We start from the raw sequence: 57671 nt of genomic DNA, 5'->3' as shown, positions 1-57671 counted from the left end.
TCACCGTGAGCCGGATGACGGTCAACCGGGCGCTGCGGGAACTGGTGGCGGAAGGGTGGCTGGTGCGTACCGCCGGTTCCGGCAGCTTCGTGGCGGACCGGCGTACCGAGTCGCCGCTGCTGGCTATTCGCAATATTGCCGACGAGATCGCCGAGCGTGGCGGCGAGTACAGCGCCCGGGTGATCCGGCTACAGCGACTGGCCGCTGACGAGAAGGTGGCGGTACAACTGGGGCTGCGGGTTGGCGCCCCCATCTTTCACAGCCTGATCGTCCATCAGGCCGATGGGGAGCCGTTGCAATTGGAGGAGCGCTTCGTCGATGCCGGGCGTTTGCCGGGCTATGGCGAGCAGGATTTTACCCAACAGACCCCCAACCGCTATCTGATGGATGTCTGCCCCCTCTCCGAGATGGAGCACGTGGTGGAAGCCGTGTTGCCCAGCGCCGGTGAGGCGGGATTGTTGCAAATCCGCGTAGATTCTCCCTGCCTGTTGTTGCACCGGCGTACCTGGTCGGAGGGGCATCTGGTCTCCTATGCCCGTTTGCTCTCCCCAGGTTCCCGCTACAAGCTGAGTTCCAAGGCGCAGCTGCCCTAATTGTCTATACAAATCGATTCTTCTCAAGCCCACCTCCTGGTGGGCTTTTTTGTGCTTAAACTCTAAGTTTGATGCTGTTATCAGGATGTGAACGCCGCTCTTTCTTTCGTCATAGAGATCGACTATAAGGATATGTATATACATTTGAGGTCGCTATGAACAAGGAACTGTTGAACTGCGAGCGGGTCTGGCTCAACGTGACACCCGCCACCCTGAATGATGAGCTGGCCGACTACGGCCTGCTGCCGCTCCATGCCATCGGCGTGAGGGATGGCAAGATCCACGCGCTGGTGCCGATGGCCGAGCTTAAGGGGCCCCATCCTGCTCACTGGCAGGATATGCAGGGCAAGCTGGTCACTCCCGGCCTTATCGATTGCCACACCCATCTGGTCTTCGCCGGCAGCCGTGCCGAGGAGTTCGAGCTGCGCCAGCAGGGGGTGCCTTATGCCGAGATCGCCCGTCGGGGCGGTGGCATCATCAGCACGGTGCGTGCCACCCGTGCCGCCAGCGAAGAGCAACTGTTCGAGCTGGCGCTGCCGAGGGTGAAATCCCTGATCCGCGAAGGGGTCACCACGGTGGAGATCAAGTCCGGCTACGGCCTGACGCTGGATGACGAACTCAAGATGCTGCGGGTGGCCCGCCGACTGGGAGAGGCGTTGCCGATCCGGGTCAAGACCACTCTGCTGGCGGCCCATGCTGTGCCGCCGGAGTATCGCGACGATCCCGACAGCTGGGTCGAGACCATCTGCCAAGAGATCATCCCGGCCGCCGCCGAGGCGGGTCTGGCCGATGCGGTGGATGTCTTCTGCGAGCATATCGGTTTCTCGCTGGCCCAGACCGAGCAGGTCTATCTGGCGGCGGATCAATACGGCCTGCCGGTGAAGGGGCATATGGATCAGCTCTCCAATCTCGGTGGCAGCACCCTCGCCGCCAACTTTGGCGCCCTCTCGGTGGATCATCTGGAGTATCTGGATCTGGAAGGGATCCTGGCGCTGGCCCACCGTGGCGTGGTCGCCACCCTGCTGCCCACCGCCTTCTACTTCCTCAAAGAGATCAAGCTGCCGCCGGTTGCCGCGCTGCGCAAGGCGGGGGTGGCGATGGCGGTCTCCTCCGACATCAACCCGGGTACCGCCCCCATCGTCTCGCTGCGGATGGCGATGAACATGGCCTGTACCCTGTTTGGCCTGACTCCGGTGGAGGCGATGGTCGGGGTGACCCGCCACGCCGCCAAAGCGCTCGGCGAGCAGGATCGCCTTGGCCAGCTCAGGGTGGGGATGGCGGCCGATTTCCTGATCTGGCACTGCGCCCATCCGGCCGAGCTGAGCTACATGGTCGGCGTCGATCAGCTGGCAGGCCGCATCTTCAACGGCAAGGAGAGCCTTCATGGATAAGTTAAACCCGGTCGATATGTCGCTCTGGCAAGGACGACAGGATCCGGAAGATGGTGAACTGGCCCTGCGCTGGCATGACAAAGTTCTGCCTTGGCAAGAGGTGCAGCCCTGGACCGCCGGAGCACAAGACACTGCCGGTGTGGTACTGCTCGGCTTTGCCTGCGATGAAGGGGTACGCCGCAACAAGGGGCGTGTCGGTGCAGCGGCGGCGCCGCTGGCGGTGCGCAAGTTGCTGGCCAACACTGCCTGGCATCTGAATCGACCCGTCTACGATGGTGGGGATGTGAGTTGCCCCGACGGCGATCTCGACGCCGCCCACGGCCATCTGGCCGAGCGGGTTGCCGCAGCACTCGATGTGGGCCACTTTCCGCTGGTGCTGGGGGGCGGTCACGAGGTGGCGTTCGGCAGCTGGAGTGGCCTCAACAGTCATCTGGGCGGCAGTGGCAGGGTCGGCATTATCAACCTCGATGCCCACTTCGACCTGCGCATGAAGCAGGAGCAGGCCAGCTCCGGCACCCCCTTTTTCCAGATTGCCGAGCAGTGCGCCGCTCAGGGCACGCCGTTTCACTACGCCTGCCTTGGGGTGGCCGAGACCGCCAATACCCAGGCGCTGTTTGCCCGTGCCAAGGCGCTGGGTGTGTGGCATGTGCTGGACGAGGCGATGACCCAGACCGAGCTGCCAGCCTTGCTAAGCGGGCTGGACGCCTTTATCGCCGATTGTGATCACCTCTATCTAACCATCGATCTCGACGTGCTGCCCGGCGCCGTTATGCCGGGAGTGAGTGCCCCCGCCGCTCGCGGCGTGGAGCTGGCGGTGATCGAACCGCTCATTGCCCATATCCGGGCCAGCGGCAAGCTCAGGCTTGCCGATCTGGCCGAGTACAACCCGACGCTGGATCAGGACAACCGCAGTGCCCGCGTGGCCGCGCGGCTGGTTCATCTGTTGACCCGTTAACCCTTTGGCCGCACATCGCCGAAGGCACCCTATTGATACAACAAGGAGTGTGTATGTCTGTGCAACAGCAGGATCCCCGTCATGATCCGAACCGCGTGATCCGTGCCCCGCGTGGCACCGAACTGACCGCCAAGAGCTGGCTCACCGAAGCGCCGCTGCGGATGTTGATGAACAACCTGGATCCCGAGGTGGCCGAGCATCCCCAGTCGCTGGTGGTCTATGGCGGCATCGGTCGCGCTGCCCGCAACTGGGCCTGCTTTGACAAGATCGTCGAGGTGCTGACTCGGCTCGAGGAGGATCAGACCCTGCTGGTGCAATCCGGCAAGCCGGTCGGGGTGTTCCAGACCCACAAGGATGCGCCGCGGGTGCTGATCGCCAACTCTAATCTGGTGCCCCACTGGGCCAACTGGGAGCATTTCAACGAGCTCGATAAGAAGGGCCTGATGATGTACGGCCAGATGACCGCGGGTTCATGGATCTACATCGGCACTCAGGGGATCGTGCAGGGCACCTACGAAACCTTCTTCGCGGTGGCCAATCAGCACTTCAACGGTGAACCCAAAGGGCGCTGGATCCTCACCGGTGGTCTCGGTGGCATGGGCGGCGCCCAGCCGCTGGCCGCTACCATGGCTGGCTTCTCGATGATCGCCGTGGAGTGCGACGAAACCCGCATCGATTTTCGTCTGCGCACCCGTTACGTCGACAAGAAGGCTCACAGCCTGGATGAGGCGCTGGCCATGGTCGAAGAGGCCAAGCAGAGCGGCACTGCGGTCTCGGTCGGTCTGCTCGGCAACGCCGCCGATGTGTTCGCCGAGCTGGTGGCCCGGGGCATCACCCCTGACGTGGTGACCGACCAGACCTCCGCCCACGACCCGGTGCACGGCTACCTGCCGCAGGGTTGGAGCGTGGCCAAGTGGCGCGAACTGCAGCAGAGTGCCCCGCAGGAGGTGAATCTGGCCGCTCGTCGCTCCATGGCCCGTCAGGTGGAGGCGATGCTGACCCTGCAAGAGCGCGGCGCGGCGACTCTGGATTACGGCAACAACATCCGTCAGATGGCGCTTGAGGAGGGGGTGAAAAACGCCTTCGACTTCCCCGGCTTCGTCCCCGCCTATATCCGCCCGCTGTTCTGCGAGGGGATAGGCCCGTTCCGCTGGGTGGCCCTCTCCGGCGATCCGGAAGATATCTACAAGACCGATCAGAAGGTGAAAGAGCTGATCCCCGATGATCCTCACCTGCACAACTGGCTCGACATGGCCCGCGAGCGCATCGCGTTTCAGGGGCTGCCGGCGCGGATCTGCTGGGTCGGGGTCAAGGATCGGGTACGCCTTGGTCTGGCCTTCAACGAGATGGTGAAAAACGGTGAACTGAAGGCCCCCATCGTCATTGGCCGCGACCATCTGGATTCCGGCTCGGTGGCGAGCCCGAACCGCGAGACCGAGTCGATGATGGATGGCTCCGATGCCGTCTCCGACTGGCCGCTGCTCAACGCCTTGCTCAACACCGCTGGCGGCGCGACCTGGGTCTCTCTGCACCACGGCGGCGGGGTCGGTATGGGCTTCTCCCAGCACTCCGGCGTGGTGATCGTCTGCGACGGCTCCGATGACGCTGCCAAGCGGGTCGGTCGGGTGCTGCGCAACGACCCGGCCACCGGGGTGATGCGCCACGCGGATGCCGGCTATGAGATTGCCATCAACTGTGCCCATGAGGCGAAACTGGATCTGCCGATGATTGACGGCGCCAACGGTGTCAAAGGAAAGGTGTAACACCATGTTTGAATTGACTATTACTCCGGGCGAGCTGGATCTTGCCACCCTGCGCCGCGTCAGCCGCGAGCCGGTACATGTTTCACTGGATCCGGCCGCGCTGCCGGGGATCCACGCCTCAGCCGCCGTGGTTACCAAGGTGATCGAGCAGAACCGGGTGGTGTATGGCATCAACACCGGCTTTGGCCTGTTGGCCAACACCCGCATTCCGGTGGAGCAGCTGGACGAGCTTCAGCGCTCCATCGTGCTTTCCCACGCGGCAGGGATTGGCGAGTACATGGATGACGCCACCGTACGGCTGATGATGGTGCTCAAGCTCAACTCGTTGGCGCGGGGTTTCTCCGGTATCCGGCTGACGGTGCTTGAGGCCTTGATGACCCTCATCAACGCCGAAGTCTATCCGGTGGTGCCGAAGAAGGGCTCCGTCGGTGCCTCCGGCGATCTGGCGCCGCTGGCTCATATGAGCTGCCTGCTGATCGGGGAGGGCAAGGCGCGCCACAACGGCGAGCTGATCGACGCAGCCACGGCGCTGAAAATTGCCGGGCTCGAGCCCATCGCACTGGCGCCGAAAGAGGGACTGGCGCTGCTCAATGGCACTCAGGCGAGCACCGCTTTCGCGCTGGAAGGGCTGTTCCATGCCGAGGATCTCTACGCCGGTGCCATCACCATAGGAGCCATGAGCGTTGAAGCTGCGCTCGGCAGCCGCCGGCCGTTCGATGCCCGCATCCACGCGGTGCGCGGTCAGCGTGGCCAGATCGATGCAGCTGCCTGCTACCGCCACCTGCTGGTGGATGGCAGCGAGATCGGCATGTCCCATCACAATTGCGAGAAGGTGCAGGATCCCTACTCATTGCGCTGCCAGCCGCAGGTGATGGGTGCCTGCCTGACCCAGATCCGTCAGGCCGCCGAGGTGCTGGTGTGCGAGGCCAACGCGGTTTCCGACAACCCGCTGGTGTTTGCCGATGACGAGGAGATCCTCTCCGGTGGCAACTTTCACGCAGAACCCGTGGCCTTTGCGGCCGATAATCTGGCGCTGGCCATCGCCGAGATAGGTTCCCTCTCCGAGCGGCGCATGGCGCTGTTGATCGACTCGCGGATGTCCGGTCTGCCGGCGTTTCTGGTCAACAATGGCGGGGTGAATTCGGGCTTTATGATCGCTCAGGTCACCTCGGCGGCGCTCGCCTCCGAGAACAAGACCCTGGCCCATCCCGCATCGGTGGATAGTTTGCCCACTTCCGCCAATCAGGAGGATCACGTCTCCATGGCGACCTTCGCTGGCCGCCGGCTTGCCGATATGGCCGAGAACACCCGTGGCATTCTGGCAGTCGAACTGCTGGCGGCGGCACAGGGGCTCGATTTTCGCGCGCCGCTGCGTAGTACCGAGCTGATCGAGCTGGCCAAGGGACGACTGCGGGCAGAGGTGAGCTTCTACGACAAGGACAGGTACTTCGCGCCGGATATCGAAGCGGCCGCCGCCCTGCTGGGCCGTGCCAGCTACAACGACCTGATCCCGACCGGGGTGCTGCCCAGTCTGTAAGCCTTGATCCCCCTTCTCTCCTGGCGGGAGAAGGGTGGGGGATGAGGGGGACGCCGCTTTACTGTCGCCGGTGAGAGCAGGGAGCAGATAACAAAAGACCGCCCAATTGGGCGGTCTTTGCGTGTCTGACGTTGGTTGAACGCAGTTATTCGTGTTCGAACATCAGGAACAGATAGACCACAAACAACACCAGATGGGTGGCGCCGTGCAGCACATTGGTACGGCCGCTGCTGAAGGTCACTTTACAGACCATCAAGGTCGTGACCAGCAGCACCATATCGGCGGGGGAGAGGCCGAGGCGCACCTCCTGACCCAGCATGGAGCCGATAAAGAGTACGGCAGGCACGGTGAGGGCGATGGTGGCCAGCACCGAGCCAAAGTAGAGGTTCATTGCCCGCTGCAGCTGGTTGTTGATGGCGGCCTTGATGGCGCCGACTGCTTCGGGGGCCAGCACGATGCAGGCGACGATAAAGCCGCCCAGTGCGGCGGGTGCTTCCATCACATGCACCCCGTAGTTGATGGGGATGGCCAGGGTCTTGGCCAGCAGGATCACCACCAGCAGGTAGGCGAGCAGCAGCAGGGTGTGATAGACGTTACTCTGCAGCGGGCCGTGGTGCTCCTCGTAATCCTCATGGTCGCTGTCGACAAAGAAGTGGCTGTGGCTGCGGGTCTGGATCAGCAGGAAGACGCCGTAGAGTAGCACCGAAATGATGATGAGCATCCATGACATGGCGCGCGACATACTGCCGATGTTGCCCCCTTCGGTGAAGTTGGGCAGCACCAGGCAGAGCAGGGCCAGCGGAATGATGGCCACCAGATAGGATTTGACCCCGTCCAGATTGAAGCTCTGGGTGTGGTAGCGCCAGCCGCCAAACAGTAGGGTGAAGCCCACCAGACCGGTACTCACCAGCATCACTACCGCAAACATGGTATCGCGGGCCATGGTGGGGTTGGGCTCGCCGGTCAGCATCACCGAGGAGATCATCACCACCTCCAGCGAAATGACCGAGAGGGTGAGGATCAGGGTGCCAAAGGGTTCGCCCAGCTTGATGGCGAGGGCATCGGAGTGGCGCACCACCGAGAAGATGGCCCAGGTGACGATGGCAAGCAGCCCCGCCGACACAGGAAGATAGATCCCGAGCGGAGTTGTCTCTGTCAGCAGGTCGCTGCCGAGCGTCTTGAAAAAGAGCAGGGTGAGCAGGCCGACGGGCAGGGCAATCTCTTGCCGGATAACTGTCTTCATAGGCAATGGTTCTCTTGTGAAAGGTGGATGAGTGGGGGGGTAAATTGCGCTGTTACTGGCGGTTGCGCAGGTAACCGCTGCTTATGATAAAAGCAATGGACTGCTGATAAAAGCAATGGACTGCGTGCGGCCGCTTATTTTGTTACCGGATGTAAATCTTTCCCCCCGTGCCGGAAGGTGTGTAGCCACTGCCGCAGATCCGCCAATGACATGGGTTTGCCAAAGACACAGCCCTGGATCAGATAAACACCCTGTTGGTGGAGGTATTCGACCTGCTCCGGAGTCTCGACCCCTTCGGCAATCATCTGCATCCCCGACTCCCGGCCAAAGGCGATAATGGCATCCAGCACGCTGCACTTGAGATCGTTGGTGCCGATGGTGTCGACGAACATCTTGTCGATCTTGATCTGGCGGATCCCCAGGCTCTGCAGGTAGGCGAAGCCGCCGTAGCCGGTGCCGAAATCATCCAGCTTGAAGTGGTAGCCCATCTGCTGCAGCAGGGTGATCTCGTCGGTTGCGGCCTTGATATCGAGGATCGGTTTGCGCTCGGTCAGCTCGAAGGTGAGTCTGGCGGGGCAAACCGGGGGAAGCTCGTTTAACAGATTGCGCAATAAAGGGCGCTCGATATGGGCGGCCACCAGATTGACGCTGACCCACAGCTCCGGTGCCAGTTGCGGCAGGTCATTGATTACCTGCTCCAGCAACTGTTCAGTCATCGGCAGGATCAGTCCCTGCTCTTCTGCATAGTCGATGAAAAGGCCCGGCGGGATCAGTTCGCCGCCCCGCCGCCAGCGCAGTAGCGCTTCGAAGCCGACCACCGCATAAGCGCGAGTGTCTACGATGGGCTGATAGAAGGGGATGAATTCACGGTGCGCCAGACCAGCCTGGATCACGCCCTTGAGGGAGCGCCGATAAGTGCGCAGCAACCCGTATAGCACCACCATCACCAGACCGAGCGATGTCCCGATCCATAAGGCATAAGAGCGGACTTGCTGCTGTGCAAACTGTTCCAGCGCCTGCCCCGCCCAGATAGTCTGTTTGGTCATATGCTCGGCATCGAAGAAGCTCTGGCTATAGCTGTTGTTGTCATTTTTGATGGCCTGGTTGCCACGGGGAAAAAGGGTCGGGGTGATCCCCTCGTGAAGGGGGGTAAATTCCAGATAGAAGCAGTTGGGGCAAGGGTGTTGCAGCAGTTGGTGGCTCCAGCTGTTATCCAGCACCCAATAGGCGATGTTTTCCCCTGATTTGGCATAGGCCACCAGCTCTTGCTCGGTATTGAACCTTGCTGCGGTGGCAGTCAGGCCATATTTACCGGCCAGCGGAGCATCTTGATTAACGTTATGTAACAGGGGGATTCCGGGCCCAATGCTGGAGCAACCGACCCCCGAGGCCAGTTCCAGACCTTGCAGGCGGATATGGGTGCTGTAGAAGCGCGGGTCACGCAGCAAGGCCATGTCCTGGGCACCACAGTCAAAAACAAACTGTGCCAGCTGGTTACTGAGTGCGGCATCCAGCTCGCTGTTTCGTTCCGCCATTGCCGTTTCTATTTCGATCACCTTCTGTTCCAGCAGGTGGTACGTCATAGGCGTGCTCAGCCAGGGCACGGCTAACTGACCGATACAAATGGGGAAAGCAAACAACAGCAAGCTGTTCCAGAGAGGGCGGATATGCAGCATGGGATCCTTGCCAATTTCATAAGAGACAAAAATGCATCCACATCATAGAGCATTAGTGCAATCAATTTGAGATCGGCTTGTCACACTTGTTGATGGTTTTCTTAACCGCATGATTTTAAATGTTTTTATTATTAATCTTGGCTAGATTCAATCGCTTACCTGTCATAAATGACAATTGTCTAGCTTATCCGAACTGCATTAAAGTAGCCCTGCGGTTTGACTCACCGTGTGTTCAATACTCCTGTATCTGTTTTTTGTCAGTAGCACAGAGTGTTAGTTTTGATATGAGTGTTCCTTTTGGTCCCCTTTGAGGGACCATTTTTCTGTCTGTCATCCCGCACTTTCCCGCATCTGTAGCCCGTCATCCTTGGTATTTTCCCGCTGCTTTGGGTTATGCTTGCCCGCTTAAATTGCAGAAGCGGGATCTTCATCCATAGCTGTGGCCCGATCGCCGCTGCTACCATGAGGCGACATGGATGATGCTGGGCATACGGAAAGGCGCATGAAACTCACTACACAGCTTGTCTCATTTATCACCCTTTGCGTGATCGCAGCCATGGCGACCGTGCTGATTGGCGGGGTGTTCAGCTTTCGCGAGCTGGGCATGGAGTTGCAGCAAAAGAAGGTCGATGCGCTGGTCGAAGTGATCGACAAGCAGCTCGATGTTGCTCACGACATGGAGGATATGAGCCACTGGCTGCCCACCCTGCTGCGGGCTGCCCATGTGGTCGAGCTGGAGGTGCGCCAGAATAACCAGCGGGTCTACTGGTTCCGCGATGTGCGCAATCCGGTCGACGAACAGCTGCTGGTGCCATACAGCCACCCGCTGCCCCATCAGGCCGGCATGCAGGCCAACTTCAAACTGGAGCGCCCCTTCAAGGAGGCTGAATACTCCATCAAGGCGATGTCCGGCATCTCGCTGGGCATCTTTATCGTGGTGTTCGGTCTCTGGTACTCCATCCGCTGGCTGCGCCAGCAGCTGCGCGGGGCCGAGCTGCTTGGCATTCGCGCCCAGCTGATCCTCGATGACAAACTCTCCAAACTGAGTCATGACCCCGCCGAAGAGTGGCCGGTGGCCGCCAGTCAGGCCCTCGATCATCTGCTCGCCGAGCTGGCTGATGCCCGCAAGGAGCGTAGCCGCTTCGACAACTTCATTCGCAGCAACGCTTTCGTCGACAAGATGACCGGCATCGGCAACCGGCTGTTTTTCGACAACCGGCTGGAGAGCGCCATCATGGAGGCGAGCGTGATGAGCGGCGGCGTGCTGCTGATCGATCTCGCCTGTCTGGAGGAGCTGGAGGCCGATCAGTTCGAGCTGCTGGGGCACGATTTGATGATGGAGGCGAGCGCCACCATAGGTGCCTTCGTGCGCAAACACAACGGTGCCCTGCAGGCCCGCTACGCCGGTCAGGTCTTTGCGGTGTTGCTGCCCAATATGTCCGAGAGCGAGATGGTGGATAGTGCCAGCCAGCTGCTCAAGAGCCTGCAACGGCTGCACTGGCCGCAGGAGGTCAACCCCGACACGGCGGTCTATCTCGGCGCCGTCTGTTATCAGGCAGAAGATAGCCTGCTCAAGGTGCAGGAGGAGGCGGAGCTGGCCCTCAAGAGCGCCCGTCTGCAGGGCCACAACGGCTGGTTCCTCTACGAGAAGCAGCTGGATGAGGAGCAGAGCAGCAAGGGCACGGTACGCTGGCGCACCCTGATCAGCCGCCGTCTCGAAGAGCACGGTATCGAATTTTACACCCAGCCGATCCAGCAGGATCGGGGGCAGGTGGTGTTGCAGCAGGAGCTGCTCACCTATCTGCACGACGAGCAGGGGCGGGCCCTGCAGGCGGGGATCTTTATGCCGATGGCGGAGAAGGTGGGTCTGTTGCTGCAACTGGATCGGCTGGTGGCTGAGCAGACGATCGCCCTGCTGCGCCAGCGCTCCGAGCAGAGCTGCCCCATCAGCCTGACCCTGAGTGCCCAGAGCCTGCTCAACCGCGAGTTCCAGCGCTGGCTCTTTTTCGCCTTGTTCCAGCTGCCGCGCAGCACCAACGAGCGGCTGATCCTGCAACTCTCGGAATCCCAGGTGACCCGCCACTTCGAGGCGCTCAAGCGGCCACTGCGCTCCTTGCGGATGCTGGGTTGCCAGCTGGCCATCGATCATGCCGGTCAGGATGTGGTGAGCACCCAGTACATCAAGGAGTTCGAGATCAACTTCCTCAAGCTGCACCCCAGTCTGGTGCGGGAGATCCATGCCCGTCAGGTCAACCAGATGGCGGTTCGCAGTCTGGTAGGCGGCTGCGCCAATACCCGCACCCGGGTGCTGGCAGTGGGGGTTGAGAGTGGCGACGAGTGGAAGATGCTGCGCCACCTCGGGGTGCATGCAGGGCAGGGGCCCTGGTTTGCCGAGCCCCAGCGGCTGGTGCTAGAACCGGCTGGTGCGTGAGAAAAACAACAGAGGGTCGCCTTGGGGCGACCCTCTGTTGTTTGCGATGCTGTTTGCGGTTGCCGTCAGGCGGGGATCACAGTCGCCCCTGCTCCCGCAGCCCGGCGAGCCCCTGCATGCCGCCGGTGTGGATAAAGACGACTTTGCTGCCGGGGGCGATACGGCCTGCCGCCAGCTCGCGAAACAGCCCCCACATTGCCTTGCCGCTATAGATGGGCTCAAGGGGCAGGTCGGTTGTGGCACTGAAATCCTGCACCCACTGCCAGAGGGCCGGGCTGAATTTGGCGTAGCCACCATCGTGGTGATCGAGCGCGATGCGCCAGCCGGGGATATTGGCAGCGGCGGGATGGAGGCGGCGCACCTCGTCAGCGATAAAGCCGCCCCCCTTCAGTACCGCAATGGCGAGGATCTGCTCCCGATCCCGCTTGCCGGCAACCAGGCCCGCCAGGGTGCCGCCGCTGGCGCAGGGCAGTACCCAGAGATCCGGCGAGAAGGGCACTTCGCCGACCAGTTCCGCCACGCCGGGGATGGCCAGTGGGCTGCTGCCACCTTCCGGCACGAGCAGGGTGTCCGGCGCGTCAAATTGGGCCAGCCAGTGGGGATCCTGCCGTCGCCGGTAACTCTGTCGGTCGACGAAAATGAGATCCATGCCCCAGCGTCTGGCATCGCTCAGGGTGGTGTTGCTGACGGCATCTGATTCGCCCCGTATGATACCTGTGGTACGAAGGTCAGATTGGCCCCCTGCTGCTGCCAGCGCGTGGATATGGTTGGAGTAGGCGCCACCAAACGAGAGCAGATGCCGTTTGCCGTGCTCTTTGGCATGCAGCAAATGGTACTTGAGCTTGCGCCACTTGTTGCCGGAGATGGCCGGATGGATCAGATCATCCCGCTTGCACCAGAGTTCGACGCTATAGCGGGTCAGCAACGGATGGTGGAGGCGTTGCAGGGGGGAGGGCAGGGTGGCATGGCCATCAGGCCCGGTTGAAAGGCTGGCTTGCAATGGTGAGTCCGTCTTTTATCTGGAGGCTAATCTGCTGTTTATGTTAATATTTCTCACATTTAACCAATATTGATGGGCGGGCTTACATGAAACAACTGTTCAGACGGTCGACGCCAAGCCGCCAGGTCGGGCTGTTGCTGGCCAATGACAGGATCATGCTGGCTGCGGTGGGTAATCCCCCCGTCTTCGCGACTCGCACCATCAACGGCCCACAGGAGTGGGCGGTGGCCATCAACGAGCTGTTTAGCCGTCATGGTCTGGCCAAGTCTAAAGTGCGGGTGGCTCTCGCCGCCAGCCTTTATCAGCAGATCCAGATCGACAAGCCCGCCGTGCCTGACGCCGAGATGGCGGGGGCGCTCCCCTGGGCCATCAAGGATTATGTCAGCGAACCCGTGCTGCAACTGGCGATGGACTATGTGGACTTGCCCACCCCGCCGGCCGGTCGTCCGCGCATCAATGTGATCTGCCTGCCCAAGAGCCGGGTGCAACAGCTGGCCGATGCCATCAACGGCATCGCCACCCTGCAATCCATCATCAGCGATGAGCTGGCGCTCACCTCTCTCTATGAGGCTGATGATGTGGTGCGCATGCTGCTGTGGCAGCCCAAGGGACAGGATCTGCAACTGCTGGTCTTTCATCAGGGCGGGCTCTGCTTCTCCCGCCAGTTGCGCGGTTTCATCAGCCTGACCGGCGAACATGAGCCGGACAGCATGCTGCTCGATTCATTGGCGCTGGAGATCCAGCGCTCCCTCGACTACCTGGCGGGTCAGCTCAAATTGCCCGAGCTGGGGCAGATGCAATTGGCTGTCGCCTCGCCCTTTATCGGCACCCTGGTGCGCCACATGGAGCAAACCTTCGGCTTTGCCGTCTCCGCCATGGCCAACAAAGCGGTCCTGGCCGGCGTCGAATACCTTTCGGCCTATGCCGCCGCCATCGGGGAGGATGCGTGATGAAACGTCAGATAAACCTCTATGGCGCCGAGTTTCGCCCCAAGCGGCAGTGGGCCAGCCTCAATCAGATGGCGCTGGTGTGGGGTTTTGCGCTGCTACTGATCCTGTTGACGGGTGTTGGTTACAGCTGGCAGCAGCAACAGGTCAGCCGGGCGCTGGCGCAGCGCTCTGCCGAGCTGGAACTCAAGCGCAGCGAGGCGCAGCGGCTCGATGCCGAGCTGGCGCGCCATCAGGCAGATCCCAGGTTGCAACAGCAACTGGTCAACAAGCAGGATGAGCTGACTGCCAAGCAGGGGCTGATGCGCCAATTGGGCAGCCTGACCCTGCAAAAATCCCAGGGCTATGCCAGTGTGATGGCGGATCTCTCCCGCATTCGCAACAGCAACCTCTCGTTGCAGCGCATCGAGATCAACGAAGGGCGGATCAACCTCTCCGGCTTTGCCGGACGCAGTCAGGATGTACCGGCCTGGGTCAATCGCTTCAAGCAGACCCCGAGCCTAGTGGGCAAGGAGTTTGGTGAACTGACCCTCGGCCGTGACAAGGAGGGCCGCTTGACCTTCCAGTTGAGCGGCATTGCGCGGGAGAAACCCTGATGAACCTGAAAGCACAATGGCAGGCATGGGGCCAGCGTATCGCCGTGTTGAGCCAGCGGGAGCGGGTGTTGATCCTGCTGACCGGCCTGGTACTGCTGGGCGCGGCCGGACTCTACGGCTGGCTCGATGGCGCTGATACCCGCCTGCAGCAGGATCGCATGGCCCTGAGCGCCGCCGAGCGCGACCTCGAGATCATGGAGCTGGAAAACCTCGGCAAACAGGCTCGGCTCAAGCGGGATCCCAATCAGGGAGTTCGCGACCAGCTGGCGCAGGTCGAGGCGGATCTGGCCCGGATCGACGATGAGCTTAATGCTCAGACCGTCGACTTGATCCCGGCGCACGAGATGCCGCTGGTGCTGGAGGCGCTGCTCTCCCGCTCCGCCAACCTTCACATGCTGGCGCTCAGTTCGCTGGAGCCGACCCCGCTGATGGCGGGGGAGCAGAAGGTCAATCTCTACAAGCATGGTATCCGGCTTCAGCTCGAAGGCGGCTATTTCGATGTGTATCAATATCTTAAAGCGCTGGAAGCCTTGCCGCGCCACTTCTACTGGAAGCAGTTCGATTATCAGGTCAAAGCCTATCCCGGCGCGGTGGTGGAGATGGAGATCTACACCCTGAGTACCAGCAAGGAGTTTATCCGTGGCTAGAGTGTTTGCGTTGTGCTGTTGCCTGTTCAGCTTGCTGGTACAGGCACAGCAGGTCGAGGTATTGCAGGATCCCACCGCACCGCTGGCGGATGTGGCGGTTGGCGCCCGTGCGACCGGCGAGAGCAGCGCCGGTTTGCCGAAGCTGCAGAGTGTGGTGCTGGGCAATGGCCCGGCACTGGCGGTACTCAATGGCAAGAGTTATCGGGTCGGGCAACAGGTGGACGGCTATACGCTGGTGGCCATCAATGCCGATGCCGTGGTGCTGGAAAAGGCGGGAAAACGCCATGCGGTAACACTGTTTGCCAGCAAGATCCGGGTTTGAGTCGTGCTTGCCTCTCGAGAGGTGGATCGGCTTTATCGAGTTTAATTGCAAGTCAGGGTGCCCTAATTACATGAAAAAACACCGTCTCTGTCTGATCACCGTGGCCATGATGGCTGCAGGCTGTACCTCGTATCAGCACCCCGAGCCGACCCAGGCCAAGGATGCTCTCAAACAGGCCATGAACGAACAGCAGAAACAGGCTGCCCCACTGACCGCCTTGCCCAAATCGGTGCAAAGTGAATTGCTGCAGTTGAACCGGCCGCAGATGCCGGTCGGCATGCCGGAGAAACGGCTGCGTATCGCGGCGCACGACGTGGAGGCGGTGGAGTTTTTCGGTTCCCTGTTCAAGGGCTCCCGCTACAGCGTGGCGGTTCATCCCGGGGTGGCCGGGCTGGTCTCCGTCGAGCTCAAGGATGTGACTCTGCCTGAGGTGCTGGCGGTGGTAGGTGACATGTACGGCTTCGACGTGCAGCGCAAGGGCAATGTCTTCCATATCTATCCGGCTGGCCTGCGCACCGAGACCATCCCGGTCAACTATCTGATGATGTCCCGCCGTGGCCTCTCCCGTACCTCGGTCAGTACCGGCGGGGTGACCGCCAATGACAGCAACAACGGTAGCAATAACAGCAGCTTCGACAGTGCGTCGAACAACAGTGGCACCAACAGTTCATCCAGCAATAACTCGAGCGGTGACAACAGCAACGGCACCCGTATCGAGACCGATACCAACAGCGACTACTGGACCGATCTGCGCGACTCTCTGCAGACCCTGATCGGCAGTGGTGATGGTCGCGCCGTGATCACCAGCCCGCAGGCGGGTCTGGTCACCATCCGTGCCTATCCGAAAGAGCTCAAGGCGGTGCGTGAATTCCTCAATCAATCGGAGAGTCACCTCAAGCGTCAGGTGGTGCTGGAGGCGCGGATCATCGAAGTCGCCCTCAACGAAGGGTACGAGCAGGGGGTGGACTGGAGTGGCCTCTCTGCCAGCTGGGATGGCGGCAAGGGGATCACTGGCGGTGAGTCGCTGGCCAAGACTCAGTTGCCCACCACCCCCAACCAGATCTTCAGTGCGCTGGGCGGCGGGGCCGGTTTCAAGATCTCTGACGGTAACTTCAACGTGGCGGTCAATCTGCTCAAGACCCAGGGGGACGTGAATACCCTCTCCAGCCCGCGTGTCACCGCGACCAACAACCAGAAGGCGGTGATCAAGGTGGGGACGGACGAGTACTTCGTCACCAACGCCTCGACCACCACGGTCACCTCCACCGGCACGGCCGAACCCATTGTGACTCCTAATGTGGAGTTGACCCCCTTCTTTTCCGGTATCGCGCTGGATGTGACGCCGCAGATCGATGAAGAGGGCAAGGTGCTGCTCCATATCCACCCCTCCGTCATCGATACCGAAGAGCAGAAGAAGGTTATTAATGTCGGGACCGCCAAACCGCTGGAACTGCCGCTCGCCAAGAGCTCTATCCGCGAGTCCGATACCGTGGTGCAGGCCAATAACGGCGACATTATCGTTATCGGCGGCTTGATGAAGACCGACAAGCAGGAGATCGTCAGCAAGGTGCCGCTGCTGGGGGATATTCCCTGGGTGGGCGAAGCTTTTACCAACCGCCGCGAGAGCACCAAGAAGGTGGAGCTGGTGATTATGCTCAAACCGACCGTGGTGGAGAAAGACACTTGGCAAAACGAGCTGCAACGCTCCTCCGAGCTGCTCGACAAGTGGTATCCGGCCAAGGGCTGAACCATGATACCAGATACGGTCACCCTTATCCCGAACGGCCTGTGCTGCCTTGCCAGAACAGGCTGCTTGCTTGCCGTGGCAGGTGAGGTCTCATGTACCTGACCCACTTCGGCCTACAGGAGGCACCGTTTGGCCTCACCCCCAATACCGGCTTCTACTACGGCTTGCCGCCTCACGAAGAGGCGCTGCAGGTGCTTAACTGGGCGCTGGCGCAGGGGGAGGGCTTTATCAAGGTGACCGGCGAGGTGGGCACCGGTAAGACCCTGCTCTGCCGCAAGCTGCTCAGCGAGCTGGGCTCGGAAGCGTGTCCGGTGCGGCTTGCCTGGTTGCCCAATCCCCACCTCACTCCGGCCGAGCTGCGCATCGCGCTGGCGCTGGAGCTGGGGTTGGCGGTACGGGATCAGAGCGAGCTGGACCTGACCGATCGTATCCATCGTCACCTGATCAGCCTGCACCAGCAGGGCAGTCGGGTGGTGGTGCTGATTGACGAGGCGCAAGCGCTGCCGGACGAGACACTGGAGGCGATCCGCCTGTTCGGCAATCTCGAGACCGAGTCGAGCAAGCTGTTGCAGATCGTGCTGTTCGGTCAGCCGGAGCTGGATACCAGACTGGGTAAGCCGCATCTGCGCCAACTGCGCCAGCGGATTGGCTTCTCCTACTGCCTGCGGCCGCTGCGCTTTGACGAGACCCGCGCCTATCTGGAGCACAGATTGCAGGTCTCCGGTTACCGCGGGGCACCGCTGTTTGCCGGCCGAGCCATGCGCCTGTTGTGGCGCGCATCGCGAGGGATCCCGAGACTTATCAATATCCTGGCGCAGAAGTGCTTGATGTTGGCCTATGGTCAGGGGGTGCGCCAGATCGATAGCCATCTGGTACGGCTCGCCATTCGCGATACCGACGATGCCCGCCGCTTTGCGCCACGGCGCTGGTGGCCCTTGTTACTGTTGCTGGGGTGCGCCCTGGCTTATGGAGTCTGGCCATCATGAACGAGATCAACCAGATGCTCGGGGATATGAGAGCGCCCCAGCTGCGTTGTGCGTCAACATGGGGCTGGTGGATACCTATGCTGGCTTATGGAGTCTGGCTATGAGCGTTATCAACCAGATGCTGAAAGATCTGGATCGGCGCCAGCAAGGATCCGAAGGTGCTGCCGTCTATATTGCCCCTGCGCGCCAGCAGGGATGGTGGATGTTGCTGCTGACCCTGATCTGTGGTCTGGCACTGGGGATCCTCGGTTGGCGAACCTGGATCTACTGGCAGCAGACCCATATCGTGACGGCGGCCAGCGAAGTGCTAGCTCCTGATGCGGTGACTCCCGATGTGGTGGCAAGGACCGCCGCGCCCGTCAGCCAGCCCGAGCCGGTCGAGGTGGCGGCTGCGCTGCCGCTGCCAAGTCAGGACGAGGTGAATGATGAGGCAGGCGAGAGTGACTCGGCCGACGTGGCCGAGGGTGCGCCCTTTGATGCCTCCAGCGATGTTGACGAGTCCGAGCCGACCGATGAAGAGCTGCAGCCCGAGCTTTACGCCGAACTGGCGGCAGAGCAGCAGGCAGTCGCCAGCGCACCGCGCAAACCGAGTGTATTAAAGATTGAGACGGTCGAGCTGTCGGCCAAGGAGCTGGCGGCACTGGCGGAGCGCAAGGCGACTACCGCCATGGCTAAGGGAAGCCTGCGGGATGCGCAGGACAACTACTATCAGGTGCTGGCCCACGATCCCTATAACCAGGGGGCGCGCGAGCAGCTGGCGGGGTTGCTCTACGGCGAGGGCCGCCTGACCGAGGCGCGTCAGCTACTGGAGGAGGGGATCCGGCTCGATCCCCAACAGGCCGATTTTCGTCTGCTACTGGCCCGCCTTGCCATCAGCGAGGGGCAGCAGCAGCAAGCGCTTGGCTGGCTGTCCGGTTATCAGCCGGATCTCGCCAGCAACATGGACTACTACGCCACCTGGGCCGGGCTGACTCAGGAGCTGGGCCAGAATGCCGATGCGGCGGTGCTCTATGTGAAGCTGCTGCGTCAGCAGCCGGATCAGGGCCGCTGGTGGCTTGGTCTCGGCGTGTCCGAGGATGGTCAGGGTCACAGCCAGCGGGCGCTCGATGCCTATCGCAACGCTTTGTTGCACGGCAACCTCGGCGAGGCGTCGACCAACTGGCTGGAACAACGAATTGGCCAACTAACCCCTTGATAAACAGCAGGTTCGATTAGCAAAGCCTAATCGGATGCGGCAACGGGTGTGAAGTAACAGAGATCGGAGCAAACATGGCACAACCCAGACTGAAAATGCGCCTCGGCGACCTGCTGGTACAAGAGCAGATCATCTCTGATGATCAGTTGCAGCTTGCCCTGCAGCAGCAGCGTCAGACCGGCCGCAAGCTGGGCACCACCCTCATCGACCTCGGCTTTATCAGCGAGGTGCAGCTGTTGCAGTTCCTCGCCCGCCAGCTGGATGTGCCTTTCTTCGATCTCAACAACCTCACCATCGACGCCGCCGCGGTGCCGCTGCTGCCCGAAGTGCAGGCGCGCCGCTATCGGGCGCTGGCAGTGAACCTCACTGACAACAAGGTGACGGTGGCCATGTCTGATCCGGCGGACTTGAGTGCGCTGGATGCCATCGCCGCCCTGCTCAGCCCCCGTGAGATGGTGCTGGCGGTGGCGCGTGAAGGGCAGTTGCTGGAGTATTTCGACCGTCTCTATCGCCGGACCCGCGAGATCGAGAGCTTCGCCGAACAGCTGCAAGAGGAGTATCAGGACTCCGGCTTCGAGCTGGGCTCCAGCAATCTGGGGGCCAACGACGAGGGGGAGGCGACGGTGGCCAAGCTGCTGCGCTCCCTGTTCGAGGATGCGGTGCAGGTGGGGGCGTCGGATATCCACATCGAACCGGACGAAAAAGTGCTGCGCATTCGCCAGCGGATCGACGGCATTCTGCACGAGAATATCCTCAACGAGGTGCGCATCGCCCAGGCGCTGGTGCTGCGCCTCAAACTGGTGGCGGGGCTCGATATCTCGGAGAAGCGCTTGCCGCAGGATGGCCGCTTCAACATGAAGGTGCGCGGTCGCGATGTGGATGTGCGGATGTCCACCATGCCGGTGCAATATGGCGAGTCTGTGGTGATGCGTCTGCTGGATCAATCCTCCGGCATCCTGTCGCTGACCGAGACCGGCATGCCGCCGGAGATCCTGACCCGTTTCCGCCGTCAGCTCAAACGGCCGCACGGCATGATCCTGGTGACCGGCCCGACCGGTAGCGGCAAGACCACCACCCTCTATGGCGCCCTCTCCGAGCTCAACCAGTCCAGCAACAAGATCATCACGGTAGAAGACCCGGTGGAGTATCGCCTCTCCCGTGTCAATCAGGTGCAGGTCAATCCCAAGATCGGCCTTACCTTCTCACACGTGCTGCGCTCCACCCTGCGTCAGGACCCGGACATCCTGCTGGTGGGTGAGATGCGGGACAACGAGACGGTAGAGATCGGTCTGCGTGGCGCCATCACTGGTCATCTGGTGCTGACCACCCTGCACACCAACGATGCGGTGACCAGTGCCTTGCGCCTTATCGACATGGGGGCTCCCGGCTATCTGGTGGCGAGCGCTCTGCGTGCGGTGGTTGCCCAGCGGCTGGTGCGGCGGGTATGTGAGCACTGCGTCGAGGAGAAGGCGCCCGACGAAGGGCAGGCCACCTGGCTCACCGTGCTCTCTGGCGAGGCGCCTGGCCAACACACCTATCACAAGGGCCGGGGTTGCCAGAGCTGCAACTTTACCGGTTATTCCGGCCGGATCGGGGTCTACGAGCTGCTGGAGCTGGATCAGCCGATGATGGATGCCCTGCGCCGCAACGATGCGGAAGGGTTCGCCAAGGCGGCCCGTCAACACGAACACTACCGGCCGCTGGCCCTCACTGCCCTCGATTATGCCCGTCAGGGGATCACCTCGGTGGATGAGGTGCTGCGACTGGCCGAGGATTTGGGGTAAGCGATGGCTAACTTTGCCTACAAGGGGCGTGACAGCCAGGGCAACGCCACCAGTGGCGTGGTCGAAGCGGCCAACGAGATGGCGGCCGCCGAGCAGCTGATGCGCCGCGGGGTGATGCCCACCGAGCTCAAACCGGGCAAGGCCAAATCCGCCGCCATTGACTGGTCGCTGTTGCTGGAAGGGGGCGTCAAGCTGGATGAGCTGGTGATCTTCAGCCGCCAGATGTATGCCCTGACCCGGGCCGGGATCCCGATCCTGCGCGCCATTGCCGGGCTGGAGGAGAGCACTCACAGCAAGCCGCTCAAGCGGGCGCTTCACTCGCTGGGGGAAGATCTTGGCAACGGTCGCCCGCTCTCCAGCTCGATGCAGGCGCACCCCAAGGTATTCAGCAGCCTGTTTGTCGCCATTATCCATGTGGGTGAGAACACCGGTCAGCTGGAAGAGGCCTTTTTGCAGCTCGCCACCTATTTCGAGCTGGAGCTGGAGACCCGCAAGCGGATCAAGACCGCCATGCGCTACCCCAGCTTCGTGATGATCGCCATCGGTATCGCCATGGTGATCCTTAATATCATGGTGATCCCGGTGTTTGCCGGCATGTTTGCCAAATTCGGGGTGGAGTTGCCGCTGGCGACCCGCATTCTGCTCGCCACCTCGCACTTTTTCGTCCACTACTGGTGGCTGCTGCTCGCCATTCTGGCTGGGATGGTGTTCGGCTGGCGCCGCTGGGTCGCCACCACCAAGGGCAAGCTGACCTGGCACCGCTGGCAGCTCAAGTTGCCGATCGTCGGCACCATCATAGAGCGCTCCCTGCTGGCCCGTTTTGCCCGCAGTTTTTCCATGATGCTCAAGGCAGGGGTGCCGCTGAACACTGCGCTGACGCTGGTGGCCGATGCGGTGGATAACGCCTATATGGCGGGGCGAGTGCGGGATATGCGCGCCGGTATCGAACGGGGCGAGAGCCTGCTGCGCACCGCCAGCAGCAGCGGCCTGTTCACCCCGCTGGTGATGCAGATGATCGCCGTGGGTGAGGAGACCGGTCAGGTCGATGACCTGCTGCACGAAGCGGCCGAGTATTACGAACGGGAGGTGGATTATGACCTCAAGAGTCTCACCGCTCGGATCGAGCCGATCCTGATCGGGATCGTGGCAGTAATGGTACTGATCCTGGCACTGGGTATCTTCACCCCCATGTGGGACATGATGCGCGCAGTTCGCGGCAAGTAACTCGGCATCTTCACGCTTGAATGGTGGGACATGATGAGGGCCGTAAGAGGCAAGTGAGCGGTGGAGTCGAGGGCTGGATGAACAGACAGACGCAGCAAGATGATCGCTGGCTGACCGGATATCGGCGGATCGCAGTGATCATCCTGTTGATGGTGATTGTTGCTACGTTGGTGCGTAGCTATCAGGGCCACCGGGAAGAGGCGCAACAGCTCACTCTCACCTTGCTGGGGGAGCAATTTGCCGAGCGGGCACAGCGTTTGCACGGGATCTGGCTCGATGAACGGCGTCCGCAGACTCTGCATGTTGCCGGCAAGGGGTGGCAGTTTGACGCCCGGGGTTGGCCCCTGGGGCTGGTGCCGTTGCAATCTCCTTCGGAAAATTGCCGCCAGCTGTGGCTGGCGCTGATGGGGGAGACGGAGGGGGGGATGCCTCCCCTGCAGGTTCTGGCCCGCTCCGATGGCAGTGGCTGCGAGATGGGGTGGGATGGTTATTGGCTGGTTTATCAGTTTTCTGACGGACGGGTGATGAAAAAGCCTTGAATGAAACCAGTCATATGGCTCAACCACATGATTTTTTTAGGTCTGCATGGAATAATGTGGGCCATTACGAAGGGAGCATGACAATGAAACCAATGGCACCAACAATGCCGGAACACGGGGTGATGAGGCGGGCTGCCGGCTTCTCCCTCATTGAGCTGGTGATCGTTATCGTGATCCTGGGGATCCTGGCGGTGACTGCGCTGCCGCGCTTTCTCGATGTGACTGACGAAGCGAAGAAGGCCAGCGTGGAAGGGGTCTCCGGCGGTTTTGCTACCGGCGTTTCACTGGTGCGGGCGCAATGGGAGGCGGAAGGTCGCGCCAAACAGGACAGCCTCAATACCGTGCTCTATGACGGTAGTCGCTTCTATCTGACCACACCGACCGATACCCAGATCAGCAACGGCGAGCTGTCGCCCGGCTATCCGATGGATACCGTTGCAAGCGGTAATCCCGATGTGGATCCGGCTAATCTGACCGCCGAACGTTGTCTCAATATTTGGGAGGGGTTACTGCAAAACCCGCCCAAGGCTACGGCCAGCTTCAATGAAGTGCGCGGTAGCGGGAATGACCTGAAATACTATGCCACTGTGAGCAGTAATGGACTGGATTCAGTCTGCCGTTACTATCTGGTCAATAGTTTGAGTAAGGGCAGTGATGGCAAGTATCAGGATCCGCAAGGCAAGACTGATGCATTTATGAGTTTCAGTTACCGCCCGGCATCCGGTCAGGTGACCACCAATATTAATTAACAGAGGAAAGTGAAATGAAAAAACAGGCGGGTTTTACCCTGATCGAACTGGTTATCGTGATCATCATTCTGGGTATTCTGGCGGTCACCGCTGCACCCAAGTTCCTGAATCTGCAGGATGATGCACGTAAAGCAGCTGCTGATGGTGTTAAAGCATCCTTGCAGAGCTCTGCTCAGATGATTTATAGCAAAGCAGCCATTCAAGGCATTGAAGCATCTTCTGTTGCAGTATCAGTTGCTGGCACCACAGTTGATGCCAAATACGGTTATCCTACAGCAAATACTATAGCGAATGCCGTTACGTTAGATGGTTGGAGTGAAGTATCTGCATCCAAAGGTACGTTCAAACCTCAGGCAGCTGGCAATAATGCGAATTGCCAAGTCAAATATAATGAAGCATCTGCTGCTGGTGGTTCATATAGTGTGGTTGTTTCGGGTTGTACTAACTGATGCTTGTGTCAAGGCGAGGCTTCGGCCTCGCTTTCTCTTTTCCCTGATGAGACGTCCCATGCCTGTAACCAAGGGTTTTACCCTGATTGAACTGGTACTGGTGATCCTGTTACTCGGGATTCTGGCCGCCTTTGTCGTGCCAAAATGGCTGGGCAAAGGCGGCTTTGAAACTCAAACCGTGCGTGACGAGCTGCTGACCCGGCTGCGGCTGGTGCAGACCGTCAATATGCACGAACCGACCAATCGTTGTACCTCACTACTTGTTGAATCTGGCCAGTTTGGCCACAGCACAGAATCCCCTTGTGGCAATCCTGCAGCCATATCGAACTGGAATGCTAATCAGCTCACCCGTGGTCGTCCGGTGACCCTGTCTGCCGGGATCACCCTCTCCTCTAACAAGGGCGCGCCCCCTCTTGTGATCCGCTTTGATCAGATGGGCCGCCCGCTCGGTAGTTGCGCCGGTGGCTGCGAGCTGCAAGTCTCCGATGGCCGCGAGAGTGGCTGTATCAAAATTGAATCCGAGGGGTTTATTCATGAGATCCCTTAAGCGCGGTTTTACCCTGATTGAGCTGATCGTCGGCATAGTGCTGCTGGCGGTGGCCTTGACCGGAATATTGGGGTTGCTTATCAATCAGGCGTCGCAGGCGGTGGATCCGGTGCAGCAGGTACGCGCCGCCCAGCTGGCTCAGCGGTTGGCCAGCGAGATCTTGCAAAAGTCGTTTGATAAAAAGTCGGATCATAATGGCGGGCGTTATCGTTGTGGCGAGCAGGTGGCTGGGGTGACCATCTCTTCCTGCTCCACCAGTTATGGCCCGGATGGCGAGCCTGCATCCTACGCCTATAACGATGTGGATGATTTCGATACCGCAGGTAGCTGGGTGGACGCCAACACCCTGACCCAAACTGAGGTGGGAGTCAGCAGCGAGGAGTATCGCAACTATCAGGTGAAAATTGCGGTGAGCGGGACTGATTTCAGCGATGGCACCTTCAAGAGTTGTGTCGCCCCCTGCTCTGTGGGCAAGCGTATTGATCTGCAGATCAAGCTACCGGATCAGAGCGTGCTCGACTTCTCCTTTTATCGGGGGAACTACTGATGGATCGCTCCGCTGTCGGGGGTTGCCTGTCTGCCAGAATATCCTCGCCATTAGCCAATTCCGGCACCCGATCACGCTTGGCGGCCAATCGAACCTACCGTAAACCTTGGGGTAACAGTGGCTTTACCCTGGTCGAGCTGGTGATAGTCATCCTGCTGCTCGGGATAATGGCGACTTTTACCAGCCAGTTTATCGGTATCGGTACCCAGATTTATGGCGATGCCAGCAGCCGTGAGCAGCTGATGAGTGATGCCCGCTTCGCCATGGAGCGGCTTAACCGCGAACTGCGCGATGCGGTGCCGGGATCGGAGCGGATCGAGACGACTGGCGGGACATGGGACGACATCGGTGCCTGTTTGCGGTTTTGGCCCATCAGCACCTCCAGCCGCTATTTGGCGCTTAACCGCGCCATGTCGGGGAGCACGGCCACCCTTGAGCTGGTGATGGCGACCCCGGCTTCTGCTGCCAATCCGCTGGATGTGGATGCCACTGCCGTCAAAAAAGATGATCAGCTGATCGTCTTCCCCGTGCCGGACAAAAAAGTCGGTTCGCTTACTGCAGGCTGCGATTATGGCCGTTGTGTAGCCAGGGTTACCGATGTGCTGACGCCCGTATCCGGAGCGCAAACCATCCGCTATACCAGCACCGAGAGTCTGACTGGCCTCTCTCCCGGCAGCCGGGTCTACTTTGCCAACCAGCAGGTACGTTACTGTGTGGAAGGAAACACGCTGACCCGCGCTACCGCGCCCATTGGTGCATCGTTACCCGCTCAAGGCGTGTTGATGGCCGATTCCCTTCGTATTGGCACCTTCTATCGGGAAACCTCGGCGTTTAACGCCGAAGGGGAGCTTGGCATGCGCTTTGTGTTCGAGCGCAAGGGGGAGTCGGTCACCTTCAACCACAAGATAGAGGTGTTCAATGTGCCCTGATCCACAGGCTTTCGGACGGATGCGAGGCAGCGCCTTGATGATCGCCCTGTTTGTGATTGTGGTGATGGCGCTGCTGGCGGCTGCGATGAGCCGTTTCCTGGTCGACAGTGGCGAGAAAAATACGGTGGAGGTGCGCAGCGTGCGGGCTCTGCTGGCCGCCCAGAGCGGGCTGGAAGTGGCGCTCTATCGGTTGTTCCCCACGCGCACGCTTGCCCAACCGAACCCACCTGCGGTCTGCCCGGCAAGCAGCCCACTGAGCTTTGCCAGCAATCCCGGACTGACCAACTGTCAGGCTGTGGTGCGTTGCGCCACGGTGCCGGTGACCTATAACGGATCTGTGACCAATGGCTATCGTCTCGAGAGTGTCGGAACCTGTGGCAGCTCGGACCTTAACAGTGCCAACCCGGATTTTGCCGTGAGCCGAACCCTGATGGTCGAAGCTTATGATGGAGCTAACCCATGATTCGTTACATGATCAATTGCTGTGTTCTAATTGGCCTATTATTTAGTTCGTTGTTATGGGCAGATGTTGTTTTGCCGGGTAAATTTTATATTGGTAATAATAGTGGTGATGCGTTACTACCTACTGTTATGGTACAGCAGAGCGGAGGGAAATTTATCCCTGTTGCGCCCATTCATTTTTCACTATCAGAAACATTAACTATTAGTGAGGTGAGACTGGATGGAGCTGTAGGATTAAAAGCTGGGGTTAATATTGTCATATGGAATGAAAACTCTGATGTGTTGTTTGACAAAACGGCAAACAATGTAACACCTGAGCTCATTTCCAGTCCAATAGTACTTCCTGCTGGCGAATATAACATGGCAGTTTGGGGTGGGTGCTTCAAAAATGGTATATATCAGGGGCGTTATCAATCAAATTGTTCTGACTGGGATGATTTTCAGTTTAATGGCATAAGGCTTGTATCTGCAGGAATAAGTGACTCGTTTCATTTTATCGAGCGGACTCATCTTGGTGATAACTCGGATGGAAGTCGTTGGTATCCACCTTCTCCAAGTGGAACATATGTGAAGCATCTATTTACGCTCGCTCAAAAGTCAAAATTAAAAAACCTAAGGTTATTTAATTTAAGGGACTGGGGCGTACCGAATGGTAGTCGAATGTTTATAAGGACGCAAGGTTCCGTAGATACGCCACTGGTCTTCTATTTTTCTGGCAATGGTAAGGTTAACTGGCCAATTGAGTACGAGTTAGCTGCGGGTACCTATGAGTTATGGTTAGAGACATTAGGGAGAGGTGATCTCGATGATATTTCTTGGGATGACATCATTTTACGGTATGAACCGAGTCCTCAGCAAAATGACTTTTCTGCGATTTGCAAGCAAGCATTCCCTTATCCAGCACAAGGACGAGCAGCAAATCATCAGATTGACTTGAGCGGGAACGAGTGGTCACTGATGGGCCTGATAAAAGGAACAACCCGTGGTGCGCTGGGGTATAAAAATAGTGGGCAAATCAAGGGGACTCATCCTCAGTCATGCGATGGTGGAAGATGCTTGCCCTCAGGAAATACCGCCATTCTGTCGTTTCCAGCTTTCCCATCATCATGGCCAGATAGCCCAAATATAGAGGTGCCTGAGGGAACTGATCGGCAGTTGACTTCGTCAGATGGTAAATCATTCGGAACTATATCGACAAAAAATGGGTCTTCACTAGACATCCGGCAGGCTGGTCTGACTATAAAGACCCTTGATTTGGGTAGTGGCCGGAATGGTAAGCCTTATACAGTACGTTTGGCAGCTGGTGACTATTGGATTAAAACATTGAAAATGTATGATAAGACTCTTATTGAGGTGGCTGGGCCTGTTCGATTATTTGTTGAGAACGGAACCATGGTCGGTGAGAGTTTGATTAATAGTACAGGTTCAAACGTTCGAGGGGATATAGGTAAGTTATTACTGGTTACATACGAGACTTTAGATATGGGGGCTCAAGCAACCATCAGTGGTTTGGTCTATCAGCAGGACGGGAGTGCTAAGTCGGCTTTATCCATGGGGTCTGCTTCCTATATCCATGGTCGAGTAAGTTCGCCGAAGATAAAAGTTGGTATGAACTCAGTTATCGACTCTTCTGGATATTCATGCGGTGGCAGCCAAAATCAGGTTGATCATTATGAACTGCACTATGGTGCCCAGACGTTGACCTGTGAAGTGGCTAATGTGCAGCTCAAAGCGTGTGCCAATGACGACTGTTCAACCTTGTTTGATCTCGGCGCTAACGTGACGCTGTCACCCACGCAGGGGTGGAGCAGTAATCCGGTCGTTGTTGGTACCTCCGGCAGTGCCGCGTTGAATTTGCAGCGTTATCAGGCTGGCGCTATCCCGCTTTCTATTGTTACTGCAACACCTTCTGCTCCGCTGCGTTGTGTTAAAGATGGCGTGCTTGATGCCAATTGCACCATTTCGTTTGTCGATGCTGCACTGCGTTTCAATGTGCCCACCTTCTATGCCGGTGCCTCGGGTGTCACCTCGATCCGCGCTATCAAATCAAACGATACAGGGGCGACCAGGGTATGTGCTCCCTTGCTGACGGGTAATCAGACCCTCCAATTTACGTCGACCAAGGTTGTGTCTGAGGCGGCCAGTAACGCTGTACCGAGCGTCAATGCTGCAGCGATCACGTCATCTAGCAACGCGAGCGTGACATTCGATAATGACGGTGTGGGTCAATTAACCGTGCAATACCCGGATGCGGGGGTGTTGCGGTTGGATGCTACTTTCCAGAAAAGCGATGCCACAGGCACCCTCAAGCTCACAGGCAGCGACACGTTTGCGGTGTTGCCAAGCGCCATTTTATTGAGCGGTCAGAATCAACCGGCCTGTAGTGGTACGGATGATGCCAGTTATATTAAGAATTGTGGCGTGTATCGCAAGGCGGGTGAAACGTACAATCTGCTGGCCCAGGCTATCAATCGACAGGGCGTGACGACGCCCGGCTTCGGAGCGACTAACTTGCCCTTGCAATGGGCGACATTGGCCCCGTTCGCAGGGGCCAATGGCATGCCGTCACCAACATCGTTTTCTATAGCTGATGGTGCGAGTAGCACGATAGCGCAGTGGGATGAGGTAGGGGTGCTCAAAGCGGGTGTCAGCAATTTTGTGCCCTATCCCGCTTATCAGGATGAGTCCCCGCGACTGGAAGTGCCCCTGCAGTGGAGTGCCCCTATAGGGCGTTTTATTCCTGCCGACTTCAATCTGGTTAGCGGTGATATCGTACCGGCCTGCACTGCATTCACCTATATGGGTCAGCCCTTCGGCGTGACGCTGGATGTGCTGGCTCGCAACACCACCGGTGGGCAAACCCGGAACTACACAGGACCCTTTGCTAAAGGGAGCGCCTTTCTTTCGGTGGCCAATAACAAGGATGGTAAATCCCTGTCGAGTCGCTTGCGCAGTCTGCCGCCACTGCCCTGGCTCGATGGACGAGCCGCCTTTACCAGCACCAGCGAGTTTGTGCGCCTCTCTGACACGCGACCGGATGGTCCCTACAGCTCTTTGCTGTTTGGCTTGTATATGAGGGATAACGATGGCGACAGAACACTGATTGCCAGCCCGAATTTCAATGATGCCGTGGTGGGTAACTGCAGTGGCAGCGGCTGTAATGCCCGTCAGATAGACAGTGTGCCCATGAAAGCCTATTTCGGCCGCCTGCAGGCTGGCACGGCGGCGGGCTTGGCCTCGGCGCCCCTTGCCGTGCCGGTGCAGATGCAATACTACGAAGGGGGCAGTTGGTTGCTGAACAAGGAAGATAAATGTACCCAGCTCTCTTTGGCCAATCAGGGGTTCACTTTCCTCAACCCGAGTCACAGCTTTGATGCCGCAACGCGCGACCTCAATCTGGGGGCGGGCCGCAAGATCAAATTGGGATTGGGTGCTTCGCCGCCGGGCGGTGAGTCTGCGCAGGCAAAAGACGGGGAGATCCTGTTCCACTTTGCCAAGCCGGATATCTCGGTTCGCATTCCCTACAAGGTCGATTTGGCAAAACAGCCGTCGCAGCCCCTCTGGTTGTCTGACCCGACCAGCCTGCAAGGTGAGGCCATTTTCGGCTCCAGCCGGGGTAATGACAGAATTATTTATCGGCGCGAAGTATTGCATTGAATGATGTGAAAGGGGGGCTGGCTCAACAGCATCCCCCTAAATCCTTGTTTATTAGTGTTTGCAAGCGTGTGCGAGTGAGTGATGACTCGCATTTTTGTCGCGCCTGATTGATTGGCGACAGTTTGAGCGCTTGCCCATTGGGGTGGGCATTGGTAAAGTTAGCCGGTTTTCTGCACCTCCAAATTCTTAGGATTTCCCGTAGCCATGTTCAAAAAGCTCAGAGGCGTCTTTTCCAACGATCTGTCGATCGATTTGGGAACTGCCAACACCCTGATCTATGTAAAAGATCAAGGGATCGTCCTTAACGAACCCTCAGTTGTCGCCATTCGCCAAGAGCGCGGGAACGCCAAATCGGTCGCTGCTGTCGGTCATGCCGCCAAGCAGATGCTGGGCCGTACCCCGGGCAACATCTCCGCAATCCGCCCGATGAAAGACGGCGTGATCGCCGATTTCTACGTGACCGAGAAGATGCTGCAGCACTTCATCAAACAGGTTCACGACAACAACTATTTCCGCCCCAGCCCGCGCGTGCTGGTGTGTGTACCGTGCGGTTCAACCCAGGTTGAACGTCGCGCCATCAAGGAGTCCGCACTGGGCGCCGGTGCCCGTGAGGTCTACCTGATCGATGAGCCTATGGCTGCTGCCATCGGTGCCGGCCTGCCGGTATCTGAAGCGACCGGTTCCATGGTGGTTGATATCGGTGGTGGTACAACTGAAGTGGCCATCATCTCCCTGAACGGTGTGGTTTACTCCCAGTCCGTCCGTATCGGTGGCGACAAGTTTGACGAAGCGATCATCAGCTACGTTCGTCGCAACTACGGCAGCCTGATTGGTGAAGCCACTGCCGAGCGTATCAAGCACGAGATCGGCTCCGCCTATCCGGGTGAAGAGGTGCGCGAGATTGAAGTGCGTGGCCGTAACTTGGCTGAAGGTGTACCGCGCAGCTTCACTCTCAACTCCAACGAGATCCTGGAAGCGCTGCAAGAGCCGCTGTCCGGTATCGTGGCTGCCGTCATGGTGGCGCTGGAGCAGTCTCCGCCGGAACTGGCTTCCGACATCTCCGAGCGCGGCATGGTGCTGACCGGTGGTGGCGCACTGCTGAAAGATATCGACCGTCTGCTGATGGAAGAGACCGGCATTCCTGTCGTCGTGGCCGAAGATCCCCTCACCTGTGTGGCCCGTGGCGGCGGCAAGGCGCTGGAGCTGATCGATATGCACGGTGGCGATCTGTTCCACTACGAATAAGACCCAAAGCCGGCCAGCGTGCCGGCTCTTTTTTGACGACCCATGAAACCCATTTTTGGTAGAGGCCCTTCGCTTCAGTTACGGTTGTTTCTCGCCGTCATCATCTCCATCGCTGCCATCGTCGCGGATTCCCGCTTCGGTGTGTTTACCCATGTCCGCGTCTACCTCAGTTCGTTAGTCAGTCCCCTGCAATACATGGCCAATGCGCCCGGTACCCTGCTCGACACCATGTCGACCCAGGTGCAGACCCGCGCCGATCTCATCGAGCAGACCAAGCAGCAGGAGCAACAGCTGTTTACCCTGCGTGCCCGTCTGCTCAAAATGGATCAGCTGGAACACGAGAACCAGCGGCTGCGTGAGCTGCTCGGTTCGCCGGTGCACAAGGAGTCCCGCAAGATGGTGGCCGAGCTGCTGTCGGTGGATTCCGACCCCTTCAGCCATCAGGTGCTGATCAACAAGGGGGCGCTGGATGGCGTCTACAACGGTCAGGCGGTGATCAACGATCAGGGGGTGATTGGTCAGGTGCTCCACGTGGGCTCCACCACCAGTCGCGTGCTGCTGATCACCGACTCCAGCCACGGCATTCCGGTGCGGGTGCTGCGCAACGACTTGCGCGCCATTGCCTCCGGCAGTGGCGAGCTCGACAAGCTTGAGCTGCGCAACCTGCCGCGCAATACCGATATTCAGGTGGGTGACCTGCTGGTCACCTCGGGTCTGGGTGGCCGTTTCCCGGAAGGCTATCCGGTGGCGACCGTGACCCGCTCCGAGTATGTGGAGGGCAAGCCCTTCGCTCAGGTCGAGGCCAAGCCGCTGGTGGAGCTGGACAGACTGCGTTATCTGCTGCTGCTGTGGACCGACAAGAAGCCTGAAGTACATGATGAGGATGGCGAACGGGCGGCTCCCGCTGCGTCCGCCGCAGGAGCCACCCGCTGATGCTAGAACCCGCCAGCGGCAGGATCTGGATTTGGATCTCGATCCTGCTGGCCTTGAGCCTGTCGATCCTGCCGCTTCCTTTCGAATTTGACCCCTTCCGTCCGGACTGGCTGGCCATGGTGCTCATCTACTGGGCACTGGCCTTGCCGCACCGGACCAACGTCGGCACCGCCTGGGTGGCGGGCCTGCTGCTGGATGTGCTGCTTGGCAGCACCCTCGGCGTGCGGGCGATGGCGATGGCCATCACCACCTATCTGGCGGCCTTCCAGTTCCAGAAGATCCGCAACTTCTCCCTCTGGCAGCAGGCGCTGATCATCGGTGGCCTCTCGCTGGTGGGTAAAATGACGGTATTCTGGGCCGAGCATCTGTTCAGCCAGGCCAGTCTCAACTTCTCCTACTTTTGGTCGACGTTGACGACGATGCTAATATGGCCCTGGGTGTTTCTGGTGCTGCGCAAGGTGCGGCGCCGCTTCAATATCAGGTAAATATGAACAAAAACAACGAACCACAACTCTATCTCGCCTCGGCTTCTCCCCGTCGCCGTGAACTGCTGACCCAGATTGGCTACCGCTTCGAGGTGCTGAAACTGGATGTGCCCGAGCAGCGGGAAGAGGGTGAAAAGGCGCAGGATTACGTCTGCCGCCTCGCCCGTGACAAGGCGATGGCGGGCGTGGCGTGTGCGCCGACGGCGTTGCCGGTGCTGGGTGCCGACACCATAGTTGTGCTGGGCGACCGGGTACTGGAGAAACCGTCCGATCTGCTGGATGCCAAAGATATGCTGGAGTCCCTCTCCGGCAAGGTGCATCAGGTGATGACGGCGGTGGCGCTGGCCAGCAAGGAGCGTTGTGACGTGCGTCTGGTCACCACCAACGTGGCGTTTCGCAAGCTGGACGAGGCCGAGATCGAGGCCTACTGGCAGACCGGTGAGCCCTGTGACAAGGCCGGGGCTTATGGCATACAGGGTATTGCGGGCAAGTTTGTCAGCCGCATCGAGGGGAGCTATAGCGCCGTGGTCGGCCTGCCCCTGCTGGAGACAGATCTGTTGATCAAGCATCATCTGGAACAGCTCAAGTAATTTCCCGTCAGCTGTGCTCTGCTGCGTTTTTCCCTTGCGCGCGTTGTACCGGATTGGCTCTATAGAATTCAAAACTGGAACAGGCAAGGTTACTTATGTCGGTAGAACTGCTGGTTAACGTTACCCCCTCCGAAACCCGGGTCGCTCTGGTCGAAAACGGTCTGCTGCAGGAAGTGCATGTCGAGCGTCAGGCCAAGCGCGGCATCGTGGGCAATATCTACAAAGGCAAGATCAGTCGGGTGCTGCCCGGTATGCAGGCGGCGTTCGTCGATATCGGCATGGACAAGGCGGCCTTCCTGCACGCCTCCGATATCGTGCCGCACACCGAGTGTGTGGCGGTGAAGGAGAAGGAGCAGTTCCAGGTCGGCAACATCGCCGAGCTGGTGCGTCAGGGGCAGGACATCATGGTGCAGGTGGTGAAAGATCCGCTGGGTACCAAGGGGGCCCGTCTCACCACCGATATCACCTTGCCCTCCCGCTATCTGGTGTTTATGCCGGGCAGCGCCCACGTTGGTGTCTCCCAGCGCATCGAGTCCGAAGCGGAGCGGGAGCGCCTCAAGCGCACCGTGGCCGGTTATGTGGACGAGCTGGGTGGCTACATCATCCGTACCGCCGCCGAAGGGGTGGGGGAGCTGGAGCTGGAGCAGGATGCCGCCTTCCTGAAACGACTCTGGCGCAAGATCCTCGAGCGCAAGCAGAAGTACCCGCCCTGCAAGATCCTCTACGAGGATCCCAGCCTGGCCTTCCGGGTGGTGCGCGATTTCGTCGGCGCCGAGCTCGACAAGATCCGCGTTGACTCCCGTCAGAGCTTCGATCAGCTCAAGCGCTTCACCGGTGAGTATGTGCCTGAGCTGGCCAACAAGCTGGAGTACTACCCCGGCGAGTCACCCATCTTCGATCTCTACGACGTGGAGAACGAGATCCAGCGCGCGCTGGAGCGCAAGGTCGAGCTGAAATCCGGCGGCTACCTGATCATCGATCAGACCGAAGCCATGACCACGGTGGATATCAACACCGGCGCCTTTGTCGGCCATCGCAACCTGGAAGAGACCATCTTCAACACCAACGTCGAGGCGACGGCGGCCATCGCCCGCCATCTGCGCCTGCGCAACCTCGGCGGCATCATCATCATCGACTTCATCGACATGCAGTCGGAAGATCACCGTCGTCGGGTGCTGCACAGTCTGGAGCAGGCGTTGTCGAAAGACCGCGCCAAGACCAACGTCAACGGCTTCTCCCAGCTCGGTCTGGTGGAGATGACCCGCAAGCGCACCCGCGAGAGCCTGGAGCATGTGCTCTGCTCCGAGTGCCCCGAGTGCAAGGGGCGCGGCCGGGTCAAGACGGTGGAGTCGGTCTGCTTCGAGATCCTGCGGGAGATCATCCGGGTCAATCGCGCCTACGATGCGGATCAGTTTACCGTCTACGCGGCCCCGGCCGTGGCCGACTACCTCCATGGCGAGGAGTCCCACAGTCTGGCGGAGCTGGAAGTGTTTATCGGCAAGCAGGTGCGGGTGGTGAGCGAACCCCTCTGTGGTCAGGAGCAGTTCGACGTGGTGATGATGTAATTGATTTACCGCTGGCTGAGTCGGGGCTGGTTGGCCCTGGGGGTGCTGTTCGTACTGATGGCCATGCTGGTCACGCTGGTACGGGTTGGGGGCCCTTTGCTGAATCAATACCGGGAGAGTCTGATCCACACTCTGCTGGGGGATTCACAGCTCAAGGTCAGCGTGGAGCAAGTGGGGCTGGACTGGACACAATCCGGGCCCGCCCTCGAGCTGCAACAGCTCGCCATCGCCCCGGATTCGGGGCGTTTTACCGTACAGCTCGGCAAAGCCTGGGTGCATCTCGACTTCTGGCGCACCCTCAACGAGCTCAAGCCGGTGTTTGGCGAACTGACCCTCAGCGATGGTGACATCACCCTCGATTTCAGCCAGCCCGCCAACAGCCGCGAGCCGCAAGGGGACCCCCAGCAGGGTGCCCTGCTGCGCTTTTTGCTGACCCAGCTCGCCACCTTCGATGTGCACAACACCCGCCTCAGCGTCACCACTTCTCTCGGTGATCTGCGGGCGCTCGCCATTGCCCAACTGCGCTGGCAGAACCGCGGCAAGCGCCATCAGGGGGTCGGCAAGGCGTATCTGATCAACGGGGTGGGCGAGAGCACCATCGATCTGATTCTGGATGTGGAGGCGCCGACGGCGCGCCTCGATCGCCTCAAGGGGCAGCTCTATCTGGGTGCCCGCCAGCTCGATATCAGCCCCATTCTCGCCAAGATCCATGCCGGTGAGCCCAGCATCGCCGGTCAGCTCGACTTCCAGCTCTGGAGCGAGTTTGACAGCGGCAAGCTGGGCAACACCCTGCTGGCCTTTGGCAACAACTACCTGATCTGGAAGGATCCCAAGGATCAGCGGCTCCATCGTCTCGGTCTCGATGGTGGCAAGGTTCAACTGCGCCGCGATGGTCAGGACTGGCAACTGGCCAGCCACGATGTGATCTTCAAACTGGACGAAAAACCCTGGCTGCACAGCCGGTTGCAGCTGGAGCGGATTGGCGAGCGGGTACAGGGCTATGTGCCGCAGATCGATCTCGATCAGCTTGCCCAGCTGAGCCAGCTGGTCTCGGCGATGTACCCCGCCCAGAGCGAGCTGCTCAAGCGGACCAGACCCAAGGGCAAGTTGACAGACTTGACCCTGCTGGCCGATGCCGGGTGGCAGGATATCTCCTTCAGCGGCGAGATCGCCAATGTGAGCCTCAATGCCTGGCACGACGTGCCCGGTTGGCGGGATCTCAACGGCGAGTTCTGGCTCACCCCCAGGGGGGGCAGTGCCAGATTGGCGCTGGCGAACGACAAGGTGGATCCCGCCCGTCACTTCAAGGTGCCGATCCCGGTCGATCGCTTCTCGGCCCGCCTCGACTGGTGGCGCGAGGCGAAGGGCTGGGTGCTCTACGGCCAGGATATCGCGCTGGATAACCCGGATCTGACCCTGGACAGCCGTTTCCGCCTCGATCTGTTCGAGCACCCCTTCCTGGCCCTGACCGGTCGCATCGATGTGAAGAATGCGGGCCATGCGGATCGCTACTTCCCGCTGCAGGCGATGGACAAGGGGCTGGTGGATTACCTGAGCGGCGCCATCAAGGGTGGCAAGGCCAAGGGGGCCGATCTGCTCTGGTACGGCGAGTTCCGGGATTTCCCCTATGAGCAAGGCGATGGCATCTTCCAGGTGGCGGTGCCGCTGGAGCAGGCTACCTACGAATTCTTCCCCGGTTGGCAACCGCTCACCGACCTGCAGATCGACCTGCTGTTCCAAAATGCTGGTCTGGATATGCGCAGCCGCTCCACCAAACTGGGTAAGGCGAGCTCCGACTCGGTGCATGCCTGGATCCCGGATCTCTCCCCCGGTGCCCACCTCTATGTGGATGCGAAAGTGCAGGGCGAAGGCAAGGCCATCAGCGACTACCTGCAGGACTCCCCGCTGGGCAGTTCGGTAGGGCAGGCGCTGCGGGAGGTCGAGATCCGCGGCCCGATGGCCGGTTCGGTCAAGCTCGACATTCCCCTCGATGGCGAGAGTGAGGTCAAGGCGAGCGGCGATGCCACCTTCAACAACAACAAGGTGCGGGTCGCCAGTCTGGATCTGCCGCTGGAGAAGGTGCAGGGGCGCCTCGAATATGACAACGAGCAGACCCGCTTCAGCAACCTCAAGGCGAGCCTGTGGAATCAGCCGCTCACCCTCAACTATCAGGGGCGCCAGCATCCGGATCACTATCAGGTTGACCTCGATTTCAAGGGGCTGTGGGATAGCCGCCGCCAACCCGCCACCATCTCTACATATGGCATCCTCAACGGCCGCAGCAACTGGGGCGGCAAGCTGGGGCTGACGTTGCCCGACAGCAAGCCGTTTAGCTTCCAGCTGGCGCTCGACTCCAACCTGCAGGGGATGGGGCTGGATCTGCCGCTGCCGCTGGCCAAGAGCAGTGCCAGCCGGTTGCCGCTCAAGGTGATCGCCCGCGGCCGGGATGGCAGCGCCGACATTCGCGCCGTGCTGGGTGCCGATGTGGATATGCAGACCCGACTGGTCTATGGCGAAGGAGTGCCTTATCTCAGTCGGGTGCGGGTGGATGTGGGGCAACCGGGTGCCCGGGGGTTGCGTGATGCCCCCATGCTACTCGCCATCAACCAGCAGGAGGCCGACGTCGGCGGCTGGCTGGCGCGACTCAAACAGTGGCTACCCACCAGCAATACCTCGACAGGCTCCGCCGTGGTCGGCCCTGCCTTCCTGCCGCAGGAGTGGTGGGTGGATGGACAGCTGGCCCGTGCCTATATCGGCAGTGCCACCCTCAAGGCGGCGCGCTTTACCGTGGGGCCGACCAATCAGGCGACCGAAGTGATGATCGATAGCCCCGATGTGATGGGGGTGATCCGCCTGCCCGCAGTAGCCAATCGCCCGGTGGATGCCAAGTTTGCCCGCATCCATTGGTCTGGCAAGAGTTCGGATCTCAGCCCGGATCCCGATGCCAAGCAGGATAACGCCATCATGGCCTCCATCCCCTGGCTGACATTCAGCTGCGTCGATTGCCGCTTTGGCGCATTGCCGCTCGGCGAAGTGAAAGGGGAGCTGGTGCCCGGTGCCGACAAGGTGACCCTCAAGGGGCTGGATATGCGGTTGGCAGGGAGTCAGCTCACCGGCAGCGTCGATTGGCTGGCTGATGGCAACCGGATGGAGACCCGCGCCCGTGGCAAGCTGACCAGCAACAACAGCGAACTGCTGCTCAAGCGGCTCGGCTACACCTCCCCCATCGGCGATGCCCCCGGCTCCCTCGCTTTTGATCTGAATTGGCAGGATGTGCCCTATCGCCCGAGCCTGCCGACTCTGGGGGGCAGTGCCAACTATCAGCTGGAGGGCGGCACCCTGCGCGAGGTCAACGACAAGGGGGCGCGGCTGCTCTCCCTGCTCAGCCTTGACTCCCTGCTGCGCAAGTTGCGGCTCGATTTTCGCGATGTGTTCGACAAGGGCTTCTACTTCGAATCCATGTCCGCCTCTGCCACCATCAAGCAGGGGCAAGTCAGCAACGATGATTTCTATATGAAGGGGGCGGCAGGCAACCTGCGCGGCGAGGGTATCGCCGATCTGGTGCGCTGGCGGCTCGACTACGAGCTGAGCTTCTCTCCCAATCTGGGGGGCACCTTGCCGGTGGTGGCGGCCTTCTCCATCACCCCGGTCACGGGTCTCTATGTGCTGGCCCTCTCCAAACTGCTGGAGCCGGTGGTGGATGTGGTGACCCGCATCGATTTTCGTATCTCGGGTCCGCTCGACGCACCCAAGCTGATTGAGGCGGGCCGGGATCGTGCTCGCATCAAGCTCAACCAGCAGCAGAAAGAGGCGGTCGATGCAGCGGCGCCCAAGCTGCCAGCGGCCACTCCTTTCCTGCTGAATCCACAACGCCAGCCCTGATGCGGGCGCCGGTTCTGCCCGCAACCTTCTCATGCTCAAGGAGAGAGACATGTGGTTAGCCGCAATACAGCTGGTATCTGGCCGTCACTGGCAGGATAACCGGGAGCAGATCGCCGCTGAACTGGCGGCCTTGCCCAAAGAGCGGCCGCTGCTGGTGCTGCTGCCGGAGAACTTTGCCCTGTTTGGCGAACGACAGGGCTATCTGGATGGTGCCGAGGCAATCGGCTCCGATCCCAGCGCCGATCTGAGCGGAGCAACGCCCATTCAGCAGCAACTGGCTGAATGGGCACGCGATTACGGCATCTGGCTGGTGGCCGGGGCCATGCCGACAAGAATGCCGACCACCATCGCAGGTTCTGACCATATTCACACCAGCTCGCTGGTGTTTGATCCAAGCGGTGAGCTCAGGGGCCACTACCACAAGATCCACCTGTTCGACGTGGATGTGGCGGACAATCACGGTCGCTACCGTGAGTCGGAGACCTTCAGCCCCGGCGAGGAGCCTGTGTTGGTGGACTCTCCCTTTGGTCCCCTTGGCCTCTCGATCTGTTATGATTTGCGCTTTCCCGAGCTCTACCGCCAGTTGGCCCGTGCCGGTGCCCGCGTGCTGCTGGTGCCTGCCGCCTTTACCGCCGTGACCGGCGAGGCGCACTGGGAGCCGCTGCTGCGGGCTCGCGCCATCGAAAACCAGTGTTACGTGGTGGCTGCCAATCAGGGCGGCACTCACGAGACGGGGCGCCAGACCTGGGGCCACAGCATGGTGATCGACCCCTGGGGTCGGGTGCTGGCGAGCAAAGAGTGCGGGTGCGGCACCGTGCTGGCGCAGATGGAGCCCGGGCTTATCGATGAATTGAAACGTACCATGCCGGTGTTGCAACACGCCAGGCTGCTGTGATGGTGTGGAGGATCTGGGGTGAATGTGATTCAGTGTGATAGTCAAGAGTGGCTCTCTTTGAGCCACTCTCAGCAGGAGGCCGTCATTGGCCTGCTGGATCGCGTCTGGCCGCCGTTGCCTAGCGAGGTTGCCAGCATAACTCCGCTGCATAACCCCGATCTTTCCCCGGTGTCGTTTCGCTTGCTAGATGGGGACGAACTTGTGGCGTATGGCGCTGTCCTGAGTCAGCGCGTGACGGTGGCTGGGCAGGTCTATTTGGCGCAGGGCTTAAGTTGCGTAGCTTGTGAGCCGCGGTTACAAGGGAAGGGATTTGGGCGGCGCATTGTGGCCGAGGCGACCGCATGGATGAACCACTCGGGAGCTGATATTGGCATTTTCACCTGTGATCCAGAATTGGTGCCATTTTATAGCCAGTATGGGTGGGTCGAGGCACCGGGTGTGTTGCTCTGCGGTAGCCTGGATAGTACGGCCATCAACAGTGCGGATGCAGGCAAGCGGGTGCTGCTGCAACTCTGGTCAACACGCGCTAAGGCCAATGAGTCTGATTTTGGGCAGGTCAAAATCGACCTTGGTCTGCCCATCGGCGAGTTTTGGTGATCCGGGTGACCTCGGATGAATTAACCGTTACGACATCTCACTGCGAGAGTGGAGAAGAAGATTGAGTCTATTGAGCCAGGTTAGTGCCTCCCTGTTGGCCCCGAACGACCTCGACGAAGGGCGCCTGCAGCAGCTGCTCGGCAGCCTGATGAGCCATCAGGTTGAGTTCGGCGATCTCTATTTCCAGCGCAGCTGGCACGAGTCCTGGATGCTGGAAGATGGCATCGTCAAGGATGGCAGCTACAACATCGATCAGGGGGTCGGGGTGCGCGCCGTCAGCGGCGAGAAGACCGGCTTCGCCTACTCGGACGAGCTGAGCCTGCTGGCCCTGCAACAGTCGGTGACCGCCGCTCGCGGCATCGCCGCAGCCGGTGCTCACGGCAAGGTGAAGGCGTGGGCCCGCACCGAAGCGAACCTGCTCTATCCGGCCATGGATCCGCTGCAGACCCTCGACAAGCATCAGAAGATCGCCCTGCTGGAGCAGATGGACAAGTTCGCCAGAAGTCTGGATCCCGCTATCAATCAGGTGATGGCCTCCATCAGCGGCGTCTACGAAGAGGTGCTGGTGGCCGCCACCGACGGCACCCTGGCCGCAGATGTGCGTCCGCTGGTGCGTCTGTCGGTGACTGTGATCGCCGAGAAGGGCGATCGCCGCGAGCGTGGCAGTGCCGGTGGCGGCGGGCGCTTTGGTTACGACTGGTTCCTCGAACTGGACGGGCTGGAGAGCCGCGCCTTTGGCTATGTGCGTGAAGCGGTGCGTCAGGCGCTGGTCAACCTGGAAGCCATCGATGCACCGGCCGGTACCATGCCGGTGGTGCTCGGCGCCGGCTGGCCCGGCGTGCTGCTGCACGAGGCTGTAGGTCATGGTCTGGAGGGGGACTTCAACCGCAAGGGCTCTTCCGCGTTTGCTGGCCGCATCGGCGAGCAGGTGGCCTCCAAGCACTGCACCATCGTCGATGACGGCACCCTGCCGGGTCGGCGCGGCTCCGTCTCCATCGATGACGAGGGGACGCCGGGCGGCTACAACGTGTTGATCGAGAACGGTATCCTCAAGGGTTATCTGCAAGACAAGCAGAACGCTCGCCTGATGGGGGTGCCGCTCACAGGCAACGGGCGTCGCGAATCCTACGCCGCCATGCCGATGCCGCGCATGACCAATACCTACATGCTGGCGGGTCAGTATGATCCGACGGAGATCATCGCCTCGGTGAAGAAGGGCATTTATGCCCCCAACTTCGGTGGCGGTCAGGTGGATATCACCTCCGGCAAGTTTGTCTTCTCCGCCTCCGAGGCCTACCTCATCGAGGATGGCAAGATCACCGCCCCCATCAAGGGCGCGACCCTGATCGGCAACGGCCCCGAGGCGATGAGCCAGGTCTCCATGGTGGGTAGCGATCTTGCGCTGGATCGCGGAGTCGGTATCTGCGGAAAAGAGGGGCAGAGCGTGCCGGTCGGCGTCGGCCAGCCCACCCTCAAGCTGGACCAGCTCACCGTGGGTGGCACCCAGTAAGCGAAGTGAGTAGTAACCCGGCGATATGCAGACCCCGGCCATGTGCCGGGGTTTTGTTATTCGGAGTCATTGAAAACAAAAAGCCCCGGTCAGTGGACCGGGGCTGGCGAATTATTCGGTATCAGTTGACCGAGATGGCGCGGGCGTCGATGAAGTAACGGGCCTTGCCCTGCTTATCGATCTGGATCTTGGCGATCAGCCTCTCTTGCTGCTTGTGTTCCCACAGTTGCTCTACCTTGGCAAGGGCCGGGTTGACAATGCCGAGTACGTTCAGGTACTCGTGAAACAGGCTATGGCTTCCAATTTCGGTCAGCATCTTGGTCATCGGGATACTCTTCTGAAGTAAGGGTGTTCGCTAGCCAAGATAGCTGTGTTGAGCTGAATGCGAACTGTACAAAAAGTAGACGGTGAGGCGGTCGGTTGTCATCAGCACAATGATGGGATTTGCGATTGAGCGCGGGATCGCTGACAACAAAAAGCCCCGGTCGTTGGACCGGGGCTGGCGGGTTATTCGGTATCAGTTGACGGATATGGCGCGGGCGTCGATGAAATAGCGAGCGTTACCCTGTTTGTCGATCTGGATTTTGGCAACCAGCTGCTCTTGATCTTTATATTCCCAGCGTTGCTCGATCTTGGCGAGGGATGGGCTCGCAATCCCAACCACGTTCAGGTACTCGTGAAACAGGCTATGGCTCCCTATTTCGGTCAGCATCTTGTCCATCTGCATACTCTCCTGAAGTTGAGTGGGTATTCATCAACAAACCTATCAGCGTCCATCTGAATAAAGTCTGTATGAAAAACAAACTAACTCATTTGTGTGTCAATAACATGATCAGGAACAAGATCAGTGCAGATCGTCAGGGACTTTTTGATACCGTTTTCAATCAGAGCTGGTGGGCTTCTGCGGCAACTGATCAAACGTGCCGGAAGCCTTTGGTAGCGCCGGTGCGGTTTGCACGGTCTGGCCGCCGTGGAAGACCGGATCCTGTGCCACTTCCTTGATGCCATTGATGCAAAACTGAATACCCATGCAGACCAGCAGGAAGCCCATGATGCGGGTCATGGCGTCGATGCCGGTGGCGCCCAGGATCTTACAGACCGGATCCGCCAGCTTCAATACTCCCCAGCTGATCAGGCTCATCAGGGCAAACGCCGTTACCACACCGGCGTAGATGGTGAGGCGGTTGTACTCGTCAGGCAGCTCGGCAATCTGGGCTGCCCCGCTTATTACCAGCGCCATGGTGCCCGGTCCGCACATGCTGGGCATGGTGAGCGGTACGAAGGCGATGCTCTGGTTGATGTCGACCCCGCTTGCCTGGCTGGGAGCCGGAAACAGCATGCGAAAGCCGATAAAGCCGATGATGAGGCCACCGGCCAGGCGCAAGCCCGGAATGGAGATCCCGAACAGATCCAGGATCGAGGATCCGATAAAGAAGGTGGTGCAGAGGGTACAGAACAGATAGATGGCGGCCAGATTGACCTGACGGCGCACATGTTCGCGCGACATCCCCTTGCTCAGTCCCAGCAGCAGGGTGGCCGTGGTGGGCGGGTTGACCATGGGCAGCAGCGCCAGCAAGGTGAGTAATACGACCTGAAAGAACATCTTGAGCCTCGGATAAAGAGTTGGACGTCATGGGGCGATGAGGGTGGCAGGCCCCAGAGGGAGGCTATCTTATGCTGGCGAAACTGAACATAAGCAGTACAAAAAAGCCCCGGCAGATGCCGGGGCTTGTTGTTCGGGTCAGGCCGCTTGCGGCGCTTGCTGCTGCCGGATGGCCCGTTGCTGGAACCAGAGCCAGAGACCGATGGCGAAACCCAGCACCGACAGGCTCACCACATAGTGGGAGGGGGCCAGCATGTCGCTCTTCATCCAGAGGGTCACCGCCATCGGGGTGAGGCCGCCGAAGATGGCGTAGGCCACGTTGTAGGAGAATGACAGACCGGAGAAGCGCACCACCGGCGGGAAGGCGTTGACCATCACATAAGGCACGGCACCGACAATCCCGACCGCAAAGCCCGCCAGCATATAGAGCGGCACCAGCTGGCTCGTACCGGCCGCCATACCGTGATAGAAGGCGTAGCTGGAGCCCGCCAGCAGCAGGGCGCCGAGCATGAAGGTGATACCGCTGCCCAGCAGGTCGATCAGTCGACCATAGACGATACAGCCTAGGGTCAGGGCCACGATGGCCAGCGAGTTGGCGGTCAGGGCATCAGCCGGGCTGATGCCATAGACCTTCTGCAGATAGGTGGGGGTCATCAGGATCACCACCACGATACCGGCGGAGAGCAGCCAGGTGAGCAGCATGGAGACCACCACGCTGCTCTTGTGGTTGCGCAGCACCGACTTGAGGGGCAGCTCGTCAGCCAGGGTCTTGTTGGCCTTCATCTCGGCGAAGACCGGGGTTTCGTGCAACCAGCGACGCAGGTACATGGCGACGATGCCGAAGATACCGCCCAGCAGGAAGGGCACTCGCCAGCCCCACTCGCTCACTTCGGCTGGTGTCAGGCTCTTGTTGACCGCAGTGGCGATCAGGGAGCCAAGCAGGATGCCAGCCGTCAATCCCGCCGTGAGCGTGCCACAGGCGACCCCGACTCGACGATCAGGGACGTGCTCAGCGACAAACACCCAGGCGCCGGGCACTTCACCGCCGATGGCGGCGCCTTGCAGGATCCGCAGTCCCAGCAGGGCGATGGGTGCGCCGATGCCGAGCACTGCATAGGTGGGCAGCAGACCGATCAACAGGGTCGGCAGCGCCATCATGATGATGCTGAGGGTGAACATCCGCTTGCGACCGATGAGATCGCCAAAGTGGGCCATGATGATGCCGCCGAGCGGACGAGCCAGATAGCCGGCGGCGAAGATGCCGAAGGTCTGGAACTGGCGCAGCCACTCGGGAATATCGGCCGGGAAGAACAGCTCGCCGATGACCACGGCGAAGAAGACGAAGATGATGAAGTCGTAAAACTCAAGCGCGCCGCCGAGGGCAGCGAGACTCAGGGTTTTGTAATCCTGTCGATTGAGGGGGCGGGCGTGATCGTGCTGTTGTGTGGTCGTGGTCATATCCGTATGTTTCCCATCGATTTTTTTAGTTATTGTCACCCCGGACAAGGGGCATATACAGGTGATCGAGAGTATGCTGCCTGCCTCTTGTGTGTAAATCGCGCAATTCGCAACACTGTCTTGCATCTTTTTGGGGCAATCCGAATGCCCCGCTGGCGGAGGAATGATGGAAAAGAAACGGGTACTGCTCTCCTGGAGCAGCGGCAAGGATTGCGCATGGGCACTGCATCAGTTGCGGCAAGATCCCGCCATTGAGGTGGTGGGGCTGTTTACCACCCTCAATCAGGCATTCGAGCGGGTGGCGATGCACGGGGTGCGCAAGCAGCTGTTGACCGAGCAGGCCGCCTGCGTCGGGCTGCCCCTCATTACCATCGATCTGCCCTGGCCCTGCAGCAACGAGGATTACGCCCGCATCATGACTGGCTTTATCGCCGATGTGGTGGCACAAGGGATCCGCCATATGGCCTTTGGCGACTTGTTCCTTGAGGATGTGCGCACCTACCGTGAAAAGCAGCTGGCAGGCACCGGCATCGAACCACTGTTCCCGCTGTGGGGCAGTAATACCCGTGAACTGGCGCCGCAGATGGTGGCCGCTGGATTGAAGGCGCGGATCAGTGCTCTCGACCCGAACAAGCTGGATGCCAGCCTGGGTGGTCACGATTTTGACGAGGCACTGCTGGCGGTGCTGCCGGAGGGGGTCGATCCGTGTGGCGAGAACGGCGAGTTTCACACCCTGGCCTATGATGGCCCCATGTTCTCCCGCCCGCTCGGCATTCGGGTCGGCGAGACAGTGCTGCGCGACGGCTTTGTCTTTACCGATCTGCTGCCAATCGAGGATTAATTATCGGGCGTCAAATGCTCCCTTTTGCAGGAGCATTCACAGATTTGAGAGGCGGGATGGGGGCACTATTGGCCCCCTCTTTTGATTCAAGATGACAACCTGCCTTATGAAACACCTCTCTCGTCCGGCGCTGCTTGCCTCCTTGCTGGCTGCTGCCCTCGCTCTGCCTGCCATCGCGGGTCAAGCCGCTACCGTTCAGCCGATCCCTGCCGGTGTCACCACCGTCATTCTGGCCCAGCAGGCGCCAATCCACTGGGTATCGGTGGAGCAGATTGCCAAGAGTCTGGATGGCCTGCCCCCGATGGCCGTCGGGTTTGATATCGACGATACCCTGCTCTTTTCCAGCCCGGGTTTTTATCGCGGCAAGCAGGAGTTCTCACCCAACGACGAGAGCTATCTGAAGAACCCCGCCTTCTGGGAGAAGATGAACAATGGCTGGGATGCGTTCAGCATGCCGAAAGAGGTGGGCAAGGCGCTCATCGCCATGCATCTCAAGCGCGGTGACCACATCTATTTCGTCACCGGCCGTTCGGCCACCAAGACCGAAACCGTGAGCCAGACTCTGCAGCAGACCATGAATATTCCGGCCGACCAGCTCAATCCGGTGATCTTCGCCGGTGATCAGCCGGGCCAGAACACCAAGGTGCAGTGGCTCAAGGATAAGCAGATGAGGCTCTTCTACGGCGACGCCGATGGGGATATCAAGGCGGCGCAGGAGGTCGGCATTCGCGGCATCCGTCTGCTGCGGGCCGCCAACTCCAGCTATCGGCCACTGCCGCTGGCAGGGGCACTGGGGGAAGAGGTGATCATCAACTCCCAGTTCTGATCCGGAGTGGATCCATGCAAAAGGGCGGGGCCATTGGCACCCGCCCTTTTTGCATCCGTCATCCAGCTCGGGTCACTCGTCTGCCCACGGCATCTCGGGCAGGCTGTCGAGGAACTCGCAGTAACGGGTCAGATTGAAGGGGCCCTGATCGGCCTCCATCGCCATCAGCTCGGCTCCTAGGGCGCAGGCGATATATTGCAGTGCCTCTTCCCGCGGGGTGCCCTTCATCACCAGTCGCATCAGGGTCGCCTTCACATGGGGCGGGTGACCGTCGTTGAGCTGGTTCTCCACCATCTCCAGCAGCGCGTCTTCATCAAAAAATTCCTGAGTGTCGTTCATGGGATATCCGCAACAGTGAATGTGGCGGCCAGTATAGCCTGAATGGGGCTAACACCTTGAACAGGCTGCGAATAAACAATCCGATGGGGAGGCCATTTGTTACCCATAATTAGGAGGAGTTTGCCAAGGCAAACAGGTTGGAACACAGATAACATGGATGGACACGCTTATGCCCACGATAGATTCCCTGCTGGCCGAGCCCAAGCTGCTGCCACAGATACCGGAAGTGATGCGAGATTTGATTCAGACCTTTAACGAAAAGGAGCCAGACTTGCTCAAGGTGAGCAAGTTGATCAGCAAGGACCCCGTCATCTCTGCCAAGCTGCTACGGCTGGCCAATTCGGCCAAATTTGGCAGCAGTCGTCAGATCGGTACCGTCAACGAGGCGGCGGTGCGGCTGGGGTTGGCGATGGTGCGCAACATGGTACTGGCTTGCGGTCTCACCGAATCAGTCAAGGCGGTACCAGGGATCGATCTCAAGCACTTCTGGGGCTGTGTATTCAATGTGGCCGAACTGGCCCGTCGCCTGGCGAAGAAGAAGGGGATGAGTGGGGAAGAGGTTTTTACCTGTGCCCTGCTTTACGATCTGGGTCGCCTGGTGATGCATGTGGGGTTGCCAGAAAATACCGTCAACCATATTCACGATTTGGAACGGCATAAAGGGCGGGCCAAGGCAGAAGAGCTGGTAGTCGGTTTTAACTATGCCCAGGTCGGGGCCGCCATGGCGCGTTACTGGAAGTTCCCCGAGACCATCAGCAATGCAGTGGAGCATCACTACAACCCCATGCAGGCCAAGGCATTTTCAAACGAGGCAGGGCTCATTCATCTGGCCATTGTGCTGGCGGCCCAGTCTGATGTGGGGGAAGAGGCGCCGCCCGAGTGGCCTCACAAGGTGGCAGAGACCTTGGGATTGAGTTGGGCCGATTGCGCTGCCGAGTTCAGCGCATTGCGTGAACAGGGTAATGGCTATGCCGGGTTGCTGGCAGCCTGAGTCAGTGAATCTCGTGTCGTCAGGGGTCGCAGCGCGGCCCCTTTTTCATGGCCGATGGCGCCACAGGCTTGCCAGCCCGGAGGTGACGGGGCACTCTTTGCCCTTCACTTTCCGTTTGAGAGCCCTTGCCATGATTGCCTCCTCCCGCCTGATCCTGCGCGAAATGATCGCCACCGACGCCCCCTTCATCCTTGAATTGCTCAATGACGGCGACTTTTATCGTTACATCGGTGATCGGGGTATTCGCACCCTCGAACAGGCGCAGGAGTATATCCAGCAGGGGCCGGCGGTCAGCTATGCCCGCTATGGTCACGGCCTCTATCTGGTCGAACGCAGGGATGATGGCGCTAGCCTCGGTATCTGCGGCCTGATCAAGCGCGATACCCTGGAGCAGGTCGATATCGGTTACGCCTTCCTGCCGCAATATCGCGGTCAGGGCTACGCCATTGAAGCGGCGCAGGCCGCTCTTGCCGATGGCAAAAGTCGGTTGGGGATCGGGCCGGTGGTCGCCATCGTCACGCCGGGCAACGAGCGATCCATTGGCCTGTTGGCCAAACTGGGGCTGGTTCGCAGCCGTCTGGTCAAATTGAGCGAAGATGCCGATGAGTGCCTGCTGCTGGAGCAGTGAGCAAGGTCAGAGAGCTGGAAAGCGAATGGCGAGGTGGCTGTCAGGCTGAGTGACAAGCAAGAGGCCTGGGTCTGGCGAAAGGCGTGAGAGAAGCAAAGAGGCCGCCGTGAGTTGCGGCCTGTCTGCATCGGGCGCTGCCGGAGGGCAGGCAGGATCAGTTGAGGTCTTCGATGGAGAACTCGCCAGCGATACCATCACAGGAGATGGCGAAACCGCCGCTGAAGCGGGTGCTGAACTGGATCAGAAACGCATCATTGTCGTGCTCTTGCACAGGCAGGTTGATGGGCTTGCTGCGACGCAGGGGCTTGTGTGTTTGTACTGCTTTCATCATGGTATTTCTCTATATAAATTAGGTGTTTGCTCCTTGTATTGGCAAATGTCAGGTCAATGGGCGCGGTCGATTGGGTGAACGACAAGCGCGCAGGAATACCCAGCCCGGTTAAAGGGCGTCTGCTCTTTCAAGGAATATGCTGATGCATAAATCAAATTGGGTGGGCAGATCGGGTCTGCACCGTGAGAGCCGGGCAACGCAGGCAGACAGCCTGACGGTTCTCAAGGCGAGTAAATCAGAAGAAGGTTATGCGGGTACTGGCAGGATTCATCGTGAGGTGAAGCATTGCAGGGCAAACATAAACAGGGCTGATTAACTAGCCGGCGCGCATTCTCTCTTCGAAATGAATAAAAAGCAAACAATAATTTGCAGATGCTGGAGTAAGGTCGCTTTTCCTCTTTGTCATCAAGGTTCGCTCAGTCGCAAATATCCTCAGCTATCAGCCATAAAGAGAGGGCTCCCGACGGGAGCCCTCTTTCATTCTGCGATCAGCACAGTGGGCCGACTCAGTAGTCGCCACAGGCCTTCTTGGCAGCAGTGATCATCGGGGTGATGGTCATGCCTTGCACCACGATGGAGAACATCACCACCGAGTAGGTCATCACCAGGATGACCTCCCGCAGGTCGACACCGTGTTCTGGGAGCATCATGACGCCGGAGGGGAGTGCCAGTGCCATCGCCATGGCCAGACCACCGCGCAGGCCACCCCAGGTGAGGATCCGCACCGAGAAGGTGTTGTAATTGCGGAATCGGCGGAAAGCCACATAGGGCAGCGACACGCTGATAAAGCGGGCGCCCAGGCAGAGCGGCACCGCAATGACCAGCAGGATCCAGTCACGCCAGGCGAGATCCAGCAGTACCAGCGCCAGACCGATCAGCAGGAACAGCAGGGCGTTGAGGAACTGGTCCATCAACTCCCAGAAGTGATCCAGGTGATGGCTGCTCTGTTCGGAGAAGCCGGAGTGACGGGTCCAGTTGCCGATCATGATGCCGGTGACCACCATGGCCAGTGCGCCGGAGACGCCGATCATGTTGGCAAAAGCAAAACCGGCGGTCGGGATGCAGAGGGTCAGCAGCAGCTCCAATGAACCGTCATCGGTGGCGCTGATCATCACGTGGGCGATGAGGCCCAGCACGGCGCCGAACAGGATGCCACCGAGGGCTTCGTGCAGGAACAGACCGGCCACGCTACCGAAGGTGGGCTCGACACCGCCAAAGGCGACGGCAAACACGGTAGCGAAGATGACGAGGCCAACACCGTCGTTGAACAGGGATTCCCCTTCGATCTGGATGGCGATCTGGGGTGGCGCTTTCATCTTCTTGACGATGGCCAGTACGGCAATCGGGTCAGTGGGGGAGATCAGCGCGCCGAACAGCATGCAGTAGACCAGCGGCAACTCCCAGCCCAGCAGCTTGGCGATAAACCAGAAGCCGTAGCCGATAAGGAAGGTCGAAAGCAGGGTGGCCACGATAGAGAGAATGGTGATCTCCCACTTCTGGCTACGCAGCGCCTTGAGGTTGATGCCAAGGCCACCGGCGAACAGCAGGAAGCCCAGGATCCCCTTCAGCAGGAAGTTCTGGAAGTCGATGCTCTCCATGGTCTTGACGGCAAGAGGTTCCAGGTTGAACCAACCCAGTTTGCCAAACAGCACCAGCAGCGCGGAGATCAGCATGGAGCCCGCAGTAATGGCGATGGTGGTCTGGATCTTCACAACATACTGGTTGGCAAAGGCGATAAAAATCGCCAGCGCTGCCAGAAAACAGAGTGTGTAGTAGACGCTCATAGTTATTTTTTTCTCGTTGGTAGACAGCAAGCACGTATCCCTATGCAGGACGGGCATAGGTTACTCTCGGGCCCTATGTTACTCATTACCCATAAATGAGTATATGGTGATGTGTTTGGACTGATAGACGGCTAGATTTCCATTTTATTTGTTTGCTGTTAGGATACTGTTTACGCAGTTGCATGGATGTAAGAGGAATACGCGGTGTCGAACGTAATGTCGAGCAGAGAGCCGAGCAAGCCGTCGGACGTAACAAAGAAGCTGGAAGCCTGCCTCCGGGAGCGGATCCTGATCATCGACGGGGCCATGGGCACCATGATCCAGGGCTACAAGCTGGGGGAAGCGGATTATCGGGGTGAACGGTTCGCCGACTGGCATACCGACATCAAGGGCAACAACGATCTGCTGGTGCTGACTCGTCCGGCGGTGATCCGCGAGATCCACGAGCAGTATTGCGCTGCCGGGGCCGACATTCTCGAGACCAACACCTTCAACGCCACTCGCATCGCCATGGCCGATTACGAGATGGAAGAATTCTCGGCCGAGATCAACCGTGAAGCTGCCCGGCTGGCCCGCGCCGTGGCAGACGAGTGGACGGCAAAAGATCCCGCCAAGCCGCGTTTCGTGGCAGGGGTGTTGGGCCCCACCAACCGCACCGCCTCCATCTCGCCGGATGTGAACGATCCCGGCAAGCGCAACGTCACCTATGACCAGCTGGTGGCCGCCTACACCGAATCGACCCACGCTCTGATCGAGGGCGGCGCCGACATCATCCTGATCGAGACCATCTTCGATACCCTCAACGCCAAGGCCGCCGCCTTCGCGGTGGAAGGGGTGTTCGAGGCGCTGGGCTACAGCCTGCCGGTGATGATCTCCGGCACCATTACCGATGCCTCCGGCCGCACCCTCTCCGGCCAGACCACGGAAGCCTTTTATCACTCGCTGCGCCACGTCAAACCGGTCTCCTTCGGCCTCAACTGTGCGCTGGGACCCGATGAGCTTCGTCAGTATGTGGAAGAGCTGTCTCGTATCAGCGAGACCCATGTCAGTGCCCACCCCAACGCCGGTCTGCCCAATGCGTTCGGTGAGTACGACCTCGATGCCGTCGAGATGGCGGAGCATATCCGCGAGTGGGCCCAAAGCGGCTTCCTCAACCTGGTCGGCGGCTGTTGCGGTACCACCCCGACCCATATTCGCGCCATGGCGGATGCCGTGGCAGGCATCAAACCCCGAGTGCTGCCCGAGCTGCCGGTGGCCTGTCGTCTGTCGGGCCTTGAGCCGCTGATCATCACCCCCGAATCCATGTTCGTGAACGTGGGGGAGCGCACCAACGTCACCGGTTCGGCCAAGTTCAAGCGGCTGATCAAGGAGGGGCTCTACGACGAGGCGCTCGACGTCGCCAAGCAGCAGGTGGAGAACGGCGCCCAGATCATCGATATCAACATGGACGAGGGGATGCTGGACGCCGAAGCGGCCATGGTGCGCTTCCTCAACCTCATCGCCGGTGAGCCGGATATCGCCCGGGTGCCGGTGATGATCGACTCCTCCAAGTGGGAGGTGCTGGAAGCGGGCCTCAAGTGCGTGCAGGGCAAGCCGGTGGTCAACTCCATCTCCATGAAAGAGGGGGAGGAGAAGTTTATCCAGCAGGCCAGATTGCTGCGTCGCTACGGTGCCGCCGTCATCGTGATGGCGTTCGATGAGGTGGGGCAGGCCGATACCCGCGCCCGCAAGTTCGAGATCTGCCAGCGCGCCTACCGGATCCTGGTGGATCAGGTCGGTTTCCCGCCGGAAGACATCATCTTCGACCCCAACATCTTCGCGGTGGCGACCGGCATCGACGAGCACAACAACTACGCGGTGGACTTTATCGAGGCGGTGAAGGACATCAAAACGCACCTGCCCCACGCGATGATCTCCGGCGGCGTCTCCAACGTCTCGTTTTCGTTTCGCGGCAACGAGCCGGTGCGCGAAGCCATTCACGCCGTCTTCCTCTACCACGCCATCAAGAACGGTATGGACATGGGGATCGTCAACGCCGGTCAGCTCGCCATCTATGAAGACATTCCGGCGGAGCTGAAAGAGAAGGTCGAGGCGGTGGTGCTCAACCTCAATGACAATGCCACCGAAGAGCTGCTGGCCATCGCCGAGAAGTATCGCGGAGCCGGTGCCCAGGCGGAGGATCCGCGGGATCAGGAGTGGCGCAGCTGGCCGGTGGGCAAGCGGCTGGAGCACGCACTGGTCAAGGGGATCACCGACTTTATCGAAGAGGATACCGAAGAGGCACGCGCTGGCGCGGAGAAGCCGCTGCACGTCATCGAAGGGCCGTTGATGGATGGCATGAACGTGGTCGGCGACCTGTTCGGCGCGGGCAAGATGTTCCTGCCGCAGGTGGTGAAATCGGCGCGGGTGATGAAGCGGGCGGTGGCCTATCTGCAGCCCTATATCGAGGCGGAAAAGTCGGGTGGCTCCAGCAACGGCAAAATCGTGCTGGCGACCGTGAAGGGGGACGTGCACGACATCGGCAAGAACATCGTCGGGGTGGTGCTGCAGTGCAACAACTTCGAGATTGTCGACCTCGGAGTCATGGTCTCCTGCGAGACGATTCTCAAAACGGCGCGTGAGGTCGGCGCCGATATCATCGGGTTGTCGGGCCTCATCACCCCGTCGCTGGACGAGATGGTGCACGTGGCCAAAGAGATGGAGCGTCAGGGCTTCAAGCTGCCGCTGCTGATCGGCGGTGCCACCACCTCCAAGGCCCACACTGCGGTGAAGATCGAGCAGAACTACTCGGAGCCTGTGGTCTATGTCTCCAACGCCTCCCGCGCGGTGGGGGTGGCCCAGAGCCTGCTCAGCCCGGATCTGAAGGAGGCGTTTGTCGCCCGCATCGACAAGGAGTACGAGATTGCCCGGGATCAGCATGCCCGCAAGCAGCCGCGCTCCCGTCCGGTCAGTCTGGCTCATGCCCGCGCCAACCGGCACCAGCTGGACTGGGTTGGCTACCAGCCGCCGAAGCCCCGCGAGCTCGGGGTGCAGAAGTTCGAAGATGTGGCCATTTCGGTGCTGCGCCCCTACATCGACTGGACGCCGTTCTTCCTCAGCTGGGAGCTGGCGGGCAAGTATCCGCGCATCCTCGAAGACGAGATCATCGGCGAGGAGGCGACCAGGCTGTTTGCCGATGCCAACGCCATGCTGGACCAGCTGGAAAAGGATCAAAGCGTGCGCTGCGCCGGGGTGATCGGCCTGTTCCCGGCCAATGGGGTGGGGGATAGCATCGAGGTCTACAGCGACGAGTCGCGCACCGAGGTCATCAAGGTGCTGCACCACCTGCGCCAGCAGAGCGAGAAGCAGGGCTTCCCCAACTACTGTCTGGCGGACTATGTGGCACCGAAAGAGAGTGGCAAACCGGACTGGATCGGCGCCTTCGCGGTGACCGGCGGTATCGGTGAGGAGGCCATCGCCAAGGCCTACAAGGCGCAGCACGATGACTACAACGCCATCCTTATTCAGGCGGTGTGCGACCGTCTGGCCGAGGCGTTTGCCGAGTATCTGCACGAGCAGGTGCGCAAGGTACATTGGGGTTATGCCCCCGACGAGGCCCTCAGCAACGAGGAGCTGATCCGCGAAAACTATCAGGGCATCCGTCCGGCGCCCGGTTATCCGGCCTGCCCGGAGCACACCGAGAAGGGGAGCATCTGGGAGCTGCTAGAGGTGGAGCAGGCTATCGGCATGCAGCTCACCGAATCCTACGCCATGTGGCCGGGGGCGGCGGTGTCCGGCTGGTACTTCTCCCATCCCGAGAGCAAATACTTCGCGGTGGCGCAGATCCAGCAAGATCAGGTGGAAGATTACGCTGTTCGCAAGGGGATGACATTGGCAGAGGCCGAACGCTGGCTCGCCCCTAATCTCAATTGAGGTAAAAATGAAGATTGGTTTTGTCGGTTTGGGGGCAGTGGTCGAGACCGCCTATCTGCCAGCATTGAATGCCCTGAGTGACGAGGTACAGGTGTGGGGTTTCGACCCTGCCCGCAGCTTGTCGGGGGTGACCTCGCTGTCGACCCTTGAGGCTCTGCTGGCACAGCCCCTCGATCGGCTGGTGATTGCCACTCCCTCTCTGCTGCATCTGCCGGTGCTGGAGCAGGTGCTGGCGAGCGCGATCCCCCTGATCCTGGTGGAGAAGCCGGTCGTGGCGACACTGGCTCAGCAGGCGAGGCTACAACAGCTGTTGGCCGATCCGCAGATCGCCGCCCGGGTGCTGGCGCTCGATCACTGGATGGCCCGCAACGCCGTTCAGCGGCTGCTCGGCGGCGGGCTGGATGCCAGCTGGCAGCCACATTATCAATCCCATGTTCCACCGTCTGGTGCCATTGTGCCTGCCACGCTGGCAGAGGTCGCTTCGGTCGAGGGCTTCTTGCTGGAGCCGTGCGGCATTGATGGCGAGGGGCGTCCCTATGCCCTCAACTTCGCCACCGGCGAGCCGGATCAGCGGGTATTGCGTCACCCGGACGGGGTGATCCTCGATATCGGCACCCACTTGCTGGCGATGATCCGCGAGCTGCTGGTCGCCCTCGGCGGTGATGACCGGCTGACGCTGGTCGCAGAGGGGGTGGTCGATCGGCTTGGTCAGCCCATTGCTCGTGGCGATCTGGAGAGCGCTGAGGGGCGTGCCTGCCTGCGTGGCGACGCCTGCGGCGTTCCCCTGACCCTCTGGCTCGACAAGTACGCCGGGCCGGGTATCGAGCGCAAGGGTCTGGTGCTGCACCTCAAGGATGGGCGGCGTGTTGAACTGTTTCGCTGCGGCAATCTGGAGTGGCTGCGCTATTACCAGTCCGGAGCCAATAACGATGGCGGCCAGAGCGAGCTCGGGGCGGCAGGGGTGCTGCAGTGGCAACATGAGGGACCCCTCTATCGCGATTGCATCGCGCAAACCCTGCTGGCCCCCCTGCCTGTTGAGGGGTGGCGCGGGGCCACGGCGCGCCGGTTGCAAGAGGTCACCCTGTTGCTCACCCTGCAACAGCAGTTACGCGGGCCTCATTGACTCCTTCAGGAGGGTGATTGCAAAAAGGCGAATGGTGAGGGGAAAGGATTGGCGTTGTCAGCACTCCGTGGCACTTTATACTCTCCAGCCCGATTATCAGGTCTGTCATTTCCATGAAGATTGCCATTTTATCCCGTGAGCCGAAAAACTACTCCACCCGCCGTCTGGTCGAGGTGGCACAGGCGCGCGGTCATCAGGTAGAGGTGCTCGACACCCTGCGCTGCTATATGAATATCGCTTCCCACAACCCCTCCATTCACTACGAGGGTGGGGAGCTGGGAAGCTATGACGCCGTGATCCCGCGGATCGGGGCCAGCATTACCGCCTACGGTACCGCCGTGCTGCGCCAGTTCGAGATGATGAACACCATGGCCCTCAACAGCTCGGTGGCCATCAGCCGTTCCCGCGACAAGCTGCGGGCGATGCAGCTGCTCTCCCGTCACGGGGTTGGGTTGCCCATCACAGGTTATGCCCACAGCACCCACGATGTGCCCGACCTCATCACCATGGTAGGCGGGGCGCCGCTGGTGGTGAAGCTGCTGGAGGGAACCCAGGGGATTGGCGTGGTGCTCTGCGAGACCCAGAAAGCCGCCGAGAGCGTGATCGAAGCCTTTATCCAGACCAACAACAACATTCTGGTGCAGGAGTATATCCGCGAGGCCAATGGCGCTGATATCCGCTGTCTGGTGGTCAACGGCAAGGTGGTTGCCGCCATGCGCCGTCAGGCCCAGCCGGGGGAGTTTCGCTCCAACCTGCACCGTGGCGGCACCGCCGAGGCGATCAAGATCACTCCGGAAGAGCGGGCTACCGCCGTGCAGGCCGCCAAGATCATGGGGCTGGATGTGGCGGGGGTGGATATCCTGCGCAGCGCCCGTGGTCCGCTGGTGCTGGAGGTCAACTCCTCCCCCGGATTGCAAGGGGTGGAAGCCGCCTCCGGCAAGGATGTGGCCGGCAAGATCATCGAGTTCCTCGAACTCAAGGCGAGCCGCAAGAACAAACCGGCGGAGTGAACCGCGGGCTTGCAGCCGTCAGATAAAAACAGGGCGCCCTCGGGCGCCTTGTTGCTATCTGGCTGGTGCCGCAGTTCCCTCACCCTAGCCCTCTCCCAAAGGGAGAGGGAACTGTTCGGCAGTGATCATCGCCAGCCGGGCGCTAAATACGCCATCCTCGAGCCGGGTGTCGATCTGCCAGCCCAGCTTCTCGCAGATGCGCTGAATGATGGTGAGGCCACAGCCGTAGCCGAGGATCTGATCCGGTGCAGCTGCCGTCGGGTTGCTGATGGTGAGTACCGGGCCACAGAGCTCGATGTCGATATGTCCCTCGGCATAGCTCAGGGCATTTTTCAGCAGGTTGCCGAGGGCGATGGCGAGCAGGGAGAGGGGGGCGTTTACTTCGCTGCTCTCGTCCAGATTAAGCCGGATATCGAGGGCCTCCCGCTGCAACAGCGGAGCGAGGCGGGCCAGCTCCTGACGGATCAGCGGGGTCACCTGCTGCAGCGGCCGCTCCACCGCCTCCTTGCGGCCCAGCAGCAGGAAGGTCTCGGTGAGCAGCGCCATCTCGTCGGCGGCGGCGCGGATGCGGGTGGTGGCGCGGGCGGCCGGTGCGGGCAAGTCCGTCACCTTGCCGAGCAGGGCCGCCGAGCCCTGGATCACCATGTTGGGGGTGCGCAGCTCGTGGCTGGCGAAGCGGCTGAACTCCTGCTCGCGAGCGAACACTGCGCTCACCTCCTGCTTGCCGGCCAGCAGCGCCAGCTCGATATCCCGCAGCTCCTGCCAGGGGGCGTCGGGCTCGAAATCCGCCTGATCCGGGGTGAGGTGGGCGACCCTCTGTTGCAGCCGTTGCAGCGGCCCTGTGATATGGCGCACCAGCCAGATACCGAAGCCCAGCGAACTGAGCAGTAGCACCAGCCCGATCAGCCAGGTTGCGGTGCGCAGCTTGTCTTCATAGGGATCGAGGTAGTCGTCGGCATCGTCGTTGAACACCAGATAGAGCAGCCCCTCGCCAGAGGGGTGACGGGCTACCAGAAAGTGTTTGTCCTCCTTGCCCAGCAGATGCTCGAAAAAGCCGGGAGTCTGGTAGGGCTTGAGCCATGTCGGCAGGCGACCCGCCTCGGTCCAGTAGCTGGAGAACAGTCTGGGGCTCGGGGGGGGGGGCCCCCCCCCCCCGCGCCCCCCCGCCCCGCCGGGGGCGGGGCCCCCCCCCCCCCCCCCCCGGGGC

General features: G+C 60.2%; 50 protein-coding genes (1 of these 50 running past the window's edge). 39 read left to right on the top strand and 11 right to left on the bottom strand.

What is annotated here, in order from left to right; all coding sequences use genetic code 11:
- The 5 genes from hutC to hutH form a co-directional block, all read left to right on the top strand.
- On the top strand, window positions 1-593 hold the 3' portion of the coding sequence (gene hutC / locus ACW5W8_RS12005) for a histidine utilization transcriptional repressor HutC (protein ID WP_498628102.1). The gene continues 112 nt to the left of window position 1, outside the view; 593 of the gene's 705 nt are visible here — the last part of the coding sequence; its start codon lies off the left edge, out of view; it ends in the stop codon at window positions 591-593.
- Between the two features lie 155 nt (window positions 594-748).
- Window positions 749-1984, top strand: coding sequence for an imidazolonepropionase (hutI, locus tag ACW5W8_RS12000; protein ID WP_498628091.1), 1236 nt, complete (start codon window positions 749-751; stop codon window positions 1982-1984).
- Complete coding sequence (gene hutG / locus ACW5W8_RS11995; RefSeq protein WP_498628090.1) at window positions 1977-2939, top strand: formimidoylglutamase; 963 nt, start codon at window positions 1977-1979, stop codon at window positions 2937-2939. The genes hutI and hutG overlap by 8 nt, the downstream gene beginning before the upstream one ends.
- Window positions 2940-2992: 53 nt before the next feature.
- Complete coding sequence (gene hutU / locus ACW5W8_RS11990) at window positions 2993-4702, top strand: urocanate hydratase (RefSeq protein ID WP_498628089.1); 1710 nt, start codon at window positions 2993-2995, stop codon at window positions 4700-4702.
- Window positions 4703-4706: 4 nt separating this feature from the next.
- Window positions 4707-6239, top strand: coding sequence for a histidine ammonia-lyase (gene hutH, locus ACW5W8_RS11985; protein WP_498628088.1), 1533 nt, complete (start codon window positions 4707-4709; stop codon window positions 6237-6239).
- Between the two features lie 145 nt (window positions 6240-6384).
- Here hutH and ACW5W8_RS11980 read toward each other — a convergent pair whose 3' ends face one another.
- Both ACW5W8_RS11980 and ACW5W8_RS11975 read right to left on the bottom strand, forming a co-directional pair.
- Window positions 6385-7482 (bottom strand): calcium:cation antiporter, encoded by a 1098-nt coding sequence (locus ACW5W8_RS11980; protein ID WP_498628087.1) that lies wholly within the window; start codon window positions 7480-7482, stop codon window positions 6385-6387.
- Window positions 7483-7616: 134 nt separating this feature from the next.
- Entirely contained in the window at window positions 7617-9158 is a 1542-nt protein-coding gene (locus ACW5W8_RS11975) for an EAL domain-containing protein (RefSeq protein WP_498628086.1), read from the bottom strand.
- A 502-nt stretch (window positions 9159-9660) separates the two neighbouring features.
- On the opposite strand from ACW5W8_RS11975, the gene ACW5W8_RS11970 reads away from it, so the two are divergent.
- Window positions 9661-11589, top strand: a complete 1929-nt coding sequence (locus tag ACW5W8_RS11970) for an EAL domain-containing protein (protein ID WP_498628085.1) — start codon at window positions 9661-9663, stop codon at window positions 11587-11589.
- Window positions 11590-11665: 76 nt separating this feature from the next.
- Here the strand turns inward: ACW5W8_RS11970 and ACW5W8_RS11965 are convergent, their stop codons facing one another.
- Complete coding sequence (locus tag ACW5W8_RS11965) at window positions 11666-12589, bottom strand: 1-aminocyclopropane-1-carboxylate deaminase/D-cysteine desulfhydrase (protein WP_498628084.1); 924 nt, start codon at window positions 12587-12589, stop codon at window positions 11666-11668.
- Window positions 12590-12675: 86 nt separating this feature from the next.
- Between ACW5W8_RS11965 and ACW5W8_RS11960 the strand changes: the two genes are divergently transcribed.
- From ACW5W8_RS11960 to tldD, 26 genes are all read left to right on the top strand, one after another.
- Complete coding sequence (locus tag ACW5W8_RS11960) at window positions 12676-13539, top strand: MSHA biogenesis protein MshI (RefSeq protein ID WP_498628083.1); 864 nt, start codon at window positions 12676-12678, stop codon at window positions 13537-13539.
- Entirely contained in the window at window positions 13539-14132 is a 594-nt protein-coding gene (locus ACW5W8_RS11955; protein WP_005348605.1) for a PilN domain-containing protein, read from the top strand. Before ACW5W8_RS11960 ends, ACW5W8_RS11955 begins: the two co-directional genes overlap by 1 nt.
- Window positions 14132-14779, top strand: a complete 648-nt coding sequence (locus ACW5W8_RS11950) for an MSHA biogenesis protein MshJ (protein ID WP_498628082.1) — start codon at window positions 14132-14134, stop codon at window positions 14777-14779. The genes ACW5W8_RS11955 and ACW5W8_RS11950 overlap by 1 nt, the downstream gene beginning before the upstream one ends.
- Window positions 14772-15101 carry a SctD/MshK family protein gene (locus ACW5W8_RS11945; RefSeq protein WP_440001327.1) on the top strand — a complete coding sequence of 110 codons (330 nt, stop codon included), beginning with the start codon at window positions 14772-14774 and terminating at the stop codon, window positions 15099-15101. The genes ACW5W8_RS11950 and ACW5W8_RS11945 overlap by 8 nt, the downstream gene beginning before the upstream one ends.
- 70 nt (window positions 15102-15171) lie before the next feature.
- On the top strand, window positions 15172-16848 hold the full coding sequence (gene mshL, locus ACW5W8_RS11940; protein ID WP_498628081.1) for a pilus (MSHA type) biogenesis protein MshL: 1677 nt from the start codon (window positions 15172-15174) through the stop codon (window positions 16846-16848).
- Window positions 16849-16940: 92 nt separating this feature from the next.
- The gene (mshM, locus tag ACW5W8_RS11935; RefSeq protein ID WP_498628080.1) at window positions 16941-17834 is read left to right on the top strand and encodes an MSHA fimbrial biogenesis protein MshM; all 894 of its coding nucleotides are present in this window, start codon (window positions 16941-16943) and stop codon (window positions 17832-17834) included.
- A gap of 100 nt (window positions 17835-17934) precedes the next feature.
- Window positions 17935-19029 carry a tetratricopeptide repeat protein gene (locus tag ACW5W8_RS11930; protein WP_498628079.1) on the top strand — a complete coding sequence of 365 codons (1095 nt, stop codon included), beginning with the start codon at window positions 17935-17937 and terminating at the stop codon, window positions 19027-19029.
- 74 nt (window positions 19030-19103) lie between these two features.
- Window positions 19104-20813: an MSHA fimbrial ATPase MshE gene (gene mshE, locus ACW5W8_RS11925; protein WP_498628077.1), complete on the top strand. Its 1710-nt coding sequence runs from the start codon at window positions 19104-19106 to the stop codon at window positions 20811-20813.
- A 3-nt stretch (window positions 20814-20816) separates the two neighbouring features.
- A complete protein-coding gene (locus ACW5W8_RS11920) occupies window positions 20817-22037 on the top strand; it encodes a type II secretion system F family protein (protein WP_498628076.1) in 1221 nt (406 codons plus the stop codon).
- A gap of 77 nt (window positions 22038-22114) precedes the next feature.
- The gene (locus tag ACW5W8_RS11915; RefSeq protein ID WP_498628075.1) at window positions 22115-22576 is read left to right on the top strand and encodes a hypothetical protein; all 462 of its coding nucleotides are present in this window, start codon (window positions 22115-22117) and stop codon (window positions 22574-22576) included.
- Window positions 22577-22653: 77 nt separating this feature from the next.
- The gene (locus ACW5W8_RS11910) at window positions 22654-23325 is read left to right on the top strand and encodes a prepilin-type N-terminal cleavage/methylation domain-containing protein (RefSeq protein WP_498628074.1); all 672 of its coding nucleotides are present in this window, start codon (window positions 22654-22656) and stop codon (window positions 23323-23325) included.
- Window positions 23326-23339: 14 nt separating this feature from the next.
- Entirely contained in the window at window positions 23340-23774 is a 435-nt protein-coding gene (locus ACW5W8_RS11905; RefSeq protein WP_040069483.1) for a prepilin-type N-terminal cleavage/methylation domain-containing protein, read from the top strand.
- 58 nt (window positions 23775-23832) lie between these two features.
- Window positions 23833-24321, top strand: coding sequence for a prepilin-type N-terminal cleavage/methylation domain-containing protein (locus ACW5W8_RS11900; protein ID WP_498628073.1), 489 nt, complete (start codon window positions 23833-23835; stop codon window positions 24319-24321).
- On the top strand, window positions 24308-24868 hold the full coding sequence (locus ACW5W8_RS11895; RefSeq protein ID WP_498628071.1) for a prepilin-type N-terminal cleavage/methylation domain-containing protein: 561 nt from the start codon (window positions 24308-24310) through the stop codon (window positions 24866-24868). Before ACW5W8_RS11900 ends, ACW5W8_RS11895 begins: the two co-directional genes overlap by 14 nt.
- Window positions 24868-25797: a prepilin-type N-terminal cleavage/methylation domain-containing protein gene (locus tag ACW5W8_RS11890; protein WP_498628070.1), complete on the top strand. Its 930-nt coding sequence runs from the start codon at window positions 24868-24870 to the stop codon at window positions 25795-25797. The genes ACW5W8_RS11895 and ACW5W8_RS11890 overlap by 1 nt, the downstream gene beginning before the upstream one ends.
- A 37-nt stretch (window positions 25798-25834) precedes the next feature.
- On the top strand, window positions 25835-26260 hold the full coding sequence (locus ACW5W8_RS11885; RefSeq protein ID WP_498628069.1) for an MSHA biogenesis protein MshP: 426 nt from the start codon (window positions 25835-25837) through the stop codon (window positions 26258-26260).
- Window positions 26257-29916: a DUF6701 domain-containing protein gene (locus ACW5W8_RS11880; RefSeq protein WP_498628068.1), complete on the top strand. Its 3660-nt coding sequence runs from the start codon at window positions 26257-26259 to the stop codon at window positions 29914-29916. The genes ACW5W8_RS11885 and ACW5W8_RS11880 overlap by 4 nt, the downstream gene beginning before the upstream one ends.
- A gap of 204 nt (window positions 29917-30120) precedes the next feature.
- Entirely contained in the window at window positions 30121-31161 is a 1041-nt protein-coding gene (locus ACW5W8_RS11875; RefSeq protein ID WP_005340051.1) for a rod shape-determining protein, read from the top strand.
- A 42-nt stretch (window positions 31162-31203) separates the two neighbouring features.
- Window positions 31204-32094: a rod shape-determining protein MreC gene (mreC, locus tag ACW5W8_RS11870; RefSeq protein ID WP_005340053.1), complete on the top strand. Its 891-nt coding sequence runs from the start codon at window positions 31204-31206 to the stop codon at window positions 32092-32094.
- The gene (gene mreD, locus ACW5W8_RS11865) at window positions 32094-32579 is read left to right on the top strand and encodes a rod shape-determining protein MreD (RefSeq protein WP_005340054.1); all 486 of its coding nucleotides are present in this window, start codon (window positions 32094-32096) and stop codon (window positions 32577-32579) included. The genes mreC and mreD overlap by 1 nt, the downstream gene beginning before the upstream one ends.
- Window positions 32580-32581: 2 nt before the next feature.
- The gene (locus tag ACW5W8_RS11860) at window positions 32582-33169 is read left to right on the top strand and encodes a Maf family protein (protein WP_005348636.1); all 588 of its coding nucleotides are present in this window, start codon (window positions 32582-32584) and stop codon (window positions 33167-33169) included.
- 95 nt (window positions 33170-33264) lie between these two features.
- Window positions 33265-34734: a ribonuclease G gene (gene rng, locus ACW5W8_RS11855; protein WP_005348639.1), complete on the top strand. Its 1470-nt coding sequence runs from the start codon at window positions 33265-33267 to the stop codon at window positions 34732-34734.
- On the top strand, window positions 34735-38616 hold the full coding sequence (locus tag ACW5W8_RS11850; protein WP_498628067.1) for a YhdP family protein: 3882 nt from the start codon (window positions 34735-34737) through the stop codon (window positions 38614-38616).
- Between the two features lie 49 nt (window positions 38617-38665).
- A complete protein-coding gene (locus tag ACW5W8_RS11845) occupies window positions 38666-39511 on the top strand; it encodes a carbon-nitrogen hydrolase family protein (protein ID WP_498628066.1) in 846 nt (281 codons plus the stop codon).
- Window positions 39512-39529: 18 nt separating this feature from the next.
- Window positions 39530-40108: a GNAT family N-acetyltransferase gene (locus ACW5W8_RS11840; RefSeq protein ID WP_498628065.1), complete on the top strand. Its 579-nt coding sequence runs from the start codon at window positions 39530-39532 to the stop codon at window positions 40106-40108.
- Window positions 40109-40169: 61 nt separating this feature from the next.
- Window positions 40170-41618, top strand: coding sequence for a metalloprotease TldD (tldD, locus tag ACW5W8_RS11835; RefSeq protein WP_498628064.1), 1449 nt, complete (start codon window positions 40170-40172; stop codon window positions 41616-41618).
- A 121-nt stretch (window positions 41619-41739) separates the two neighbouring features.
- Here the strand turns inward: tldD and ACW5W8_RS11830 are convergent, their stop codons facing one another.
- The 4 genes from ACW5W8_RS11830 to ACW5W8_RS11815 all read right to left on the bottom strand — a co-directional run bounded on the left by ACW5W8_RS11830 (window position 41740) and on the right by ACW5W8_RS11815 (window position 44679).
- A complete protein-coding gene (locus ACW5W8_RS11830; RefSeq protein ID WP_042057178.1) occupies window positions 41740-41943 on the bottom strand; it encodes a hypothetical protein in 204 nt (67 codons plus the stop codon).
- 192 nt (window positions 41944-42135) lie between these two features.
- Complete coding sequence (locus tag ACW5W8_RS11825) at window positions 42136-42339, bottom strand: hypothetical protein (RefSeq protein ID WP_005340062.1); 204 nt, start codon at window positions 42337-42339, stop codon at window positions 42136-42138.
- A gap of 159 nt (window positions 42340-42498) precedes the next feature.
- Window positions 42499-43221: a MarC family NAAT transporter gene (locus ACW5W8_RS11820; protein WP_498628063.1), complete on the bottom strand. Its 723-nt coding sequence runs from the start codon at window positions 43219-43221 to the stop codon at window positions 42499-42501.
- Window positions 43222-43359: 138 nt separating this feature from the next.
- Window positions 43360-44679, bottom strand: coding sequence for an MFS transporter (locus ACW5W8_RS11815; protein ID WP_498628062.1), 1320 nt, complete (start codon window positions 44677-44679; stop codon window positions 43360-43362).
- A 166-nt stretch (window positions 44680-44845) separates the two neighbouring features.
- On the opposite strand from ACW5W8_RS11815, the gene ACW5W8_RS11810 reads away from it, so the two are divergent.
- Both ACW5W8_RS11810 and aphA read left to right on the top strand, forming a co-directional pair.
- Window positions 44846-45520 carry a Dph6-related ATP pyrophosphatase gene (locus ACW5W8_RS11810; protein WP_498628101.1) on the top strand — a complete coding sequence of 225 codons (675 nt, stop codon included), beginning with the start codon at window positions 44846-44848 and terminating at the stop codon, window positions 45518-45520.
- Between the two features lie 106 nt (window positions 45521-45626).
- Entirely contained in the window at window positions 45627-46346 is a 720-nt protein-coding gene (aphA, locus tag ACW5W8_RS11805; RefSeq protein ID WP_498628061.1) for an acid phosphatase AphA, read from the top strand.
- Window positions 46347-46418: 72 nt separating this feature from the next.
- On the opposite strand, the gene ACW5W8_RS11800 is transcribed toward aphA, so the two are convergent.
- Window positions 46419-46685 carry a hypothetical protein gene (locus ACW5W8_RS11800; RefSeq protein WP_498628060.1) on the bottom strand — a complete coding sequence of 89 codons (267 nt, stop codon included), beginning with the start codon at window positions 46683-46685 and terminating at the stop codon, window positions 46419-46421.
- 169 nt (window positions 46686-46854) lie between these two features.
- Here ACW5W8_RS11800 and ACW5W8_RS11795 point away from each other — a divergent pair, with 169 nt between their 5' ends.
- On the top strand, window positions 46855-47676 hold the full coding sequence (locus ACW5W8_RS11795) for an HDOD domain-containing protein (protein ID WP_498628059.1): 822 nt from the start codon (window positions 46855-46857) through the stop codon (window positions 47674-47676).
- Window positions 47677-47806: 130 nt separating this feature from the next.
- Entirely contained in the window at window positions 47807-48304 is a 498-nt protein-coding gene (locus ACW5W8_RS11790) for a GNAT family N-acetyltransferase (protein WP_498628058.1), read from the top strand.
- A gap of 154 nt (window positions 48305-48458) precedes the next feature.
- Here the strand turns inward: ACW5W8_RS11790 and ACW5W8_RS11785 are convergent, their stop codons facing one another.
- Both ACW5W8_RS11785 and ACW5W8_RS11780 read right to left on the bottom strand, forming a co-directional pair.
- The gene (locus ACW5W8_RS11785) at window positions 48459-48635 is read right to left on the bottom strand and encodes a hypothetical protein (protein WP_005340085.1); all 177 of its coding nucleotides are present in this window, start codon (window positions 48633-48635) and stop codon (window positions 48459-48461) included.
- Window positions 48636-49141: 506 nt separating this feature from the next.
- Window positions 49142-50419 carry a cation:proton antiporter gene (locus ACW5W8_RS11780; RefSeq protein ID WP_498628057.1) on the bottom strand — a complete coding sequence of 426 codons (1278 nt, stop codon included), beginning with the start codon at window positions 50417-50419 and terminating at the stop codon, window positions 49142-49144.
- Window positions 50420-50635: 216 nt separating this feature from the next.
- On the opposite strand from ACW5W8_RS11780, the gene metH reads away from it, so the two are divergent.
- From metH to rimK, 3 genes are all read left to right on the top strand, one after another.
- Window positions 50636-54331 carry a methionine synthase gene (gene metH / locus ACW5W8_RS11775; protein ID WP_498628100.1) on the top strand — a complete coding sequence of 1232 codons (3696 nt, stop codon included), beginning with the start codon at window positions 50636-50638 and terminating at the stop codon, window positions 54329-54331.
- Window positions 54332-54338: 7 nt separating this feature from the next.
- Window positions 54339-55454 (top strand): Gfo/Idh/MocA family oxidoreductase, encoded by a 1116-nt coding sequence (locus tag ACW5W8_RS11770; protein WP_498628056.1) that lies wholly within the window; start codon window positions 54339-54341, stop codon window positions 55452-55454.
- A 113-nt stretch (window positions 55455-55567) separates the two neighbouring features.
- Window positions 55568-56464 carry a 30S ribosomal protein S6--L-glutamate ligase gene (gene rimK, locus ACW5W8_RS11765; RefSeq protein WP_338772831.1) on the top strand — a complete coding sequence of 299 codons (897 nt, stop codon included), beginning with the start codon at window positions 55568-55570 and terminating at the stop codon, window positions 56462-56464.
- A gap of 84 nt (window positions 56465-56548) precedes the next feature.
- Here rimK and ACW5W8_RS11760 read toward each other — a convergent pair.
- A partial coding sequence (locus tag ACW5W8_RS11760) for a sensor histidine kinase (RefSeq protein ID WP_498628053.1) occupies window positions 56549-57671 on the bottom strand: 1123 nt, incomplete at its 5' end.

Source organism: Aeromonas aquatilis, from assembly GCF_054052405.1.
Note: the sequence above shows the minus strand (reverse complement) of the source record. Positions and strands in the feature narration are given on the sequence as shown.

Bases quoted from the DNA above. Each gene is read 5' to 3' on its own strand.
- ACW5W8_RS11960 (WP_498628083.1), top strand. From the start codon at position 12,676: ATGAAACAACTGTTCAGACGGTCGACGCCAAGCCGCCAGGTCGGGCTG.
- ACW5W8_RS11975 (WP_498628086.1), bottom strand. From the start codon at position 9,158: ATGCTGCATATCCGCCCTCTCTGGAACAGCTTGCTGTTGTTTGCTTTC.
- ACW5W8_RS11905 (WP_040069483.1), top strand. From the start codon at position 23,340: ATGAAAAAACAGGCGGGTTTTACCCTGATCGAACTGGTTATCGTGATC.
- hutU (WP_498628089.1), top strand. From the start codon at position 2,993: ATGTCTGTGCAACAGCAGGATCCCCGTCATGATCCGAACCGCGTGATC.
- aphA (WP_498628061.1), top strand. From the start codon at position 45,627: ATGAAACACCTCTCTCGTCCGGCGCTGCTTGCCTCCTTGCTGGCTGCT.
- ACW5W8_RS11815 (WP_498628062.1), bottom strand. From the start codon at position 44,679: ATGACCACGACCACACAACAGCACGATCACGCCCGCCCCCTCAATCGA.
- ACW5W8_RS11875 (WP_005340051.1), top strand. From the start codon at position 30,121: ATGTTCAAAAAGCTCAGAGGCGTCTTTTCCAACGATCTGTCGATCGAT.
- ACW5W8_RS11955 (WP_005348605.1), top strand. From the start codon at position 13,539: ATGAAACGTCAGATAAACCTCTATGGCGCCGAGTTTCGCCCCAAGCGG.
- ACW5W8_RS11915 (WP_498628075.1), top strand. From the start codon at position 22,115: ATGAACAGACAGACGCAGCAAGATGATCGCTGGCTGACCGGATATCGG.
- hutH (WP_498628088.1), top strand. From the start codon at position 4,707: ATGTTTGAATTGACTATTACTCCGGGCGAGCTGGATCTTGCCACCCTG.
- ACW5W8_RS11895 (WP_498628071.1), top strand. From the start codon at position 24,308: ATGAGATCCCTTAAGCGCGGTTTTACCCTGATTGAGCTGATCGTCGGC.
- hutI (WP_498628091.1), top strand. From the start codon at position 749: ATGAACAAGGAACTGTTGAACTGCGAGCGGGTCTGGCTCAACGTGACA.
- ACW5W8_RS11780 (WP_498628057.1), bottom strand. From the start codon at position 50,419: ATGAGCGTCTACTACACACTCTGTTTTCTGGCAGCGCTGGCGATTTTT.
- mreC (WP_005340053.1), top strand. From the start codon at position 31,204: ATGAAACCCATTTTTGGTAGAGGCCCTTCGCTTCAGTTACGGTTGTTT.
- metH (WP_498628100.1), top strand. From the start codon at position 50,636: ATGTCGAGCAGAGAGCCGAGCAAGCCGTCGGACGTAACAAAGAAGCTG.
- rng (WP_005348639.1), top strand. From the start codon at position 33,265: ATGTCGGTAGAACTGCTGGTTAACGTTACCCCCTCCGAAACCCGGGTC.
- mreD (WP_005340054.1), top strand. From the start codon at position 32,094: ATGCTAGAACCCGCCAGCGGCAGGATCTGGATTTGGATCTCGATCCTG.
- ACW5W8_RS11910 (WP_498628074.1), top strand. From the start codon at position 22,654: ATGACAATGAAACCAATGGCACCAACAATGCCGGAACACGGGGTGATG.
- ACW5W8_RS11785 (WP_005340085.1), bottom strand. From the start codon at position 48,635: ATGATGAAAGCAGTACAAACACACAAGCCCCTGCGTCGCAGCAAGCCC.
- ACW5W8_RS11900 (WP_498628073.1), top strand. From the start codon at position 23,833: ATGCCTGTAACCAAGGGTTTTACCCTGATTGAACTGGTACTGGTGATC.
- hutG (WP_498628090.1), top strand. From the start codon at position 1,977: ATGGATAAGTTAAACCCGGTCGATATGTCGCTCTGGCAAGGACGACAG.
- mshM (WP_498628080.1), top strand. From the start codon at position 16,941: ATGTACCTGACCCACTTCGGCCTACAGGAGGCACCGTTTGGCCTCACC.
- ACW5W8_RS11830 (WP_042057178.1), bottom strand. From the start codon at position 41,943: ATGACCAAGATGCTGACCGAAATTGGAAGCCATAGCCTGTTTCACGAG.
- mshL (WP_498628081.1), top strand. From the start codon at position 15,172: ATGAAAAAACACCGTCTCTGTCTGATCACCGTGGCCATGATGGCTGCA.
- ACW5W8_RS11980 (WP_498628087.1), bottom strand. From the start codon at position 7,482: ATGAAGACAGTTATCCGGCAAGAGATTGCCCTGCCCGTCGGCCTGCTC.
- ACW5W8_RS11790 (WP_498628058.1), top strand. From the start codon at position 47,807: ATGATTGCCTCCTCCCGCCTGATCCTGCGCGAAATGATCGCCACCGAC.
- ACW5W8_RS11920 (WP_498628076.1), top strand. From the start codon at position 20,817: ATGGCTAACTTTGCCTACAAGGGGCGTGACAGCCAGGGCAACGCCACC.
- ACW5W8_RS11860 (WP_005348636.1), top strand. From the start codon at position 32,582: ATGAACAAAAACAACGAACCACAACTCTATCTCGCCTCGGCTTCTCCC.
- ACW5W8_RS11970 (WP_498628085.1), top strand. From the start codon at position 9,661: ATGAAACTCACTACACAGCTTGTCTCATTTATCACCCTTTGCGTGATC.
- rimK (WP_338772831.1), top strand. From the start codon at position 55,568: ATGAAGATTGCCATTTTATCCCGTGAGCCGAAAAACTACTCCACCCGC.
- ACW5W8_RS11930 (WP_498628079.1), top strand. From the start codon at position 17,935: ATGAGCGTTATCAACCAGATGCTGAAAGATCTGGATCGGCGCCAGCAA.
- ACW5W8_RS11825 (WP_005340062.1), bottom strand. From the start codon at position 42,339: ATGGACAAGATGCTGACCGAAATAGGGAGCCATAGCCTGTTTCACGAG.
- ACW5W8_RS11820 (WP_498628063.1), bottom strand. From the start codon at position 43,221: ATGTTCTTTCAGGTCGTATTACTCACCTTGCTGGCGCTGCTGCCCATG.
- ACW5W8_RS11950 (WP_498628082.1), top strand. From the start codon at position 14,132: ATGAACCTGAAAGCACAATGGCAGGCATGGGGCCAGCGTATCGCCGTG.
- ACW5W8_RS11800 (WP_498628060.1), bottom strand. From the start codon at position 46,685: ATGAACGACACTCAGGAATTTTTTGATGAAGACGCGCTGCTGGAGATG.
- ACW5W8_RS11845 (WP_498628066.1), top strand. From the start codon at position 38,666: ATGTGGTTAGCCGCAATACAGCTGGTATCTGGCCGTCACTGGCAGGAT.
- ACW5W8_RS11890 (WP_498628070.1), top strand. From the start codon at position 24,868: ATGGATCGCTCCGCTGTCGGGGGTTGCCTGTCTGCCAGAATATCCTCG.
- ACW5W8_RS11885 (WP_498628069.1), top strand. From the start codon at position 25,835: ATGATCGCCCTGTTTGTGATTGTGGTGATGGCGCTGCTGGCGGCTGCG.
- ACW5W8_RS11880 (WP_498628068.1), top strand. From the start codon at position 26,257: ATGATTCGTTACATGATCAATTGCTGTGTTCTAATTGGCCTATTATTT.
- ACW5W8_RS11795 (WP_498628059.1), top strand. From the start codon at position 46,855: ATGCCCACGATAGATTCCCTGCTGGCCGAGCCCAAGCTGCTGCCACAG.
- ACW5W8_RS11770 (WP_498628056.1), top strand. From the start codon at position 54,339: ATGAAGATTGGTTTTGTCGGTTTGGGGGCAGTGGTCGAGACCGCCTAT.
- ACW5W8_RS11810 (WP_498628101.1), top strand. From the start codon at position 44,846: ATGGAAAAGAAACGGGTACTGCTCTCCTGGAGCAGCGGCAAGGATTGC.
- mshE (WP_498628077.1), top strand. From the start codon at position 19,104: ATGGCACAACCCAGACTGAAAATGCGCCTCGGCGACCTGCTGGTACAA.